The sequence below is a fragment of the Pseudomonas sp. AL10 genome, assembly GCF_029960685.1.
GTDB classification, from domain to species: Bacteria; Pseudomonadota; Gammaproteobacteria; order Pseudomonadales; family Pseudomonadaceae; genus Aquipseudomonas; species Aquipseudomonas lactis.
The window spans coordinates 115,034-172,704 of the sequence record NZ_JASBQZ010000007.1; the positions used below are offsets into that span (position 1 = coordinate 115,034).

A 57,671-nucleotide genomic window follows, 5' to 3' on the forward strand; every position below is an offset into this window, starting at 1 on the left:
CGCAGAGCGTGGGAACGAGCAGATCAGAACTCGATCCGCACATCACCCTTCGGCACACTGCAGCACGACAGGATGTAGCCTTCGGCTTCGTCCTCTTCAGTAATCCCGCCGTTGTGCTCCATCTCGACCTCGCCGCCCAGCTTCATCACCTTGCACGTGCCGCAGATGCCCATGCCACAGGCTTTAGGGATCAGCAGGCCGAGCTTGGCGGCCGCGGCGTGCACCGTTTCTCCCGGTGCCACGCGAATGCTCTTGCCGGACGCGATAAATTCCACTTGATGCAGGTCTGCCAGGTCGACCTCCGGCGCATCCGCCGCTTGCTCGGCCTGCTCCACCGCATCGGCACGGGCTTCGGGCGGCGTCGCGCCAAACGATTCCTCGTGATAACGGGTCATGTCGAAACCGGTGGCCTCCAGCAAGCGCTTCACCGCGCTCATGTACGGCGTAGGGCCGCAGCAGAACACTTCGCGCTCAAGGAAGTCCGGCACCATCAGCTCCAGCATCTTGTGGTTCAGATAGCCGCGATACCCGGCCCAGGGTTCGCCCAGGCCGTGTTTTTCGCAAATCAGGTGCAGGCTGAAGTTGTCGATCCGCGACGCCATGTGCTCCAGCTCGCGGTGATAGATGATGTCCTTGGGCGAGCGGGCGCTGTGGACAAAAGTCATGTCGACGTTGGCGTTGGTGTCGTAGAACCAGCGCGCCATGGACATGACCGGCGTGATCCCAACGCCGCCGCTGAGGTACAGCACTTTCGGGCTTGGGAAGTCGATGGCGTTGAACAGCCCGACCGGGCCGTGTACCGCCAACTCCTGGCCTTCGTGCAGGGTGTCATGCAGCCAATTGGAAACCCGACCGCCCGGTACGCGCTTGATGGTCACCGAAAAGCTGTAAGGCACCGACGGTGAGCTGGAAATGGTGTACGAGCGCATGATCGGCTGGCCTTCGATTTCCAGCTCCAGGGTGACAAATTGCCCCGGCTTGAAAAAGAACAGGATCGGCTGGTCAGCCATAAAGCAGAAGGTGCGCACATCCCAGGTTTCCTGGATGACTTTGACGCAACGGACGATGTGCCGACCATTGGCCCAGGTCTGGGTGGTTACCGGATTCAGGAAATTATTGGACATGTTGTTCTCCACCGCCGACGTCGGCCTTATGGTGGCGATTCTGCGTAACGCGAGAACCACCCATTTACCTATCTGCGACATTCACATACTTACGGCGACCAGCCCCCAAAGACAGGGGCTTGCGCGTCGGGATCAGATTGGGCCATGTCGCCCATGGATAAGGTCCGACGTGACGCCGGGCCCACACTCGCTCCCAACAAAGACGCGTTCTTTACGCCTTGCACAGCACCAACCGTAGCCACTATTCGCCGGCCACACAGAATGGCCATGAGGACACACACGATGGACGTCACCGCAACCTTAAGCTTGGGCGATCCGCTGGAACCCGCACGCAAGGCCACCGCGCAAATGCTGCAAGAGCGCGAGCGCACTTTTTCGCTGCCGCAGCCGTTTTACTCTGATGAGCGGCTGTTCGATATCGACATGCAGGAGATCTTCCAGAAAGAGTGGTTGATCGCCGGCATGACCTGCGAAATCCCCACCAAGGGCAACTACCTGACCCTGCAAGTGGGCAAGAACCCGATCATCGTGATCCGGGGTGCCGACGGCGTGGTGCATGCGTTCCACAACGTCTGCCGCCATCGTGGCTCGCGCTTGTGCACCAGCGACAAGGGCAAGGTCGCCAAATTGGTCTGCCACTACCACCAGTGGACCTACGAGCTGGACGGCCGCCTGCTGTTCGCCGGCACCGAGATGGGCGCCGATTTCGACATGAAGCAGTACGGCCTCAAGCCAGTGAACGTGAAAACCGCTGGCGGCTACATCTTTATCAGCCTGGCCGAAACCCCACCGGCCATCGATGACTTCCTGTCGACGCTCAACCATTACATGGAACCCTACGACATGGAGAACACCAAGGTGGCGATCCAGACCACCTTGTTCGAAAAAGCCAACTGGAAGCTGGTGCTGGAAAACAACCGCGAGTGCTACCACTGCAACGCGTCACACCCCGAACTGCTGAAAACCCTGCTGGAGTGGGACGACGTCACCGACCCGCGCGCCGACCAGGCGTTCAAGGACCACGTGGCCGCTTCTGCTGCCGCCTGGGATGCCGAGAAGATCCCTTACGCCCATGCCAGCTTCGGCCTGCGTAACCGCATTGTGCGCATGCCGCTACTCAAGGGCACCGTGTCGATGACCCTGGATGGCAAGCAAGGCTGCGCCAAGCTCATGGGCCGCATCAAGAACCCGGACCTGGGCTCGATGCGCATCCTGCACCTGCCCCACTCCTGGAACCACTGCATGGGCGACCACATCATTGTGTTCACCGTGTGGCCGATCAGCGCCCAGGAAACCATGGTCACCACCAAGTGGATCGTGCACAAGGACGCCGTGGAAGGCGTGGACTACGACGTGGAGCGCATGCGCCAGGTATGGGACGCCACCAACGACCAGGACCGCCGCCTGGCCGAAGAGAACCAGCGTGGCATCAACTCCACCGCTTACCAGCCTGGCCCTTACTCCAAGACCTATGAGTTTGGCGTGGTGAATTTTGTGGATTGGTACAGCGAGCGGATGTTGAGCAACCTGGGTGCTGCGCCGGCGCCGTATCTCAAAGGTGTGGCGGCACACGAATAAAAATGTGGGAGCGGGTTTGCTCGCGAACGCGGTGTATCAGCTTGCACATGTAGTGGCTGACACACCGTATTCGCGAGCAAGCCCGCTCCCACACCGACCTCACAGTGATCAAAATTTGATCACCCTTCTCGCAGAGCGCTAGCGCCCTGCCCTCCAGCCTTTACCCAACAACTTATCCACAAAGCCACCCACAGCAATTGTGGGCAAGTGCGTTGTGCACGCAAATTAAATCAAGAAAATCCGTGACTTATTTAAACTTGCGGGTTTTATCTTAAGCTGTTCATTTATTAACCAAACCTCCAATAGCCTTGTTTTGCGTGGCTTTCAGCGGTAAGCGAACACCTTATCCACAGATGCACCAACAGACTTTGGGGGCAACTTTGACTGGGCTGTGGAAAAGCCTGTCAAAGCCTCATAAATAGTGGATATCCAGCAGTTTAGAAGGCGAAAATGCGGGTTTTGATCAATTATCAACCAACCCAGCGCAGGCCACGTTTTATAAGGCCTGTAGCGGATAGCGAACATCTTATCCACAAAAGCGCCAACAGACTTTGGGGGCAACTGCGGGCTTTAATCCAGTTAAAACCCAAGGAAAAACCGTAAGTTAGGTTGGTTGTTTTTCGTACAGAGGGCTGCAGAGCTTGATACGCCGGGCTTGTGGACACCCGCGAACAGGTTATCCACAGGCGGATCAACAGGCATTGTGGGTAAGCTAAAGCCTCTGCAAGAAAATGTGGGAGCGGGCTTGCCCGCGATTGCAGCACGTCAACGTAGGCATGGGTTACTGACCCACCGCTATCGCAGGCAAGCCAGCTCCCACAAAGTTTGATGGTGGTCAGGGATCAGCGTACGACGCCCTCTTCTACAAGAAGCTTGAGAATTGCCTGCGCGCCCTCTTCGGCGCTGACGCCCTTGAGCACCTGCCCACCGCCGCCACTGGCCTTGGCTGTGGCAGCTTTCATGCGATCGGCGCCGCTCTTGGCCTTGATCACCTTGAGGCGCTTGGGCCGTGGCTTGGCCGGTTGCAGCAGTGCGCCTGTGAATAACTCGTCGTGTTCAATCTCGACTTCATGGGCCGCCAGCTCACCCCGTTGCGCCGGGCCGTAGGCGCTTTGGCGTGGCTTGGGCGCCGCGTTATCCACAGTGGCGAGAAACGGCAGGCGCACCTTCAAGCGCCGCCGCTGGCCGCGAGGCAGCGCCTGCAGCACCAGGGCGACGCCGGCGTCGATGGACTCCACCTGCGCCAGCCCCACAATCAGCGGCCAGCCCAGTTGTTCGGCCAACAGGAACGGCAGCATTCCCGAACCTTCGCCGGTTTCTGCCTGGCTTCCAGTGAGTACCACTTGGGCACCGGCGTCGCGCAGATACTCACTGAGCACCGGCAAGGCATCCGAGCCGGCCGGCTGTTCCAGTACCTGCAGTTGCGGCAGGCCCATGCCCAGGTAGCTGCGCAGGGTCGGCTCACTGGCATCACCCGCGTGCAGCACCTGCAACTTATCCCCAGCCAGTTGCAGCCCCAGCTCGACCGCGCGCGCGTCCTGCTCGGCGCGGCGTGGACGCCCGGAGGTGGGGTGAGCACCGATGGACACCAGGCTGAATACAGTGTTCGTCATGGTCATATCCTCAGGCTGCATCGCGCTTGGCGCCGTTGCGGTAGGTTTCGACCGCTGCGATCAAAGCTTTGAGTATCGCGGCGCTTTCGCCGATCACCGACAGGTCGGCACGCTTGATCATGTCGCAACCCGGGTCGAGGTTGATCGCCACCACCTTGTCGCAGGCACCGATGCCTTGCAGGTGCTGGATCGCCCCGGAAATCCCCACGGCCACGTACACCCGCGCAGTGACCCAAGTGCCGCTGGCGCCGACCTGGCGATCACGCGCCATAAAGCCATCGTCCACTGCCACCCGCGAGGCGCCTTCGGTAGCGCCCAGGGCCGCGGCGGTCTGGTGGAACAGCGCCCAGTCCTTCACGCCGTTGCCACCGGAGAAAATGAACTCGGCCTCGGCCATCGGAATCGCTGCCGGGTCGACCGCCACCGCGCCGAGGTCTTCGATACGCGGCAAACTGCGCGCAAGGCTTGTGGATAACTCCACGGACAAGACTTCGTGGCGGGTCTCGCTGACTGGGTCGGCACATTCGGCGGCGGCGAGGATCAGACGGGGCAACGGCCGCGCCAGGTCTTCCTGGCCGGCACCGGCACGGCCGATGCATTCCTCACCCTTGATCTGCCACACCCGCGTTGCCGGGCGTTCCTTGAGACTGGCGGCAAAGCGTCGCCCCAGTTCGCCCCCCCCGCTGTGGCTGTCCGGCAGCAACCAGTGGCGCGGGCTGAATTGGTTATCCACAGCGCGCAGGCCCTGCACCCGTTGCTCCGGTGCATAACCCTCGAACTCATGCCCATCCAGCACCAGCAGCCGGTCGACGCCCGCCGTGGCAAAGGCGCTTTCCTTGTGTTCACCGAACACCACCGCCAACACCGCGCCGTCACTACCGGCCAACTGGCGCGCCAGACCAAGCAGGTCACGGTCGTGGCTGCTCAGGCGGCCACCGACCATGTCCGGTACCACGTTGATGTAGAACGCCGGGGCCGGCACCTGATGCAGCGGCAATTGCACTTCCACTGCCGCGGTGCGCTTGGCCGCGCCGCCCTGCTGGGCACCGCTGCGGTCGATGCGCTTGATGCCGTTGGGGCCGATAAAACCGACACCATGCACGTTTTTGCGAATGACGCCGTTGGGCCCCATCCAGCTGTGTTGCAGCGGCTGCATCGCCGCGTGCAACGGGTGCAGGCGGTTACGGGCGATCCATTCGGCCCGTGGGTCGCGGCGGATAATGTCGCTCATCAGTGCACCTCCGCAGGTTCACGCTTGAGGGGGGCTTTGGCTGGCGCGGCGTCTTCAAGCAGCGCGTCGGCTACCAGCTCGGCGATGTCCTTGATCAACGGGCGCGGTTCGACCACGCCTTCGAGCATCGCGGTGCATTGCGGGCAACCCACGGCCACCAGTTCGGCACCGGTCTCGCGGATGTCGTCCATGCGCATATCGGGGATACGTTGCTTGCCGGGAATGTCGGTGATCGGCGCGCCGCCCCCGCCACCGCAGCAGCGCGACCGGAAGCCCGAGCGTTGCATTTCCTTGACCTCGATACCCAGCGCCCGCAGCACTTGGCGCGGCGCCTCGTATTCACCGTTGTAGCGGCCCAGGTAGCACGGGTCGTGGTAGGTCACGCTGTTGCCTTTATGCTGGCCCAGGTTCAGCGCGCCCTCGCCGATCAGCTCGGCCATGAAGGTGCTGTGGTGCTGCACCCGGTAGTTGCCGTTGAAGGCACCGTATTCGTTTTTCAGCACATGGAAGCTGTGTGGGTCGCAGGTGACGATGCGCTTGAAGCTGTACTTGGCCAGGGTCTGGATATTGCGCGTGGCCAGCAGCTGGAATGTCGCTTCATCGCCGAGGCGGCGCGCCACGTCACCGCTGTCGCGTTCTTCCAGGCCAAGCACGGCGAAGTCGACCTTGGCGGCCTTGAGTACTTTTACGAAGGCGCGCAGGGTACGTTGGTTACGCATGTCGAAGGCGCCATCGCCGACCCAGAACAGTACATCGCAACTGCCATTGTCGCTGAGCAGCGGCAGGTTCAGGTCTGCCGCCCAGTTCAGGCGACCACCGGGGGCAAAGCCGCCAGGGTTGTCGGTGGCGATCAGGTTTTCCAGGACTTCGGCGCCCTTGTTCGGCGTAGCGCCTTTTTCCAGGGTGAGGTGGCGACGCATGTCGACGATGGCGTCCACGTGCTCGATCATCATCGGGCACTCTTCCACGCAGGCGCGGCAGGTGGTGCACGACCACAGGGTCTCGGCGTCCACTAGGCCGTTGACGATCGGCTGGTGCGGGTTGCCGCCGTGTTCGCCCACCGGTTTGCCGGGGTACGGGCTGCCGGCGAACTTGGCATCGGTGCCACCGGCCAGGCCGACCACCATGTCCTGGATGAGTTTTTTCGGGTTCAGTGGCTGGCCGGCGGCAAACGCCGGGCACGCCGCTTCGCACTTGCCGCACTGCACGCAGGCGTCGAAGCCGAGCAGTTGGTTCCAGGTGAAGTCCTTGGGTTTTTCCACGCCCAGCGGCGCGGTTTTATCGCTCAGGTCCAACGGTTTCAACCCGGTGGAGCGGCCACCGCCAAAGCGTTCGGCGCGGCGGTGCCAGGCCAGGTGCAGGGCACCGGCGAAGGCGTGTTTCATCGGCCCGCCCCAGGTCATGCCGAAAAACATTTCGGACACGCCCCACAACACGCCCACGCTCAGCAATGCCGCGAGCAACCAGCCGCCGAAGTCGGCGGGCAGAATCCCGGCCACCGGCAAGGTCACCAGGAAGAAGCTCACCGAGAAGGCCATCAGGCTTTTCGGCAGGCGCATCCACGGGCCTTTGGACAGGCGCGCAGGCGGATTGCGACGGCGCAGGTACATGAAGATCGCGCCGACAAACATCAATGTCGACGCCAGCAGCAGTGCATAGCCAAGAATGCGGCTCTGCAGGCCGAAACCGTGCACCGCAATCGCCAGCAACGCCGACAGCACAAAGCCCAGCGCCGTCGCAACGTGGGTGTTGGCGATGTATTTGTCACGGGCGACCACGTGGTGCAGGTCGACCATGTAGCGCTTGGGCATGGCCAAAAGGCCGCCCAGCAGGTCGACTTTGGACGAGCGGCCACGGCGCCACATGTTCACCCGGCGCAAGGCGCCGAGGACGGCGAGGCCCAGGGCGGCAAAAAGCAGGATGGGAAGAAGGGTATTCAGCATGGTGAAGCTCCCACTAAGATCGTTCCCACGCTCTGCGTGGGCATGCATCCTGTGACGCTCTGCGTCACGACCTTAAAAGCAGACGCGGAGCGTCCAGGGCGGCATTCCCACGCAGAGCGTGGGAACGATCAGGTGCGTCAGAAATCCTTGCACAAGCGCAGGGCGTCATAGATGGCGGCGTGGGTATTGCGCTGGGCCACACAGTCACCAATGCGGAACAGCAAGTACCCCTCGCCCGCTTCGCTCAAGCAGGGCTGCGGCTTGATCGCAAACAAGGCTTCAACGTCGATCTGGCCCTTGTTGCGTGAGCCTTCCTTGAGCCCGTAGTAAATGGCCTCGTCCGGGCGCACGCCGTTCTCCACCACCACCTGGTCGACCACCCGCTCCTCTTTGGCGCCGGTGTATTCGTTCTCCAGCACAGCCACCAGCTTGTCGCCCTCGCGGTAGACCTTTTCCAGCATCATGTCGCCGGTCATGATCACTTCCTTGGGGTACATGCTGCGGTAGTACGTGGGGAACGATGTACCGCCGATCGCCACGCCCGGCTTGATGTCGTCGGTGACGATTTCCACCTGGCTGCCTTTGTCGGCGAGGAAGTCGGCCACTGACATCCCGGTGAATTCACAGATGGTGTCGTACACCAACACGTTCTTGCCCGGCGCCACCTTGCCGTCGAGCACGTCCCAACTGCTCACCACCAAGCCTTCGGCGGCGCCCCAGTGTTCGTTTTGCTCGATATTCGGGTGACCGCCCACCGCCAGCACCACCACGTCCGGACGCACGTCCAGGATGGTCTCGGCATCGGCTGCAACACCCAGGCGCAGGTCGACTTTCAAACGCGCCAGTTCCAGTTGATACCAACGGGTGATACCGGCGATCTGGTCACGCTGCGGCGCTTTCGACGCGGTGGTGATTTGCCCGCCGATAAACTCTTTTTTCTCGAACAGCGTCACGTCGTGGCCACGTTCGGCCGCCACGCGCGCGGCTTCCATCCCGGCCGGGCCGGCGCCCACCACGACCACCTTGCGCTTGGGCCCGGTGGACTTCTCGATGATATGCGGCACGCCCATGTATTCACGGGAGGTCGCGGCGTTCTGGATGCACAGCACATCCAGGCCCTGGTACTGGCGGTCGATGCAGTAGTTGGCGCCTACGCACTGCTTGATCTGGTCGATCTGGCCCATCTTGATCTTGGCGATCAGGTGCGGGTCGGCGATGTGCGCACGGGTCATGCCGACCATGTCCACATAGCCGCCTTCCAGAATGCGCGTGGCCTGGTTCGGGTCCTTGATGTTCTGCGCGTGCAGCACCGGAACCTTGACCACTTCCTTGATGCCGGCCGCCAGGTGCAGGAACGGCTCCGGCGGGTAACTCATGTTCGGGATGACGTTGGCCAGGGTGTTGTGGGTGTCGCAACCCGAGCCCACCACACCGATGAAATCGAGCATGCCGGTGTCGTCGTAATACTTGGCGATTTGCTTCATGTCCTCGTGGGACAAGCCGTCCGGGTGGAACTCGTCACCGCACAGGCGCATGCCCACACAGAAGTCATCCCCCACTTCGGCACGCACGGCCTTCAACACTTCCAGGCCGAACTTCATGCGGCCCTCGAAGCTGCCGCCCCATTCATCGGTACGCTTGTTGACCCGCGGGCTCCAGAACTGGTCGATCATGTGCTGGTGCACGGCCGACAATTCCACCCCGTCCAGGCCACCGGCTTTGGCCCGGCGCGCGGCCTGGGCGTAGTTGCCGATCACGCGCCAGATCTCTTCCGGCTCGATGGTCTTGCAGGTGGCACGGTGTACCGGTTCACGCACGCCGGACGGCGACATCAGGGTTGGCCAGTTGAAGCCGTCCCAACGCGAGCGTCGGCCCATGTGGGTAATCTGGATCATGATCTTGGCGCCATGCTTGTGCATGGCATCGGCCAGGTTCTGGAAGTGCGGGATGATGCGGTCGGTAGACAGGTTCACCGACGCCCACCACTCCTGCGGGCTGTCGATGGCCACCACCGAGGAGCCGCCGCAGATCGCCAGGCCAATACCGCCCTTGGCTTTCTCTTCGTAATACTTCACATAGCGGTCGGTGGTCATGCCGCCGTCGGTGGCATACACCTCGGCGTGAGCGGTACTGAGCACTCGGTTGCGGATGGTCAGTTTGCCGATCTGAATCGGCTGGAACATTGCTTCGAAAGCCATGGCACGGTCCTCGGCTTACAACGGCTTGACGGTGAACAAGCCATCATCGTGGCCCTCTTCGGAGCCTCCGTAGACTTGTTCGGCGACGGTGCGGATGTTGCTGCCACGCGCTTGCAGGATCTGGTCCATGGCGCCGGCAAACCAGCCGGTGAACATGTAGTCCACCTTGCGGCCGACCTTGCCGTACACATAGACGAATGCCGAGTGTTCCAGCTTGACGCTGGCGGTGCCTTTATCCAGGTCGATGTCCTGGATCTTGAACAGGCCCCAGCCGCGTTGCGACAGGCGTTTCATGTAATGCTCGAACACCGCGACGCCTTCCAGGCCGTGGCATTCAGCTTCTTTTTCGCACCAGTGCCAGGCGGATTTGTAGCCGGCCTTGTAGAGGATCTCGGCGTAGGCGTCCGCGCCCAGCACTTCTTCGATGCCCATATGGTTGTTGACGAAGAAATGGCGTGGCACGTACAGCATCGGCAGGGCGTCGGAGGTCCAGACACCGGTTTCGCTGTCGACTTCAATTGGCAATTGCGGGGCGATCTTGGCCATGGAAACTTAACTCCAGAAAATTCGTTTTGATGCCCGCCGCACGGATGGCGGCGGGTGAAGGATTAAGCGAGCAGTGGCTTATTCGCCCCAGACGTCCTTGAGCACGTTGACCCAGTTCTCGCCCATGATCTTGCGCACCACGCGCTCGCTGTGGCCGCGCTTGAGCAGGGTCTCGGTGAGGTTGGGGAACTCACCCACGGTGCGGATGCCCAGCGGGTTGATGATCTTGCCGAAGCTGGTCAGGCGGCGGGCGTAGCCCTTGTCATGGGTGAGCATTTCGAAGAAATCCTGGCCATGGCCCTGGGTGAAGTCGGTGCCGATGCCGATGGCGTCTTCGCCGACGATATTCATTGTGTATTCGATGGCTTCGGCATAGTCGTCGATAGTCGAGTCGATGCCCTTGGCCAAAAACGGCGCGAACATGGTCACACCGACAAATCCGCCATGGTCGGCGATGAACTTCAGCTCTTCATCGGACTTGTTGCGCGGGTGCTCTTTAAGCCCGGACGGCAGACAGTGGGAGTAGCACACCGGCTTTTTCGATTCGAGGATGACCTCTTCGCTGGTCTTGGAGCCCACGTGGGACAGGTCGCACATGATGCCGACGCGGTTCATCTCGCCGACGATCTCACGCCCGAAACCCGACAGGCCGCCATCGCGCTCGTAGCAACCGGTGCCCACCAGGTTCTGGGTGTTGTAGCACATCTGCACCACGCCCACGCCGAGCTGCTTGAAGATCTCGACATAGCCGAGCTGGTCCTCAAAGGCATGGGCATTCTGGAAGCCGAAGATGATGCCAGTCTTGCCCAGCTCCTTGGCGCGGCGGATGTCGGCGGTGGTTTTCACCGGGATCACCAGGTCGCTGTTTTCGCGGATCAGGGTCTGGCTGGCAACGATGTTATTGATCGTGGCCTGGAAGCCTTCCCACACCGACACCGTGCAATTGGCGGCGGTGAGGCCACCTTTGCGCATGTCTTCGAACAGGTCGCGGTTCCACTTGGCAATAATCAGACCGTCGATAACGATGCTGTCGGCGTGCAACTCGGCTGGGCTCATCAGGCGTCCCCTTATTGGCGATTCATGCGCCGAATCGTCTGCCGGCGCTTTGGGGCCAGCATATGCCCAGGCACCGACGGAGCCGGGTGCAAAAACGACAGGGGAATTGCCGAAAGCGTCAATCCACGACAAAGGCTGCGAAGACAGGCCCCACGGTTGGCTGTTCTTTGTCTTACGCTTGAGCCAGAATTCCTCATCACCTGATATGAGACGGCGCAATGAAATCGATTTTCCTGGCTTTGGCACTCATCGCAACCACCGCCCACGCGGCCGAAGACACCGACAGCACGCCGTGCGACGGCATCGAGAACGACCAGCAAACCCTGGAATGCGCCACCTACAACAAAACCACTGCCGAGCAATTGCTCAAAGATAACTATGAGGGGTTGCTGGAGCGCATGGGTTCGACCTACGGCAGCGATAAGACCAAACTGGCGGACATTACCGCCCGTCTGAAGGATGCCCAGCAAAAATGGGAGAAACTGCGGGATGCCGATTGTGCAGTGGACACCTTCCCGGCAGTGACCGGCACCAAGGCCTACGCGATTGCGCACAACGACTGCCTGGCGCGGATGAGTGATGAGCGGTCGGAGTTTTTGGAGTCGATTGGGCAGGAGTAAGCACCCTTCACGCGACCAGGCCGCGCAAAGGGCTGCGCCAGGCTCAAGCCATGAAAGGTGACTTGAACGGCCTTTTGGTCAAGGGTGAGGCTGGCTCGTAGGCATACCCCAGCGCGGTGATATCCATCACCTCACGGATACGACGAGTCCAGGGTTTGATCACATCATCGTAATTATGCCCGGTGGGGCCATCCTGCATCGGGCAGTAATGAGGCGCCAGTGCGGGCTTATCCAGCATCATTTGCGCCTGCCAGTCGGCCCAGATTTTGTCGATGAAACAATGATGCAGAAAAAATACTGGATCTTCGGGCGAGGTCATCGCCAGCATGTTGCCGCCAATCCATAAATGGACGCGGTTGTGCAATTGAGAACCAGGGGTGGTGACTTGCGGGTCGCCCTTCTGAGTGATCCAGCCTTCGAGTCGGTTTCTAAAGCCTCTATTGAACGGACTCGACGTGTAGTTCGGCTCGTCATACAGCCCTTCATTCATTGCCATCTGCAAGTCCGCAGCCGTCGGCAGCGAGTTGACCAAACGTGAGAACTGGCGCTTCAACCCCGCCCCCGGCAGCCCATCTTCCGGATAGGCAGGCACCGGCCAATTGCCGTATCGGTACGCGAAGGGTCCATCCTGCACCCTGAATTCATCGGCAGCGTCACCGTCACCCCCCAGCAGGCTTTGCTCCCACACCGGCGAATTCGTCGGGTCTGCCGCGTCCAATGTCCAATCCCAGTAAGGCAGGGTGATACCGGGCGTGATGGCCTGAAGGTCGGCTTCCAACTGCAACAACATTTCACGATGCCAGGGTAAAAAAGCCGGCCCCAAGTGGGCGCCATTACGATAGTCGGGATCTTGGGGTTCATCAGGGTGAACGGTAGGTACCATCACTGCGTGATGCCAATGCACATACTTGTCGTATCCGCCATTACCCTTAAGGGCCAACAGCGTATTGGTAAACGCTAGCCGTTCAGGCCCGCTCAGTTTTCGAATTTCCTTGCGAATATTCATTGCCCGCCTCCCTCGTCGCAAAAAAAATGGGACCGCGTGCCAGCCCCTGCTGCGAATCTAGTTGGGGAACCCATCAGGATCTACTGTCAGATCTGACAGTATCAGCACTGTCTCCGACGGATGGTCAGCTCCTCTTGAACGAACCGAGCCTGTTACCATCCGTGCCCTCTTTTCCTGCTCAAGGCAACGCCATGATTATTTGCGGCATCGAAATCAAAGGCAGCGAAGCCATCATCGCTGTCGCCTCCCTGGACAACCAGGCGCTGACCCACGTCGCCCTGGCGACCAAGAAAATCGCCCTCGACGATGACGACGAAGCGGCCAACGTCAAAGCCTTTGCCGCACAGGTGAAAGCGTTTGTGCAGGCCAATGGCATCACGCGTATTGCCATCAAGAAACGCAGCAAGAAAGGTGAGTTTGCCGGTGGCCCGACGACGTTCAAGATTGAAGGGGTGTTTCAATTGCTGGAGGGGGTTGAGGTGACGCTGCTGTCGCCGCAGACCATCAATGCGCAACACAAAAAGCACACCTTTGATCTGCCGACGACGCTCAACAAGTATCAGCATGAGGCCTATAAAACAGCCTGCTCAGGCCTGATGAAGAAATAACTGCACGTCAGCTTTTGACGCAGTGCTCCAGGCCGTGCCCGCCGCCTTCGTATTCAGGGGTGGGCCTTTTGGAATTGATTGGGCGAGAGTAAACACATTTCACACACGCTTATTCAGTATCGGTCAACTGTCACCTTTCACAGTTTACGGAGTGCCGTGCTGAGTCTATGTTCAGCTTGGGATACGGACTAGCCGATCATCAACGGCCTACCTCAAGGAGCTGAACATGTTGACACGACACGTCATTCCTCAAAACCATACAACCCCCCTCCAAGGGTGAGTTGAGCGCAAAGATTGGCACTGGTTCGGGCCTGACATTTACCGCCGACGGGCTTAATTTCGCGCGGGATTACTACACAACTGACCGAAAGATGCGTATGACGCTGTCTGCTCTGCAACGGTTGCCCAATATGATCCACGGCGTCGAAATCACTTTTCCCAGTACGCTCACTGAATGCGATCATAAGTTTGAGGACAAAGACGTAACTGCCGTGTATTGGCAGCTACTGCCAGAAAACAACGAATCGGTATTCTATACATACGATGCCGATTCAGGATTTTTCAACATGACATCCTATGATTCGCTGGAGGTTTTCGAAGGCTTTTTTAACTTCAAGTCCACTCATTCCGATGGAACGTTCCTGGAAGTAAAATCCGGTCGATTCAGAATTGAAGGGCGCGACGACCTTACGCTGTAACCGAAATACTTGGCCAGGCGCTTTGGCGTTCTCCCCGCAAAGGCATGGGCCACGGGTGAGCGACAACGTTCGAAATTGGAGAGATGATTCGATAGCTGCTGGGTGTTGAAGCAACCCTGCTGTCGCCGCAGACCATCAATGCGCAGAACAAAAAGCACACCTTTGATCTGCCGGCGACGCTTAACAAGTATCAGCACGAAGCCTATAAAACAGCCTGCTCAAGCCTGATGAAGAAATAACTGCACCTCAGCTTTTGACGCAGTGCTCCAAGCCGTGCCCGCCGCCTTCGTATTCAGGGCCGTAATAGTATTTAACGAAGGAGACTTTGCCTTCCGGGGTCGGTGTCACTTGCGCCACGCCCACGCCAAAGTCCTTCAAGGCCGGGTCGGTGTGAGCGAAGTAGATGCCCAGCGTATCCGAGGTGCCGGCGGCCATACCTTCATAGCGGGACTTGTCTTCCAGGGTCAGGGTGAAGGTGTAGGCGGCGTACTTGCCAGTGCTTTGCTTGGCGTCGAGTTTCATCTCGACAACGCCTTTGAAGTGGCCGATATGTTTGTCCTGGCCATTACATTCATAACGGCCGCTGTAATCGGCGCCCGTGAAAGGCACTGGCGCCTGGGCTGCCCACACTGGGGAGGACGTGAGTGCAATCACAGTGACTAGTTTTTTCAGCATGCCAACCTCTTATGGTTACGTAAGAAACCATTTGGACGTTAGCAGTCCTTTTCCGGTAATCGCGTGCAGCGTTGCAAAACAAGAATATTCCCACGCCACCACATGCATTTCCTGACACCACACTACTTACCAATGTGGGAGCTGGCTTGCCTGCGATTGCGATGTATCAGTTGGCCTATGCGGTGCTGACCCGCCGCCATCGCAGGCAAGCCAGCTCCCACCTTGAATCTGCACCAACGCTCAAATCGCCTCCCGTCGCCGATCCTCCCGCGGGCATTTGGCAAACCTTGCGCGATAGCTCCTGGTGAAATACGACGGTGACTCAAACCCGCACGCAATACTCACTTCCAGCACGCTCATGTCGCTCTGGCGCAGCAGTTTTCGGGCTTTTTCCAGGCGCAGGCCCAGGTAGAAGTTACTGGGGGTGTCGTTCAGGTGCAGGCGAAACAGCCGCTCCAGTTGGCGTCGTGTGACCTTGATCGTTTCGGCCAGGGCCAAGGTGCTCAGGGGCGGTTCGGTGTGCTGTTCCATTTCGCCGATCACGTGCACCAGTTTCTTGTTGTTGATGCCGTAGCGCGTGGCGATCTGCATGCGCTGGTGGTCTTTGCGCGGGCGGATGCGGCTTAGTACGAATTGCTCGGAAACCTGGATAGCCAGCTCCGGGCCGTGGGCCTGGGCGATGAGGTCGAGCATCAGGTCGATGGAGGCCGTGCCGCCGGCGCAGGTGATGCGGCGCCGGTCGATTTCGAACAGTTCCTGGGTCACGCTCAGGTGCGGATAGGCTTCCTTGAAGGCGTCGATGGCTTCCCAGTGCAAGGTCAGGCGGTGGCCGTCAAGCAGGCCAGCCTCAGCCAGCACGCAGGCACCGGTGTCAATGGCGCCGAGGGTCACACCCTCATGGTCGAGGCGGCGCAGCCAATGCTCCAGGACGGGCGTGGCGAACTGCAAGGGTTCGAAGCCAGCCACCACCAGTAAAGTCGCGCCTTTTTTCAGCGGTTCCAGTGCGGCATCAGCGTTTACCGACATACCGTTGCTCGCCAGCACCGCGCCGCCATCGGCACTCAAGATGTGCCAGCGGTACAGCTCGCCGCGAAAGCGGTTGGCCACCCGCAACGGTTCCAGTGCGGAGATAAAACCGAGGGCCGAGAAACCCGGCATCAGCAAGAAATAGACATCCTGGGACATGGTGGCGCTCTCGTCGGACGGGCAGCGTGGTCACTGTGATACGCCAGTTCAACCGGCCATTCAAGAGCACAGGTCGCTGCAGTGCAAGAGCGGGTCGCCGCCGTGCGCTTTGCGGGGCGCCAAGCTGCGTAACGTGATCCCACGGCGCACCAAGACGCCGGCACCCACAATAACGACCTGCCGAGGGCTCCACCCATGAACCGACTGATCAGCCGCTGCGTACTTGCACTCAGCGCCAGCGCTATTTTGAGCACCCCTGTCATGGCAGCGGATGCCCCTGCTTGCCAGAACGTGCGCATGGGCGTGGTCAACTGGACCGACGTCATCGCCACCAGCGCCATGGCCCAGGTGCTGCTCGATGGCCTCGGCTACAAGACCAAACAAACCAGCGCCTCTCAGCAAATCATCTTTGCCGGCATTCGCGACCAGCGCCTGGACCTGTTTCTCGGTTATTGGAACCCGCTGATGACCCAGACCATCACGCCGTTCGTCGACGCCAAGCAAGTCAAAGTCCTCGACAAAGCCAGCCTGGAAGACGCCCGCGCCACCCTCGCAGTGCCGACTTATCTGGCGGACAAGGGCCTGAAAACCTTTGCCGATATCGCCAGGTTCGAGAAAGAGCTGGGCGGCAAGATTTATGGCATCGAGCCGGGCTCGGGCGCCAATACGCAGATCAAGGCGATGATCGCCAAGAACCAGTTCGGCCTGGGCAAGTTCCAGTTGGTGGAGTCCAGCGAAGCCGGCATGTTGGCGGCCGTGGACCGTGCTGTGCGCCGCAAGGAAGCCGTGGTGTTCTTTGGTTGGGCGCCGCACCCGATGAACGTCAATGTGGCGATGACTTACCTCACCGGCAGCGAAGACGCCCTGGGCCCGAACGAAGGCATGGCCACCGTATGGACCGTGACCGCGCCGGCCTACGCCGACCAGTGCCCCAATGTGCATAAGTTGCTGACAAACCTGACGTTCACTGCCGCCGACGAGAGCCGGATGATGCAGCCGCTGCTGGATCACAAGGACGCCATCGAGTCCGCCAAACAGTGGCTCAAAGACCACCCACAAGACCAGGCGCGCTGGCTGGAGGGTGTGACCACCTTCGACGGCAAGCCGGCTGCCGCCAACCTGCCATTGACCACCAAATAACCCATCCAGATCACCGCTTCGCAGCCCATGACGGTTGCGAACGGCGCCCTGCGCCTTGAAATCACACGCCTGTAAGGAACCGCCTCATGAACCACGACGTCATCATCACCTGCGCACTCACCGGTGCTGGCGACACGACCGCCAGAAGCCCACACGTGCCGGTCACCCCCAAACAAATCGCCGCCGCTGCGGTGGAAGCCGCCAAGGCCGGTGCCACCGTGGTGCATTGTCATGTACGCGACCCGCAGACCGGCAAGTTCAGCCGCGATGTGGCCCTGTACCGTGAAGTGATGGAGCGCATCCGCGAGGCCGACATCGACATCATCGTCAACCTCACCGCCGGCATGGGGGGGGACCTGGAGATCGGTGGCGGCGAGAATCCCATGGAGTTCGGGCCCAATACCGACCTGGTGGGCCCGCTGACCCGCCTGGCCCACGTTGAAGAACTGCTGCCGGAAATCTGCACCCTGGACTGCGGCACGCTGAACTTCGGCGATGGCGACACCATTTACGTGTCCACCCCGGCGCAGCTGCGTGCCGGCGCCAAACGTATCCAGGAACTGGGCGTAAAGGCCGAGCTGGAAATTTTCGACACCGGCCACCTGTGGTTCGCCAAGCAGATGATCAAGGAAGGGCTGCTGGATAACCCGCTGTTCCAACTGTGCCTGGGCATTCCCTGGGGCGCGCCGGCCGATACCACCACCATGAAAGCCATGGTCGACAACCTGCCCGCCGACGCGGTGTGGGCTGGCTTCGGGATTGGTCGCATGCAAATGCCAATGGCCGCGCAAGCGGTGCTGTTGGGGGGCAACGTACGGGTGGGCCTGGAAGACAACCTGTGGCTGGACAAGGGCGTGCTCGCCACCAATGGCCAGTTGGTGGAGCGCGCCAGTGAAATCCTCAGCCGGTTAGGCGCACGGGTCCTGACCCCAGCCGAAGGCCGCATCAAGATGGGCCTGACCCAACGCGGCTAACACAAACACCACACACCCCTGTGGGAGCGGGCTTGCTCGCGAATGCGGTGGGTCAGTACCGAATGCACCCACTGGCACACCGCATTCGCGAGCAAGCCCGCTCCCACAAGGGATTACCGAACTTTTCAGGAATGTCGCCATGCGCTTTATCACCGAAATCAAAACCTTCGCCGCGTTGGGCAGCGGTGTCATCGGCAGCGGTTGGGTGTCCCGTGCCCTTGCCCATGGCCTGGATGTGGTGGCCTGGGACCCGGCGCCCGGTGCCGAGGCGGCCCTGCGCAAACGCGTCGCCAACGCCTGGGCCGCCCTTGAGCAACAGGGCCTGGCACCCGGTGCCTCCCAGGACCGCTTGCGCTTTGTCACTACGATCGAAGACTGCGTCAAAGACGCCGATTTCATCCAGGAAAGCGCCCCGGAACGCCTGGAGCTCAAGCTGCAACTGCACAGCCAGATCAGCGCCGCGGCCAAGCCCAATGCCTTGATTGGTTCGAGCACCTCCGGGCTGTTGCCCAGCGAATTCTATGAAAGCTCCACCCACCCGGAACGCTGCGTGGTCGGCCACCCCTTCAACCCGGTCTACCTGTTGCCACTGGTAGAAGTGGTGGGCGGCAAAAACACCGCGCCAGAGGCAATCCAGGCGGCGATCTCGGTGTATGAATCCCTCGGCATGCGCCCGCTGCATGTGCGCAAGGAAGTGCCGGGGTTTATTGCCGACCGCCTGCTGGAAGCGCTGTGGAGAGAGGCGCTGCACCTGGTCAATGACGGCGTGGCGACCACCGGCGAAATCGACGATGCCATTCGCTTTGGTGCCGGGCTGCGCTGGTCGTTCATGGGTACTTTCCTCACTTACACCCTGGCGGGCGGCGATGCGGGCATGCGCCACTTCATGGCGCAGTTCGGCCCGGCGTTGCAGTTGCCGTGGACTTACCTGCCGGCGCCTGAATTGACTGAAAAACTGATTGATGATGTGGTCGATGGCACCGCGGAGCAGTTAGGTAACCACAGCATCTCGGCGCTGGAGCGCTATCGTGATGACTGTCTGCTGGCGGTGCTGGAAGCCGTAAAAACAACCAAGGCCAAGCACGGCATGAACTTCGCCGAATAACCCCGTGGAAGCTGGCTTGCCTGCGATGGCGGTGTTGGCCTCACCATTGCTATCGCAGGCAAGCCAGCTCCCACATTTGACCGCATACTGAATTGGATTCATGCCATGCCCGCACTGACCACCTACACCACGAACATCCTGCCCGACTGGGTCGACTACAACGGCCATCTGCGTGACGCGTTCTATCTGCTGATCTTCAGCTACGCCACCGATGCGCTGATGGACACCCTGGGGCTGGACAGCGAAAACCGCGAAGCCAGTGGCCACTCGCTGTTCACCCTGGAGCTGCACCTGAACTACCTGCATGAGGTGAAGCTCGGGGCCGAGGTTGAGGTGCATACCCAACTGATCGCCCATGACGCCAAGCGCCTGCACCTCTATCACAGCCTGCACCTTGTGGGCGAAGGGCGCGAGTTGGCCGGTAACGAACAGATGCTGCTGCATGTCGATCTGGCCGGGCCGCAGTCGGCGCCGTTTGCCGGCGCGACCCTGGAAAAACTCATTGCCCTGAGCCAGGAACACGCCGATCTACCCCGGCCAGCCCTGCTCGGCCGGGTGATCGGGCTGCCCGCGCAAAAAAAAGCCCCGATCCAGCCGTGACGGGATCGGGGCAGAGTGCTTTGTGTGAGCCGTGCATGTCGAGGGTGACCAAACCTTCAAGCTGCGTGCCTGGGTTCAGTGTGCCCGTTACGGGTCAGGTCAAGTACCCCGAAAACGACCTGTTCATAGCCATACGAGCCATCGGTGGATTCTGCCCTTGCCGCCAGTCCTGGGGCCTACCAGAATCCAAGTCAATTCCAGCTCCCTACACCAGGATGACCGTCATGATGCACGCGGATTTGATTGACCAGGATGACCTGCTGGGCCAACTGCGCTCGCTGGGTTTTGAAGTGTCCAGCGGCGCTACCGCCGAGCAGGCTTGCGAATGTGCGGTGCGCGGGTTGAGTGAAGCGCGGGCCAAGGCGCTCAAGGGCATGGTTGAAAAGATGTACAGCGGCAGCGCGACGATTTTGCCGGCGGTGAGGCAGGCGATCGACCAGCAATTGTTGCCGGCGCTGATGCAGTTCAAACAAAGCTCTGGCGCCTGAAATACCGCTATCGCAGGCAAGCCAGCTCCCACAGGGGAACGCATTCCAAGGTGGGAGCTGGCTTGCCTGCGATGCAGACGGCTCGGTTTTAGAGCCTTACACTGGCAAAGGTCGACTCATTGCGCGCCTGGCTCAACGCCGACATCGGCCCCGACAATGGGGACAACACCAGTGCCGGCGGAATCGGCATCATCGCCACTTGCTGGGTGGTGTTGGAACCTACGCGCTCATCCCGTGGCGGAATGCCAAAGTACTCGCGATAGCACTTGGAAAAGTGCGGCGTAGACACAAACCCGCACACCGAGGCAACTTCGATGATCGACATCGGCGTCTGCTTGAGCAGTTGCCGTGCACGAATCAGGCGCAGCTTGAGGTAGTAGCGCGACGGCGAGCAGTGCAGGTATTTCTGGAACAGCCGCTCCAACTGCCGGCGCGACACGGCGACATACACCGCCAGTTCGTCCAGGTCGATCGGCTCTTCGAGGTTGGCTTCCATCAGCGCGACGATTTCCTGCAGTTTCGGCTGGTTGGTGCCGAGCATGTGCTTGAGCGGCACACGCTGGTGATCCTGTTCGTTGCGGATGCGTTCGTACACGAACATCTCGGAGATGGCGGCCGACAATTCACGGCCGTGGTCACGGCTGATCAGGTGCAACATCATGTCCAGGGGCGCGGTGCCGCCGGAGCTGGTGAAGCGGTTGCGGTCGAGGGTGAACAGGCGCGTGCTCATGGCCACCCGCGGGAAGGCTTCCTGCATCGACGCCAGGCATTCCCAGTGCACGCTGCAATCAAAGCCGTCGAGCAAGCCGGCGCAGGCCAGGGCCCAGCTGCCGGTGCACACCGCGCCAAGGCGGCGAGACTGGCGCGCCTGGCTTTGCAGCCACGACACATGTTCACGGGTGACGGTGCGCTGGATGCCCACGCCGCCGCACACGATGACCGTGTCCAGGACGGGGGCTTTGTGCATGGAGGCGTCGGGGGTGATTTGCAGGCCATCGCTGGCCCACACCTGGTTGCCGTCGACACTCAGGGTTGTCCAGCGATACAGCTCGCGGCCGGACAGCTGGTTGGCCATGCGCAGTGGCTCCACGGCTGACGCCAGGGAAATCAGCGTGAAATTGTCCAGCAGCAAAAAGCCGATGGATTGAGGCGCACGGTTCTGGGGTTGGGCCCCGGAGTTGGTCGACGTCATCGCAGTATCTCCTCACATCACACAAAGCAGGTGGTGGCCTCAGGCGAGGCTCTTGTTATTGCGCTCGTCCTGGAAAGGAGAGGCTTTGTAATTGATAGAGCAAATGCCATGCCTAAAATTGAATGGCTATTCAAGAACTCCTGAAAACGACCTGTTGACGCGTCTATACAAGCCCGCGCGTGAAGTGCGGGATATGACGCCTAACGGGCGGGGTTCAAGGGGTGTGAGCAGATCGGTAGCACTTGTGGGAAGGCGCTTTGCGGGCGTAGGAGAAGTCTGTCACCCAAAGCACATCAGGCGTGTGATCGTGTAGGAATCGTTCGGAAGCTACTTATCTATTTGCGACGCGCTAAAAGGTGGCGATTTTGGCTGAGGGTGTTCACTTTGTGAGCAATGGTGCTCCTCTGTTCAGCTCGTTCCCACGCTCTGCGTGGGCATGCATCCTGTGACGCTCTGCGTCACCCCTGGGACGCGGAGCGTCCGGGGCGGCATTCCCACGCGGAGCGTGGGAACGATCATGTCACTGACTCAACATTCAACCGCACTCACCGCCAACCCACCCCGCGATGTCTCTTTGTACTTGTCATGCATATCGGCCCCCGTATCACGCATGGTGCGGATCACCCGGTCCAACGAGATGAAGTGCTGGCCATCGCCACGCAACGCCATTTGCGCCGCGTTGATCGCCTTCACCGCCGCGATCGCATTGCGCTCGATACACGGCACTTGCACCAAGCCGCCCACTGGGTCGCAGGTCAGGCCAAGGTTATGTTCCAAACCGATTTCAGCGGCGTTGCACAGTTGCTCCGGCGTGGCGCCGAGGATCTCCGCCAACCCGGCCGCGGCCATCGCGCACGCAGAACCGACCTCGCCCTGGCAACCGACTTCGGCACCGGAGATCGAGGCGTTCTTTTTACACAGGATGCCCACTGCCGCCGCGCCGAGCAGGTAGTCGACCACGTTGGCTTCGGTGACTTCTTCACTGAACTTCATAAAGTAGTGCAACACCGCCGGGATGATCCCCGCCGCGCCATTGGTAGGCGCCGTGACCATGCGCCCACCGGCGGCGTTTTCTTCGTTGACCGCCAGGGCGAACAGGTTGACCCATTCCATGGCGCTCAAGGTCGAGCCGATCACATTCGGCTTGTTCAGCTCCTGCAAGCTGCGGTGCAACTTGGCGGCGCGACGGCGCACGTTCAAGCCGCCAGGCAGAATACCCTCGTGCTTGAGGCCCTGCTCCACGCATTCTTGCATGGCGCGCCAGAGCTTCATCAGGCCGCTGCGGATTTCTTCTTCGCTGCGCCAGGTTTTTTCATTCGCCAGCATCAGTTCGGCAACGCGCAGGTTGTGGGTCTTGCACAGTTGCAAGAGCTCCACGGCACTGGAAAAGTCATAGGGCAGCTCGGTGCGGTCCATATCCGCCACACCGCTTTGGGCCTGGGCTTCATCCACCACGAAACCGCCGCCCACCGAGTAATAGGTGTCGCGGTGCAACTCGCCGTTTTCGGCAAATACCACCAGGGTCATGGCATTGGGATGAAACGGCAGGTTCTCGTCGAGCAGACGCATGTCCCGCGCCCACACAAACGGCACCGGCAACCGCCCGTCCAGCAGCAGCGTGTCGGTTTCGCGCAAGGTGTGAATACGGGCGCCGATTTGCGTGGGGTCGATTGCGTCCGGCCATTCGCCCATCAGGCCCATGATGGTGGCGGTGTCGCTGCCGTGACCGATGCCGGTGGCCGACAGCGAGCCGTACAGTTGCACTTCGACACGCTGCACCTGTTCCAGCCACCCACGTTCACGCAATCCTTGAACGAACAACGCGGCGGCGCGCATGGGCCCCACGGTGTGCGAACTCGAAGGCCCGATGCCGATCTTGAACAGGTCGAAAACGCTGATAGCCATTAACGTGAAACTCCTCGATAAGCACGGGCCGGGCTTGAACGAGGTGCTACGCTCAGATCGCCCAGATGGCGGCATCATCAAGCTTTTATTCGTCATCACGGCGTCTCACACCGACGCACTCATGCTCACCAGCGGCGCTCGCGTGCGAACGCCAGTTTTGGCCGTTTTTTGCGGTGCAGAAGGGTAAAAACAGCAGTTTTACCTTCGGAAAAACCTGTAAGCGACGTCATCGGTACTGGATGCGACCCTCCCTGTACTGGATACGACGCCCCCTGTAGGCGTCAGATTTTCACTGGTACATGATCAGTCTCGACTCGTTTGCAAGGCACCGCGCCAGAGCTGTTGTCGCACGCTCCAACCGCAACACTTATAAAGCGCGGCGAATGCCGCCAGAAAAGACACAGGAGTCTACCCACATGAAAGGTTCACCCTCGTTGTTGTTGGCCGCCATGCTGAGTCTGCCAGTCGTGGCATACGCCGCAGAACCGGAACAGTGCAAGACCGTCAACTTCTCCGATGTCGGCTGGACCGACATCACCGTCACCACCGCGACCACCAGCGAGATTCTCAAGGGCCTGGGCTACAAGCCGCGCACCACGATGATTTCGGTACCGGTGACTTACAAGTCCCTGGCCGACGGCAAGAACATGGATATCTTCCTCGGCAACTGGATGCCGACCATGGAAAACGACATCAAGCAGTACCGTGATGCCGGCACCGTGGAAACCGTGCGCGCCAACCTGGAGAACGCCAAGTACACCCTGGCAGTCCCACAGGCGCTGTACGACAAGGGCCTGAAAGACTTCGCCGACATCGCCAAATTCAAGGATGAGCTGGGCGGCAAGATCTACGGCATCGAGCCGGGCAACGATGGCAACCGCACCATCCAGACACTGATCGACAAAGATGCCTTCGGCCTGAAAACCGCCGGCTTCAAGGTGGTCGAATCCAGCGAAGCCGGCATGCTCTCTCAGGTTGAACGCGCTTCCAAGCGCAACCAGGCCATCGTGTTCCTCGGCTGGGAACCGCACCCGATGAACACCCGCTTCAAGATGAAGTACCTGACCGGTGGTGACGACTCGTTCGGCCCCAACTACGGCCAGGCCACCATCTATACCAACACCCGCAAAGGCTACACCCAGGAATGCAGCAACGTCGGCCAGTTGCTGAAGAACCTGGTGTTCACCCTCGACATGGAAAGCACCCTGATGGGTAACGTCCTGGACGACAAGATGAAGGCCGACGCTGCCGCCAAGGCCTGGCTGCAAAAGAACCCGCAAGTGCTCGACACCTGGCTCGCCGGTGTCACCACCGTTGATGGCAAACCAGGGCTCGATGCCGTTAAAGCTTACCTCGCCAAATAGCACCCGCTGACCCCAGGCCGGTGCGCTGGCCTGGGATGTTTTCCCCTTCGCATGTGGACATTCACTACCATGCTGACTGAACAGAAAATCCCACTAGGCCAGTACATCGCTGCCTTCGTCGACTGGTTGACCCAACACGGTGCCAACTACTTCGACGCAATCGCATCGACACTGGAAACGATGATCCACGGCGTGACGTTTGCGCTGACCTGGTTCAATCCACTGGCATTGATCGGTCTGATTGCGCTGCTGGCTCACTTTATTCAACGTAAATGGGGACTGACTGTTTTTGTCATCGCCTCCTTCCTGCTGATCCTCAACCTGGGGTACTGGCAGGAAACCATGGAAACCCTCGCGCAGGTGCTGTTCGCCACCCTGGTCTGCGTGGTCATCGGTGTGCCGCTGGGCATTGTTGCCGCGCATAAACCGATGTTCTACACCATGATGCGGCCGGTACTCGATCTGATGCAGACCGTGCCGACCTTCGTCTACCTCATCCCTACCCTGACCCTCTTCGGGCTGGGTGTGGTGCCTGGGCTGATTTCCACGGTGGTGTTCGCGATTGCCGCGCCGATCCGCCTGACCTACCTGGGTATCCGCGATGTTCCGCAAGAGCTGATGGACGCCGGCAAGGCCTTTGGCTGCTCGCGCCGCCAGTTGCTCTCACGCATTGAACTGCCCCACGCCATGCCGAGCATCGCTGCCGGCATTACCCAATGCATCATGCTGTCGTTGTCGATGGTGGTAATCGCGGCCCTGGTAGGCGCCGACGGCCTCGGTAAGCCGGTGGTCAACGCACTCAACACCGCCGATATTGCCTTGGGCTTTGAAGCGGGCCTGGCCATTGTGTTGCTCGCCATCATGCTCGACCGTATCTGCAAACAACCCGACGCTAAAGTAGGGGGTGATGCATGAGCATTATCCGATTCGACAAAGTCGACGTGATCTTTTCCAAAGACCCACGCGAAGCGCTCAAGCTGCTCGACCAAGGCATGAGCCGTAACGAAATTCTGAAGAAGACCGGGCAGATTGTCGGCGTTGAAAAGGCCAGCCTGGACATCGAGAAAGGCGAGATCTGTGTGCTGATGGGCCTCTCGGGCTCAGGCAAGTCCAGCTTGCTGCGCTGCATCAACGGCCTCAATACCGTCAGCCGTGGCCAGCTGTTTGTGGAGCATGAAGGGCGTCAGATCGACATCGCCTCCTGCACCCCCGCCGAACTGAAAATGATGCGCACCAAACGCATCGCCATGGTGTTCCAGAAGTTCGCCCTGATGCCTTGGCTGACGGTGCGCGAGAACATCAGCTTCGGCCTGGAAATGCAGGGCCGCCCAGAGAAAGAACGACGCACACTGGTGGACGAGAAACTCGAACTGGTGGGCCTGAGCCAATGGCGCAACAAGAAGCCCGACGAGTTGTCCGGTGGCATGCAGCAGCGCGTCGGCCTGGCCCGCGCCCTGGCGATGGACGCCGATATCCTGCTGATGGACGAACCCTTCTCGGCCCTCGACCCGCTGATCCGCCAAGGCTTGCAAGATGAGCTACTGGAACTGCAACGCAAATTGAGCAAGACCATCGTGTTCGTCAGCCACGACCTGGATGAAGCACTCAAGCTCGGCAGCCGTATCGCGATCATGAAAGACGGCAAGATCATCCAGTACAGCGTGCCGGAAGAGATCGTGCTGAACCCGGCGGACGACTATGTGCGCACCTTCGTCGCCCATACCAACCCGTTGAACGTGCTGTGCGGGCGCAGCCTGATGCGCACCCTGGATAACTGCACGCGTGTGAATGGTTCGGTGTGCCTTGATCCGGGTGGCGACTCCTGGCTGGACCTGGCGGAAGGCAACACCATCCGGGGCGCACGCCAGAATGGTGTGACGATGAACCTGCAGAACTGGGCGCCAGGGCAAGCCGTGGAAGGCTTGGGCCGCGTACCGACCCTGGTGGACTCGAACATCGGCATGCGCGATGCGTTGCAGATTCGCTACCAGACAGGCAACAAGCTTGTGCTGCACGACAACAACAAAGTGGTGGGGATTTTGGGAGACAGTGAGCTCTACCACGCCCTGCTGGGCAAGAACCTGGGTTGACTGCTAAAGGAATGCGGTCAATGTGGGAGCTGGCTAGCCTGCGATAGCAAGGGTGAATCCAACATAGCTATCGCAGGCAAGCCAGCTCCCACATTCGACCGCATTCAATGCTTGCAACAGCGGCGCCAGTGAAGGCGCCGCCAGCTCAACTATCAGCTATAGACCCGGCCAAGGAGCTGCCGATGGCTTTCAAACTGATCGAGCACATCCCGGGTGATCTGCTCCTGGGTGAAGCCCATCAGGTCATACTCCTGAGGCCCGTTGTGCAGGTACACCTCGGCACGGTAGTAACGGGTGCGCTCTTCTTCAGGCAGGTCAGCCGGCGCCGCCGAGTAGCCATCCAGGCTCACTTCGTAGACAAACGGGTTGCCTTCGTCCATCTCGATCCGCACGCCGATGCAGCGTTTGGATTTGCCCAGCAAGGTCTGCACTTCCAGGCCCTGATCACGCAACGCAATCGCAGCTTCTTCCAACGCCGGCGTTACGTGTTTGTCCATAAAGCGCTGCACGGTGGCCTGGCTCGGTTGCAGGTCCAGGGCGCTCAAACGCTCGCTGAAACCACGACGCCCGCGTTCAGCCAATTGCGCCTGCTCCTGTTCGATGGCCACGTCTTGGCGCATGGCCTTGTGCAAACCGAACATAAAGAACACCAGCACCACCGAGAACGGCAGCCCCGCCAGCACCACCATGGTTTGCATGGCTTCGAAGTTACCGGCAAACAGCAGGCCGATGGTCACCAGGGTGATCACCGCCGACCAGAAGATACGCAACCAGTGCGGCGCGTCTTCATCCACGTTGCCGCCTTTGCAAGAAAGGTTGGCCATCATCACCGCGCCGGAATCCGCTGGTGTCAGGAACAACACGAAGCCCACGAAGATCGACACGCCGATCACTACTTTCGACGCGGGGTAATGCTCAAGCAGTTGGTAGATGGCCATGGACGGTTGCTCCAGCGCCGTCTTGCCCAACTCCACGGCCCCATGGTTCAACACCAAATCCAGGGCCGAGTTGCCGAAGATCGACAGCCACGCCAGGGTAAAGCCCAACGGGATCAGCAATACGCCAGCCACCAGTTCACGCACGGTACGCCCACGGGAAATACGCGCGATGAACATGCCTACAAATGGCGCCCAGGAAATCCACCAGGCCCAGTAGAACAGGGTCCACAGGCCCATCCAGCGTTCGGTCTTGGCACCGTCGCCTTCGTACACATACAGGTCGAAGGTTTTGAGCACGATACCGTTGAGGTAATCACCGGTGTTCTGCACCAGGCCATTGAGCAGGTGCAAGGTAGGGCCGAACAACAGCACAAAGATCAACAAACCGCTGAACAGCACGATGTTGAGGTTGGAGAGGCGGCGAATGCCGTTTTCCACACCCGACACGGCAGCGATGGTCGCCACGGTGCTCATCACGATGATCACGATCAGCAAATTGGTATTGCTGTGCTCCATGCCGAACAGGTTTTCCAGCCCCGACGACACCTGCATCGAGCCGATCCCCAGGTTGGTCACCAGACCCAGCAGGGTCACGAACATGCCGAAACCGTCTACCGCATGGCCGGCGGCGCCCTTCACCCAACGCTCGCCCACCAGCGGGTACAGCGCCGAACGCAAGGCCAGCGGCTGGTTGTGGCGGTAGGCAAAGTACGCCACGGCCAGGCCCACCAGCGCATAGATCGCCCACCCGTGCAGCCCCCAGTGCAAGAAGGTCAGTTGCAGCGCCTGGCGTGCCGCGCCATTGCTGGCGGCAGCGCCTTCGGGCGGGTTGAAGTAGTGGTCCAACGGCTCGGACGCACCGAAATACAACAGCGAGATGCCGATACCCGACGAGAACAACATGCCGGCCCAGGCGCCGTAGCTGAAGTCTGGGGTATCGTCCTTCGCACCCAGCTTAAGTTTCCCATAGGACGAAAACGCCAGGCCGACCACAAACACCAGGTAGGCAGCGATGACCACCATGTAGTACCAGCCAAAGCTTTTCGACAGCCAGGCCTGTGCTACGCCGAGCAGGCGCCCGGCCTCCTGCGGGGCGACGATCAGAATGGCGGTCAACAATAAAATCAGCGCGGTGGAGGTGTAGAACACCCAACCGTTGACCCGAACCTTTTCCGGTGGGGTCTTTATAAGAGAGGCAGAACTCATGGCGCAGATGCTCCAGGCAGTGCGAGAGAGAAACACAAGGCAACGGTTATCCCGGGACATCGATTTTTCGGCAGTCGACGGACGGGTGTTATAAAGACACCCCAAAATTCTTGAGCCCGCCAAGGCGGTGATCAGGCTCTGAAGTGGCCTGTTTCAAGGGTTTTTGCAGGTGTCGAAGGTTGCAGCTCGCAGGTAGGAAACATCTGTAGGCAGCGACCATTTGTCGCAGATCTTATTCTTTGTTGATTGAACGTTCAATCAAAACAAAATAGACTGGCCCTCAAGCCGACGGACGTGGATCGCCCATCGGCAGGCCTAAGGAGAGGTGCTACATGCCCAAGGTCGGTATGCAACCCATACGCCGCCAGCAGTTGATCGAAGCCACGTTGACGGCCATTGATCGGGTCGGGATGGGAGATGCCAGCATTGCGCTGATCGCCCGTCTGGCCGGCGTCTCGAACGGCATCATCAGCCACTACTTTCAGGACAAGAACGGCCTGATCGCAGCGACGATGCGCTACTTGATGAATGCGCTGATCGAGAACGTGCAAGAACGCAGGCGTGCCTTGAAGGATGACAGCCCACGGGCGCACCTTCAGGTGATCATCGAAGGCAACTTCGACGCCAGCCAGGTCAGCGGCCCGGCAATGAAAACCTGGCTGGCCTTCTGGGCCACCAGCATGCACCACCCGTCATTGCACAGGTTGCAGCGGATCAACGATCAACGTCTGTATTCCAACCTGTGCTGCCAGTTCCGCCGAGTGCTGCCGCTGCCGCACGCACGCAAAGCAGCCCGAGGCCTGGCGGCCCTGATCGACGGTTTGTGGTTGCGCGGCGCCCTGTCGGGAGACGCTTTCGACACGGCGCAGGCGCAACGGATCGCTTACGAATACATGGATTTCCAATTGGCCAAGCAGGTGAGTTAGAGCACACATAACCGCTCAACCCCTGAACGTCCGCCGCTCAGTGTTGCCACAACCCCATGGCCCACTGTTCGGCGGGTAACGCCAACCACTTATGCACTTGCGAGGACTTTATGGCCCGTTTCGACCTGCAAAAACTCTACATTGACGGCGGCTACAGCGACGCTGGCAGCGATGCCACCTTCGAAGCCATCAACCCGGCTAACGGTGAAGTTCTCGCCCAAGTGCAACGCGCCACCTTCGATGACGTTGAACGTGCCGTGGTCAGCGCTGAAAAAGGCCAGAAAATCTGGGCCGCCATGACCGCCATGGAGCGTTCGCGCATCCTGCGTCGTGCCGTGGACATCCTGCGCGAGCGCAACGATGAGCTGGCCGCCCTGGAAACCCTGGACACCGGTAAAGCTTTCTCCGAAACCAAGTACGTCGACATCGTCACCGGTGCTGACGTACTGGAATACTACGCCGGCCTGGTGCCTGCCATCGAAGGCGAGCAGATCCCACTGCGCGACACTTCGTTTGTCTACACCCGCCGCGAGCCATTGGGCGTGGTTGCCGGTATCGGCGCGTGGAACTACCCGATCCAGATCGCCCTGTGGAAATCCGCACCGGCCCTGGCTGCCGGTAACGCGATGATCTTCAAGCCAAGCGAAGTCACCTCGCTGACCACCCTGAAACTGGCCGAGATCTACACCGAGGCTGGCGTTCCAGCGGGCGTGTTCAACGTACTGACCGGCAGCGGCCGTGAAGTCGGCACCTGGCTGACCGAGCATCCGCGCATCGAAAAAGTCTCCTTCACCGGCGGCACCGACACTGGCAAGAAAGTCATGGCCAGCGCGTCGAGCTCCTCGCTCAAAGACGTGACCATGGAGCTGGGCGGCAAGTCCCCGCTGATCATTTTCGACGACGCCGACCTCGACCGCGCCGCCGACACCGCCATGATGGCCAACTTCTACAGCTCCGGTCAGGTCTGCACCAACGGCACCCGCGTGTTCGTGCCCAAGCACCTGCAAGCCGCGTTCGAAGCCAAGATCGTTGAGCGTGTGGCGCGCATCCGCATCGGCAACCCGGAAGACGAAAACACCAACTTCGGCCCGCTGGTCAGCTTCGCCCACATGGAAAGCGTGCTGGGTTACATCGCCAAAGGCAAAGAGCAAGGCGCACGCCTGCTGTGCGGCGGCGATCGCCTGACCGACGGCGACTTCGCCAAAGGCGCCTTCGTGGCTCCGACTGTGTTCACCGACTGCACTGATGACATGGTGATCGTGCGTGAAGAAATCTTTGGCCCGGTGATGAGCATCCTCACCTATGAAACCGAAGAAGAAGTGATCCGTCGCGCCAACGACACCGACTTCGGCCTGGCCGCTGGCCTGGTCACCAAGGACCTGAACCGCGCCCACCGCGTGATTCACCAGTTGGAAGCCGGTATCTGCTGGATCAACGCTTGGGGCGAGTCCGACGCGAAAATGCCGGTCGGTGGCTACAAGCAGTCGGGTGTGGGCCGTGAGAACGGCATCAGCTCGCTGAACAACTTCACCCGCATCAAATCGGTACAGGTTGAATTGGGCGATTACGCCTCGGTGTTCTAACACCAGCGAGTCTTGTATTGCCCGTGAGGCCATCGCGGCGGTGCGACGACTCGACAAGCCCGGCTCCCACATTTGCGCTGTGTGAACCCGATCAAATGTGGGAGCTGGCTTGCCTGCGATCGAGTGCGAAGCACTCGCCAGACCTGACCACACTTCAAAGAGGGTACATTCATGTCCCAAGAATACGATTACATCATTGTGGGTGCCGGCTCCGCCGGTAACACCCTGGCGACCCGTCTGACCGAAGACGAAGGCGTCACCGTTTTGCTGCTGGAAGCCGGTGGCCCGGACTACCGCCTCGACTTCCGTACCCAAATGCCAGCCGCCCTGGCTTTCCCGCTGCAAGGCCGCCGCTACAACTGGGCCTACGAAACCGATCCAGAGCCACACATGGACGGCCGCCGGATGGAGTGCGGACGCGGCAAGGGCCTGGGTGGCTCTTCCCTGATCAACGGCATGTGCTACATCCGCGGCAACGCCATGGACTATGACAATTGGTCGAAGCTGCCAGGCCTGGAAGACTGGACCTACCTGGACTGCCTGCCGTATTTCCGCAAAGCCGAAACCCGCGACATCGGCCCCAACGATTGGCACGGTGGCGACGGCCCGGTCAGCGTGACCACGCCGAAAGCGGGCAACAACCCGCTGTTCCACGCCATGGTTGAAGCAGGCGTACAGGCCGGTTACCCACGTACCGAAGACTTGAACGGCTACCAGCAAGAAGGCTTCGGCCCGATGGACCGTACCGTCACGCCGAACGGCCGTCGCGCCAGCACCGCTCGCGGTTACCTGGACACGGCTAAAAAACGTTCGACCCTGACCATCGTCACCCATGCCCTCACCGACAAAGTACTGTTCGAAGGCAAGCGTGCCGTGGGCGTGCGTTACCTGATCGGCGCCGCCGAAGAGCGCGTTGAAGCCCGTGCGCGTAAAGAAGTGCTGGTGTGCAGCGGCGCAATCGCTTCGCCGCAACTGCTGCAACGCTCCGGCGTCGGCCCGGCCAAATTGCTGGAAAGCCTCGACATCCCGGTGGTCCACGACCTGCCGGGCGTGGGTGAAAACCTGCAGGACCACCTTGAGCTGTACCTGCAATACGCGTGCACCCAGCCAGTGTCGCTGTATCCCTCGCTGCTCTGGTACAACCAGCCGGCAATTGGTGCCGAATGGCTGTTCAACGGCACCGGCATCGGCGCCAGCAACCAGTTCGAAGCGGGCGGGTTTATCCGTACCCGCGAAGAATTCGAGTGGCCGAACATCCAGTACCACTTCCTGCCGGTGGCGATTAACTACAACGGTAGCAACGGTGTGAAAGAGCACGGTTTCCAGGCGCACATGGGCTCCATGCGTTCGCCAAGCCGTGGCCGTATCCAGCTGAAGTCGAAGAACCCACGGGACTACCCGAGCATCCTCTTCAACTACATGGCCACCGAGCAGGACTGGCAGGAGTTCCGCGATGGCATCCGCCTGACCCGCGAAATCATGCAGCAGCCGGCACTGGACCCGTACCGTGGCCGCGAAATCAGCCCGGGCATCGACGTGCAAACCGATGACCAGTTGGACAAGTTCATCCGCGAGCACGCCGAGACCGCGTTCCACCCGTCCTGCTCGTGCAAGATGGGCACCGACGAGATGGCCGTAGTCGATGGCGAAGGCCGCGTGCATGGCATGCAGGGCTTGCGTGTGGTCGATGCCTCGATCATGCCGATCATCACTACCGGCAACCTGAACGCGCCAACGATCATGATCGCCGAGAAAATCGCCGACAAGATCCGTGGCCGCCAGCCGCTGCCGCGCAGCACCGCTGACTACTACGTAGCAGGCGATGCGCCGGTGCGTGGCAAGCCTATGCGTGAAGTAGGGCCATTGGCGCAGTAACCGAAACACCCCAGTGATTGATCGTTCCCACGCTCCGCGTGGGAACGCATCCTGTGATGCTCTGCGTCACGCCCTTCAAGAGCGGACGCAGAGCGTCCAGGGTGGCATTCCCACGCAGAGCGTGGGACGATCACACAACAAAACCTCCCTTGATCAGCTCCCCGCCCAGGCCTACTCTGTTGGCCTGCCCGCGCCGAGCCGCCCACAAGGAAGGCCCCATGTTCGAACACCACGCCACGCTCAAGAAACACTTCAGCGCCCTGCGCACCACCGCCGAATTTTTCTCCCTGCGCTACGTACGCGAATCCGGCCAGTACCTGTCGGTACGCAAGAACGTCGCCGAGCCGCCTCACCTGGGCCATGACGAAGGCGCGATGCTCACCGTGCGTCTCAACGGGGTAGAAGCCTACGCCGCGACCAACGATATTTCCCTTGCCGGCCTGCAAGCCGCCCTTGAGCGTGCTGAACAGCAAGCCCGGTTGATCAAGCCCCACGCCCTGCTCGACCTGCACCAGCAGCCGGTGTCCAGCGACGTCGCCGACTACCTGTCGCCCGACCTCGACCAGCCCTTCCCATCCCTGAGCGACTGCTACCAATTGCTCGGCGATGAGTCCGCCGCCGTGCCCAAGGATGAGCGCCTGGTGAGCTGGGAAGTCAGCCTGGGAACCACGCGGGTCGAACAGATCTACCTCAACAGCGCCGGCGCGCAATTGCGTCAGGCCCAGCGCTTTGTCTTTCCGGGCCTGAGTGTGACCGCCTTCGACGGCAACGACAGCCAGACCCGTACCCTGGGCGGCACCAACTTCGGCCAGCAAGGCAGTGCCGGCGTGATCCAGCGCTTTGGCCTGGTGGGCGCCGCCCGCAAAGTGGCCGACGAAGCCCTGCAATTGCTGCTCGCACCGAATACGCCCCACGGCCCGCGTGACCTGCTGCTGATGCCCGACCAGATGATCCTGCAGATCCACGAGTCCATCGGCCATCCGCTGGAGCTGGATCGCATCCTCGGTGACGAGCGCAATTACGCCGGCACCAGTTTTGTGAAAGCCAGCGACTTCGGCCACCTGCAATATGGCTCACCGTTGCTTAATGTCACCTTCGACCCTGACATCCCCGAACAGCTTGCCAGCTACGGCCATGACGACGACGGCACGCCTGCCAGCAAGCAATTTCTGATTCGCGAGGGCCTGCTGCTCAAGCCGTTGGGCGGGGCCTTGTCGCAATTTCGCGCCAACCTGCCAGGCGTTGCCAACAGCCGCGCCTGCGGCTGGAACCGTGCGCCCATCGACCGCATGGCCAACCTGAATATCGAGCCTGGCGATAAAAGCCTCGCGCAACTGGTGGGCGGCATCGAGAACGGCATCCTGATGTCGACCAACCGTTCGTGGTCCATCGACGATGCGCGCAACAAGTTCCAGTTCGGCTGCGAGTGGGGCCAGTTGATCGAAAACGGCGAACTCAAGGGCGTGGTGAAGAACCCCAACTACCGGGCGATTTCCGCGCAGTTCTGGCGCAAGCTCAGCGCGGTGGGCGACGCCAGCACCTTCAAGGTGTTGGGCACGCCAAACTGCGGCAAAGGCGAACCCAACCAGGTGATCCGCGTCGGCCATGCGTCGCCGGCCTGTGTATTCAGCAATGTCGATGTATTTGGGGGAGATGCCTGATGAACCACTTCAAGGCACTGGTGGACTGGCTCAAGCAGGCGGTCACCGATCAAGAACAATTTCACCTCGGCTACGCGGATGAAGCGTCCGAGTTCGTGCGCTTCAACCACGCGCAGGTGCGCCAGGCCGGCCAGGTACAGCAGGCCAGCCTGAACCTCAAATTGATCAACGCTGGGCGCCACGCCGACCTGGGTATCACCCTGTCGGGCGAAGCGGAGCTGGATCGCCAGCGCCTGGCGAATGGCCTGCAACAACTGCGCGAAACCTTGCCGCTATTGCCGCCTGACCCGTACCTGCTGTTGAACCCCGACGCCTGGCACAACCATAACGAACAGCTGCGCCCCCTGCCGGAACTGCCCCAGGTGCTGGACGATATCAGCCAGGCCGCCGACGGCGTGGACCTGGTTGGCTTCTACGCCGCCGGCCCGATCAGCCGTGGTTTCGCCAGCTCAACGGGGGCGTTCGGCTGGCACCGGGCTAACAGCTTCAATTTCGACTTCAGCCTGTTCCACGCCAATGGCGAAGCGGTAAAAGCCAGCTACGCCGGGCACACCTGGAACAGCGCCGAATTCGCCGCGCGCTTCCAACAGGCCCGGGAGCAACTGGCGTTTCTCGGTCGCCCGCTGCACACCCTGGCGCCCGGCCAATACCGCGCTTACCTTGCGCCGGCAGCGCTGGAAGAAATCATCAGCATCATCACCTGGGGTGGTTTTTCGGCCCAGGCCATCGCCAGCAAAGGCAGTTCGTTGCAACGCCTGTACGCGGGTGATCAGTTACTGAGCCCGCTGGTGACGGTGGATGAGCAGATCAGCGGCTCCCTGAGCCAGGCGTTTTCCACTGAAGGCTACCCGCGTGAGGATGTCACTCTGATCAACGCAGGCAAGGCCGAGGGCCAGTTGGTCAACTCGCGCAGCGCCGCCGAATACGGCTTGAGCACCAACGGCGCCAGCAGCGACGAGTCGCCCAGCGCCCTGCAAATGGCGGCCGGCAGCCTGGCCCAGGCCGATATTCTCAAGCAGTTGGGCACCGGGCTGTATATCAGCAACCTCTGGTACCTGAACTATTCCGACCTGCCGGCAGCGCGCCTGACCGGCATGACGCGCTTCGCGACCTTCTGGGTGGAAAACGGCGAGATCCAGGCGCCGGTCAGCACCATGCGCTTTGACGACAGTGTCTATCAGTTGCTCGGTTCGCAATTGGAAGCGCTGACTGCTGATCGGGAGCTGCTGTTGTCGGCCAGTACCTATGACCAGCGCAACACCGCTTCCAACCTGTTGCCAGGCGCTTTGGTAAAACGCCTGACGCTGACCTTATAAACCGTAGGAGCGAGCTTGCTCGCGAAGAACTTACAGACACCGCCGGTTGGCTATCAGCACTGCGTTATCGTTGACGTTTTTCGCGAGCAAGCTCGCTCCTACAGAGCAATAACCTGCACTGCAAAGAAACGTCTATCCCGCCACCCCTGCCCACGAGAGCATAACCTTGCCTGGGAAAGGCAAGCTGGAGTCTTGAGATGAACCATGGAAGTTTTGTCATTGAGAAGTTGTACAAGCACTACAACGTTCACGTAGAGCAACTGGGTAACGACCCGCACAGAAAAACCGTACTGATGGTTAACGGCGCGCTATCCACCACGCGCTCCTTTGCCCGTACCAGCAAATGCCTGGCCGAGCACTTCAATGTCCTGCTGTTCGACTTGCCATTCTCTGGTTTGTCGCGCGAGCACAACACCGAACTCGACCTGGTCACCAAGGACGACGAAGTGCAAATCCTGCGGGCCTTGGTGGCGCGTTTCAAAGTCAATCATCTGGTCTCGGCCTCATGGGGCGGCATCTCCACGCTGTTGACCCTGGCGCACAACCCGCCCTCCATCGAAAGCTCGGTGGTGATGGCCCTGGCGCCCAACCTCAACCAGGCGATGCTGGAATATGTCGAGCGCGTGCGTGTGCTGATCGAGGCTGATGACAAGTCGGCGGTCGGCCATCTGCTCAACGAAACGGTGGGCAAATACCTGTCGGCGCGCCTCAAACGCAATAACCATCGGCACCTGTCGACCATGGCCACCACCGAGTACCGCCAGGCGCGCTTTCATATTCATCAGGTGCTGAGCTTGGGCGATGGCAACTACTTGCCGGCGCTCAAGCAGATTGAAACACCAGTACACTTTCTCAACGGCGCGCTGGACGAATACACCCCGGCCGACGAGGCCCAGCTGTTCAAACACTATGTAGGCCGCAGCAGCTTTGCCGTGGCCGAACGCACCGGCCACCTGCTGGACCTTGAATCACCGGAAGCGGCGTTTGCAGTGCACCGCGTCTTGGTGGATTTTCTAGTAGGAGCGCATGCCGCGTTATCGGCTTTAACCGAACCAGCAGTGGGAAAAATCCCAAGGGTTAGCGCATAATCGCCGACACATAGCCTGCTAATTAAAAGGGATCCCATGCCGAATCGTGCCCCTCTCGATGCCAAGACCGCCCGCTGGCTCCCTTGGGTGGTAGCGATTGCTTTCTTCATGCAGTCGCTGGATGGGACGATTCTCAACACCGCGCTGCCAGCCATGGCGCAGGACCTCGCGGAAAACCCGCTGCGCATGCAAGGGGTGGTGATCGCCTACATGCTCACCGTTGCCTTGCTGATTCCCGCATCGGGCTGGATCGCTGACCGCTTCGGCACCAAGAAGATTTTCTTTGGCGCGATCATGCTGTTCAGCATCGGGTCGCTGCTGTGTGCGCTGTCCAGTAGCTTGAGCATGCTGGTGGGCGCACGGGTGGTCCAGGGCCTGGGCGGTGCGCTGATGCTGCCGGTCGGGCGGCTGGTGGTGCTGCGGGCTTATCCGCGCTCCGAGCTGGTGCGGATCATGGGCTTCATCACCATTCCCGGCCTGCTCGGCCCCTTGCTTGGCCCGACGATGGGCGGCTGGATGGTGCAATACCTGACCTGGCACTGGATCTTCCTGATCAACCTGCCGGTGGGCATGATCGGCTGCTATGCCGTGTGGAAATTCATCCCCGATCTGCGCGGCAGCGAGCGCACGCGCTTTGACGGCCTGGGCTTCCTGCTGTTCGGCGCGGCGATGGTGCTGATCACCATCGCCATGGAGGGCCTGGGCGAACTGCACCTGCCGCACCTGCGGGTGATGTTGCTGTTGTTCGGCGGGCTTGCCTGCCTGGCGGCGTACTGGCTGCGCGCCGGGCACATCGATAACCCGCTGTTCTCGCCGGTGCTGTTCAAGACGCGCACCTTTGCCGTGGGGATCCTCGGCAACCTGTTTGCGCGCCTGGGCAGCGGCGCACTGCCGTTCCTGGTGCCGCTGTTGTTACAAGTGGCGCTGGGCTATTCGCCGTCAGAAGCGGGCATGAGCATGCTGCCGCTGGCGGCGGCGGCAATGTTCGCCAAATCCATCGCGCGCCCGCTTATCGAACGCCTCGGCTACCGCATCGTCCTGACCGGCAATACCCTGGCCCTGGGCCTGATGCTGGCGAGCATGGGCCTGGTCAGCGAACAAACGCCCTACCCGCTGCTGTTGGCCATGCTGGCGGTACTGGGGGCCATCAACTCCCTGCAATTTACCGCCATGAACACCGTCACCCTGATCGACCTCGACGACGCCCAGGCCAGCAGCGGCAACAGCTTGCTGTCGGTGGTGGCGCAGTTGTCCCTGAGCCTGGGCGTGGCCTGTGCCGGTGCATTGCTCGGCGGCTTTACCGCCGAAGCCGGCAATGACGGGGTCAATACGGTGCTGGGCGCCTTTCAACTGACCTTCCTCACCGTGGGCATCATGGCGATGCTGGCGGCGGCGATCTTCCTGCAACTGTCGCCCAAGGACGGCAAACGCGTGGTCAGCCGCGAGCACGATATCGAGCACTAACGGGCGTCTCGTCGAGAACTTGCGAGGAAAATCCCACGAGACTGGTACACTGCGCGACATTTTGTTTTGCAGAGCCAGTCCCGTGACTACCATCGCCACCGCTTTTAATACTTTGCCCCTGTCCGCCGCCATGCTGGCTAACCTCGACTCGCTGGGTTACGTCGAGATGACGCAGATCCAGGCGCAAAGCTTGCCGGTGATCCTCAAAGGGCTGGACCTGATTGCCCAGGCCAAGACCGGCAGCGGCAAGACCGCTGCATTCGGCATCGGCTTGTTGAACCCGATCAACCCGCGCTACTTCGGTTGCCAGGCGCTGGTGATGTGCCCGACTCGCGAGCTGGCCGACCAGGTCGCCAAGGAAATCCGTCGCCTGGCCCGCGCCGAAGACAACATCAAGGTACTGACCCTGTGCGGCGGCGTGTCCCTCGGCCCGCAGATCGCCTCCCTGGAGCACGGCGCCCACGTTATCGTCGGCACGCCGGGCCGTATCCAGCAGCACCTGCGTAAAGGCTCGCTGGTGCTGGACGGTTTGAACACTCTGATCCTCGACGAAGCCGACCGCATGCTCGACATGGGCTTCTACGACGCCATCGAAGACATCATCAGCAAGACCCCGCCGCGCCGCCAAACCCTGCTGTTCTCGGCCACGTACCCAGTGAGCATCAAGCAGCTCGCTTCCAAGTTCATGCGTGCGCCTCAGCAAGTGAAAGCCGAAGCGTTCCACTCCGACGACCAGATCGAACAGCGCTTCTACGAGATCTCCCCGGAAGAGCGCATGGACGCCGTGACCAAGGTGCTGGCGCACTTCCGCCCGGCCTCCTGCGTGGCGTTCTGCTTTACCAAGCAGCAAGTGCAGGAAACCGTCGACCACCTGACCGCCAAGGGCATCTCCGCCGTTGGCCTGCATGGTGACCTGGAACAGCGCGACCGTGACCAGGTACTGGCGATGTTTGCCAACCGCAGCACCTCGGTGCTGGTGGCCACCGACGTTGCCGCCCGTGGCCTGGACATCGACGCCCTGGACATGGTGATCAACGTCGAACTGGCCCGCGACTCGGAAATTCACATCCACCGTGTAGGCCGTACCGGCCGCGCCGGCGAAACCGGCATCGCCATCAGCCTGGTGGCGCCGTCCGAAGCCCACCGCGCCCAGGCCATCGAGCAACTGCAGAAGTCGCCGCTGAACTGGGACCAACTGGACAACCTCAAGCCGCAAAGCGGTGGCCCGTTGTTGCCGCAGATGAGCACCCTGTGCATCGCCGCCGGGCGTAAAGACAAGGTGCGCCCAGGCGACATCCTCGGTGCGTTGACCGGTGAAGCTGGCATTCCGGGTGCCCAGGTCGGCAAGATCGCGATCTTTGATTTCCAGGCCTTCGTGGCCGTGGAGCGCGGCATCGCCAAGCAGGCGTTGCAGCGTTTGAATGACGGCAAGATCAAGGGCCGTTCGCTGCGCGTGCGTATTTTGTAATAACACCGAGTTCCCATTGCAGGAACCGAATCAATGTGGGAGCTGGCTTGCCTGCGATAGCGACGGTGAATCCACTACCGCTATCGCAGGCAAGCCAGCTCCCACAGGGTTGATGGCATTTCAAATCAATAGTTTTGTGAGGACATGGCTGTGCGCTCGACCGAAGTTGTGATCATTGGCGCCGGCGCCGCAGGCTTGATGTGCGCGCTGACCGCCGCCGGGCGTGGGCGTAAGGTGATGTTGATCGACCATGCCAACAAAGCCGGCAAGAAGATCCTGATGTCCGGTGGCGGCCGCTGCAACTTCACCAACATGTACACCGAGCCGGCCAATTTCCTCTCGCACAACGCGCACTTCTGCAAATCCGCCCTAGCCCGTTATACGCAGTGGGATTTTATCGGGCTGGTGGCCAAACACGGCGTGCCGTACCACGAGAAGAAACTCGGCCAGCTGTTCTGCGACAACAAGTCCAGCGACATCCTCGGCATGCTGCTCGACGAGTGCATCCAGACCGGCGTGAGCCTGCACCTGGACACCTCCATCGAGGCCATCGCCAAGCTCGAAAGCGGCTATCAACTGCAAACCACCCTGGGTGAACTGCGCTGTGAATCCCTGGTGATCGCCACGGGCGGTTTGTCGATCCCGACGCTGGGCGCCACCGGCTTCGGTTACCAAGTGGCCAAGCAATTCGGCCACGAACTGCTGCCGACCCGCGCCGGGCTGGTGCCGTTCACCATCACCGACCAGCTCAAGGAGTTGTGCGGCGAGTTGTCCGGCACCTCGGTCGACTGCCTGGTGAGCTGCAACGGCCAGAGCTTTCGCGAGAACATCCTGTTCACTCACCGCGGCCTGAGCGGGCCGGCAATTTTGCAGATTTCCTCGTATTGGCACTCCGGCGACACGGTGGAAATCAACCTGCTGCCCGACCACGACGCCCATGCCTGGCTGCAACAGCAACAGGCCGAACACCCCAACAGCGAGTTAAAAACCCTGCTGGGCGAGATCTTCACCAAGAAAATGGCCAATCTGCTGGCTCAAAGCTGGTTCGAATCCAAACCGATGAAGCAGTACACCCACGCTGAAATGGCCGATATCGCGCAAAAGCTGGGGAGCTGGCAACTGGTACCGGCCGGCACCGAGGGTTATCGCACTGCCGAGGTGACATTGGGCGGGGTGGATACTCGGGAAGTGTCGTCCAAGACCATGGAATCACTGAAAAGCCCCGGCCTGTACTTTATCGGCGAAGTGCTGGATGTGACCGGCCACCTGGGCGGGTTCAATTTCCAGTGGGCCTGGGCCTCGGGCTACGCGGCCGCGCAATACGCCTGACTTGCACCTTGAAATGCAATCCCCTGTGGGAGCTGGCTTGCCTGCGATAGCGGCGTTGAATCCCACATCGTTATCGCAGGCAAGCCCACATTGGTTTTGCAGTGTTACTGAACATTTTGCTGTCCGATGTGATCGCCACGCTTGCCGTGGCGTCATTACTGGCTCAATTTAGCGACAACGTCCCGGAAGACTCCAGACTTCATGTCATCGACCTCGTTCAAGCAGTCCATGCGGCGCCTGTGGGCGCTGGATAAATTCAGCTACAGCGTACGGGTGTTCATCGCCCTCACCGGCAGCATGGCGTTGTGTTGGTACCAGGATGAAATGACGCTGCTGATCCCGCTCTTCCTGGGGATTATCGCCAGCGCCCTGGCCGAGACCGATGACAGCTGGCAAGGCCGCCTCAACGCGCTGGCGGTGACACTGGTGTGTTTCAGCATTGCCGCGCTGTCGGTGGAGCTGCTGTTCCCTTACCCCTGGATATTTGCCATCGCCCTGGCCCTGGCCAGTTTCGGCCTGACCATGCTCGGCGCACTGGGCGAACGCTATGGCGCGATTGCCTCGGCCACCTTGATTCTGTCGGTCTACACCATGATCGGCGTGGACCAGCGCGGCGGCGCCGTCACGGATTTCTGGCATGAGCCCCTGCTGCTGGTCGCCGGTGCCGCCTGGTACGGCGCGTTGTCGGTGCTGTGGCAGGCGCTGTTTTCCAACCAGCCGGTGCAGCAGAGCCTGGCGCGGTTGTTCCGCGAGCTGGGGCGTTACCTCAAGCTCAAGTCATCGTTGTTCGAACCGATCCGGCAGCTGGATGTAGAAGCGCGGCGCCTGGAGCTGGCCCAGCAAAATGGCCGGGTAGTGGCTGCGCTGAATGCCGCAAAGGAAATCATCCTGCACCGCGTCGGCAATGGGCGTCCGGGCTCGAAGGTCAGTCGCTACCTGAAGCTCTACTTCCTGGCCCAGGACATTCACGAGCGCGCCAGTTCCTCTCACTACCCCTACAACGCCCTCACTGAAGCCTTCTTCCACAGCGATGTGCTATTTCGTTGCCAGCGCTTGCTGCGCCAGCAAGGCAAGGCCTGCCAGACCCTGGCAGAGTCGATCCAACTGCGCCAACCGTTCATCTATGACGATAGCTTTGCCCAAGCCCTGGGCGACCTCAACGCGTCCCTGGAGCACCTGCGCATCCAGAGCAACCCGGCCTGGCGTGGCCTGCTGCGTTCACTGCGCGCCTTGGCGGCCAACCTGTCCACCCTCGACCGCCTGCTGGGCGACGCCAGCAATCCCGATGCCCTGGCCGACGCCACCGACAGCAATCTGCTGGACCGCGCCCCGCGCAACCTCAAGGAAATGTGGACGCGCCTGCGCACCCAACTGACGCCCACCTCGCTGCTGTTTCGCCATGCCCTGCGCCTGTCCCTGGCATTGACCGTCGGCTACGCCACCCTGCACGCCATTCACGCGTCCCAGGGCTACTGGATCATCCTCACCACCCTGTTCGTGTGCCAGCCGAGTTACGGCGCCACCCGGCGCAAACTCGGCCAGCGGATCATCGGCACCGCCATCGGCCTCACCGTGGCCTGGGCGCTGTTCGATCTGTTCCCCAACCCGGTGGTGCAGTCGATGTTCGCTATCGCCGCAGGCCTGGTGTTCTTTATCAACCGCACCACCCGCTACACCCTGGCAACGGCGGCGATCACCCTGATGGTGCTGTTCTGCTTCAACCAGGTGGGCGATGGTTATGGGCTGTTCCTGCCGCGCCTGTTCGATACGTTGCTCGGTAGCCTGATCGCGGGCCTGGCGGTGTTCCTGTTCCTGCCAGACTGGCAAGGCCGACGCTTGAACAAAGTGCTGGCCAACACCCTGACTTGCAACAGCATCTACCTGCGCCAGATCATGCAGCAATACGCCGCCGGCAAGAGCGACGACCTGGCTTACCGCCTGGCCCGCCGCAATGCCCACAACGCCGATGCCGCGTTGTCCACCACCCTGGCGAATATGCTGATGGAGCCGGGGCATTTCCGTAAGGAAGCCGACGTGGGCTTCCGCTTCCTGGTGCTGTCTCACACCTTGCTCAGCTACTTATCCGGATTGGGTGCACACCGCGATACTCAGCTACCGACCGACGTACGCGAGCACTTGATCGAAGGCGCGGGCAACAGCCTGGCGGCGAGCATTGATGAGATCGCCACCGGCCTGGCCAACAAACAGTCGATTGCGATACAGAGCGATGCCGAGGAAGCGCTGGCAGCCGAGCTTGAGCAAATGCCCGATGAAATCGACGAAGGGCAGCGGCTGGTACAGACGCAGTTGGCGTTGATTTGCCGGCAGTTGGGGCCGTTGCGTACGTTGGCGGCGCATCTGATCAAAGATACCGGCGCGGCTTAGGCCGCTATCGCAGGCAAGCCAGCTCCCACATTTGACCGAGTTCCAACATAAGAATGCGGGCAAAATGTGGGAGCCGGGCTTGCCCGCGATGAGGCCCGCAAGCACGCTACATCCCATGCGCCTTCATCAACCGCGCATAACTGCCATCAGCCTTCATCCTGGCAATCTCCCGATCAAAGCTGGCGACAATCTGCGCATGCTCGGGGTTCTTCAAACTGACCAGAATATGCAGGCTGTTCTCACTCAGCGGCTTGCCCACAAACGCCACGGTATTGCGCACCCGCGGCGACTCCCGAGCCAGGTAATAACGCGCCACGTATTCGTCTTCCAGCGTCAACCGCACCCGCCGCGCCGCGAGCATGCGCACGGCCATGGCGAAGTTGTGCACGGGTACTTTCTGTAGCTGGGTGTCTTGATCGAACGCCGCCGAATAGGCATAACCGCGTACCACGGCGATGGTCTCGTCGCGCAGTTGGGCCAGGCTTTGATAAGCGATGTCATCGTCGCTGCGCTTGAGAAAGCGCACGCGGTTAAGCAGGTACTCAGCAGAAAACTGGCCAAACTGCGTGCGGGCCTCGTCGTACCAGGCGTTGATCAGCACATCGTAGCGCCCATCCCCCACGCCCTTGAGCGCGCGAGCCCAAGGCACCTGTTCAAAATCACTGGCGTACCCCGCACGGGCCAGGGCCGTGCTGACGATATCCGTGGCCAGGCCGCCATTGATCAAGGTGGCATCGGTGAACGGCGGCCAGCCATCCGCCACTAGACGCAGACGCTGTGCCAGCACCGGCTGGGCCAGCAACAGCACTGCGATCAAAGCAACGGCACGAGTCAATCGCGGCATGCTCAAAGTCCTTGGCGGGCAGGCGGTGGCCTGATAACAGTAGCTCATCAATAAGCTTGCATTGCAGATTACACAAAGCAGCCAACGGCGCACGCACTGAATGATGGCAAATTGACGCCATTCACACATTTGCCAATTTTAGACAGCGGCGCCCGTCCCGCTTACTATCCAGGCACGTCTTTATAAGAGCACACATCATGACGGTTGATTGGGTTTGTAAACATCACAACGACTTGGGCAAGGACCAGCTTTACGCCCTCCTTCGTTTGCGCAGCGAGGTATTCGTCGTCGAGCAGAAATGCGCGTATCAGGACATCGACGGGCAGGACCTGGCGGGTGATACCCATCACCTGATGGCCTGGCAAGATAACGAACTGGTGGCTTACCTGCGCCTGCTGGACCCGGAGTCCCAGGGCGGCGATGTGGTGATTGGCCGGGTGATCGTTGCGCCATCGGCACGCGGCACCGGGTTGGGGCACACGATGATGGAAGAGGCCCTCAAGCAAATTGAAGAAATCTGGCCCGAGACACCGATCTTTCTGTCAGCTCAGGCGCATCTGCAGGGGTATTACGGGCGGTATGGGTTTGTGGTGGCGGGCGAAGAATACCTGGAGGACGATATTCCCCATATCGGTATGCGCCGCCTCTGAGGGCGCCATCGCAGGCAAGCCAGCTCCCACATTGGAACGCATTCAACTGTGGGAGCCGGGCTTGCCCGCGATAGCGTCAGCCCTGCCACCGCTAAACTCAGGGATAGCCCAACACCTGCTTGATCGACGCCAGATTAGCCTCGATCCACCCCCGATCAATCGCCCCCCAATTCCGAATCCGATAGCGCCCGGCATGGTTACGCGCACCGTCCTCCTGCTCGAATTCACACACAATATCCAGGTCGGCCAACGCCGCAATCGTATCCTGGGCAGTGCGCCGGGGCATGCCCGTGGCCTCGGTCAACGCCGGAACGCTGCTGGCCAGTTGGCTGTCGATCAGGTACGCCACGTACAGGCGGCGGTAGAAGCTGCTTTTGGTCTTGCTCACATCCATGGTCAGTCGCCTTGGGGTTAGGGCTTGCCCTGCAAATCACGCCAGGTGAGATACACACGCAGGTCGAATTCCACCTGATGGTAGCCCGGCATCATGTATTGGCAGAGTTTGTAGAACGCCTTGTTGTGGTCCGACTCCTTGAAGTGCGCCAGCTCGTGTACCACGATCATGCGCAGAAACTCCGGGGCCGCTTCCTTGAACAGCGAAGCGATGCGGATCTCTTTCTTGGACTTGAGATTACCGCCCTGCACCCGGGAAATCGTGGTGTGCAAACCCAAGGCACGATGGGTCAGGTCCAGGCGGTTGTCGAACAGCACTTTGTCGATAGACGGCGCGTTACGCAGGTGCTCCTGCTTCAAGGCCAGGGCATAGGCGTACAGGGCCTTGTCGCTCTGCACCGCATGGCGTTCGGGGTAACGCTGTTCCAGGTACGCACCCAACTGGTCCTTGGCGATCAGTTGGCGCACTTGCTCCTGGAGCGCGGCGGGGTAGGCCTGGAGGTATTTCAACGCGGTCATGGGCTCGGCAACGCAATTGGGACGGGCGCCAGTGTAGCGAATTCAAAGCGTGCGAGGGTACGACCAGCCGGCAACGTCTTCGGCCATCAACGGCAGCGCCGCCCACGGCCCCTGGATATACGCGCAGCCATTGGCCTTTAGCCACTGTGTTTGCTCAAGGGTCTCCACGCCTTCGGCGATCACCAGCACACCAAAATGCTCACACAGTTGGATGATGCTGCGCGCCATCGCCGCATCCCGCGCCGAGCCAGGCAGGCGCGCCACCAGTTGAGGGTCAAGTTTGAGGGTATCGAACTTGAGGTCGCGCAAATGGGCCAGGGAGCACTGGCCGCAGCCAAAATCGTCCAGGGCAATCCGCACCCCGATCCGGCGCAGTAACTGGAGTTGCTTGGTAGACTCGGCAAGATTACTCATCAAGCAGTCCTCGCCGATTTCCACCTCCAGTTGCCGCCCCTCTAACCCATGCCGTTCCAGCACCTGCTGCAGTTGGTTAACCAGGTTGGGCATGTTGAACTGGCTGCCGCTCAGGCTCACGCTCAACACCAGTTCGGGGTCGAAGGTGGCTTGCCAGGCCTGGCGCTGGGCAGCGACTTGCTGGTAGATCCAGGCACTCAACTGGTTGATCAACCGCGCCTCTTCCAGCAGCGGCAAGAACAGGCCCGGCGGCACATCGCCGACGCTGGGATGTTGCCAGCGCAACAGCGCCTCGACGCCGCGCAAGCGCCCGTCTTCCAGGCAGACCTGAGGCTGGTACACCAAAGTGAAATCCTTGTTCGCAATGGCAGTGCGCACACTGTCTTCCAGCATCAACCGCGAGCGGGCGCGGCCGTTCATTTCCTGGTCGTAGTAACGATACTGCTGACGGCCGGCGCGCTTGGCTTCGTACATGGCAATATCCGCGGCCCGCAGCAGGCCGCCCAAGTCCGAGCCACAATCCGGGAAGGTCGCGATGCCGATACTCACCCCCAGCATCACCTCCAACCCATCGACCTGCTGGCACACAGACACCCGCTCGATGAGCTTTTCCGCAATCTTCGCGGCCTGCTCGGGAAACTCCAGCTCCAGCAAGGCGGTGAATTCGTCTCCGCCCATGCGCCCCAGAATGTCGTAGGAACGCAGGCACGCCTGCATTTGCTCCGAGACCCAACGCAACACGCGATCCCCGGCGTCATGGCCCAGCGTATCGTTGACCCGCTTGAAGCCATCCAGGTCCAGGTACAGCAATACCAGCGCCTGCTCGCTACGTTCGCTGCGCAGCAAGGTGTTCTCCATTGCCTGATGGAAACCGCGCCGGTTCAGCAGCCCGGTCAGCGGGTCGGTCACGGCCTGGAACTCAAGCTGCTGATGCAGGTGCCTTACTTCGGACATGTCCAGCACCGTCACCACCATTGCCTTCTGCTCGGCAGGCAAGGGCGCGCAGGACAACGCCACCGGCACCTGCTGGCCCCGACCGGTACGCAAAATGGCGTCGTGTTGGCGCCACGTCTCGCCCCGGCGATACGCCTCGTACATGGGGAAACCCAACCAGGCTGGCACATGGGGTTTTTGCAGGAAACTGAGGAAACTCTCGCCCTGCAACTCAGCCATCGTTGCATTCAACAGCCGCGAGATCGCCGGGTTGGCGTACTCGATTACGCTGGCTTCGCTCACCACCAGAATGCCCTCGGCGGCGTTATCCAGCACCGAGGCATTAAAGGCACGGGCCAATTCCAGATCATGGCTCAGGCGCTGCAAGGCACGGCGATTGCGCTGGTGCTCCAGCAACGCCTGCACCTTGGGCTTGAGGATATGCGGGTCAAAGGGCTTGAACAGGTAGTCGATCGCCCCGCTGGCATAGCCTTCAAGTATCGCGTCGGGCGAATGGGCGGTGGCGGTCAGAAAGATAATCGGCGTCATGCGCGTGCGCTGGCTGCCGCGCATCAGGCGTGCGACCTCGAAGCCGTCCATGCCCGGCATGCGCACGTCCAGCAGCACCAGGTCGACGTCGTGGGCCAGCAGTAACTCCAGGGCCTCCAGGCCAGACGCGGCGGTGATCACACGCCAATCGTCACGCTGCAACAGCGCACGCATGCTGACGAGGTTTTCCGGGTAGTCATCGACCACCAACAGAACCGAAATTGCATCGTCGTGTTGTGGAGCGCCATCCATGCTACGTCTCTTCCTTAGGGAGCTACACCGGTCACTTTTGTTACAAAGGCCGGATAAACACTGAGGGCTCACTCTAGCCGTGGTTCTAAAAAAGCAGAAGTGACGTGGGCGCCATCATTGTGCCAAAGGCCAGGAAGCCGACTAACGGTAAGGCCCTGTAGCCCGCGGTTCACGGGCAACATGGCTTTTTGACATTTCGCTGACGCCAATAAATTGCCAGCAATTGTTTAACAATCTCACCAGCACCGCCTATAAAGAACCTGGAAGGCCCTTTGGGCCAATGCCTTCACCCTCTGTAAAAAGGCCAACACCATGATCGACCTCTCCACCTGGAACCTGAGCATTCCGGTCGGCTCCCCACCCACAACCATTGAAACGCCAAGGCTACTGAGCGGCTTCAACGATCAATACTTCCAGGCCAAAGACAGCGACGTGCAGTTCTGGACACCTGTGACGGGCTCGCGTACCGAAAACGCCATCTACCCACGCAGCGAACTGCGCGAAACCTACGCCGACGGCCGCCTGCGCAACTGGACCTACCCCGAGGCCGACAACTTCCTGCGCGCCACCCTGGCGGTCAACCAGGTACCCTCCTCCGGCAAGATCGTGATCGGCCAGATCCACGCCTACGACAGCCAGAAACCGTTAATCAAGCTGGAGTACCAATTCAAGGAAAAAACCCAGACCGGCAACATCGTCGTCAAAGTGCGCATGCGCCCGGACGAGGCCGAAAGCAGGGTGATCATCGTTGCCTCCAACGTGCCGCTGGAGAAAAGCTTCACCTATGTGATCAACCTCAACAAAGCCGGGCTGCTCAGTGTGTATGCCGCCGACAGCGAGTGGAATGAACGGATTGGCGCGGCCTGGGGCGACAAGCCGCTGTACTTCAAGGCGGGGGTGTACGTGCAGGACAATTCGGGCGATACCAATGAGGGCGCGCGGGTGACGTTTGCGAAGTTGGATATTGATCACGAGTGAAACGTCCCGCGATGCACAGGATTTTTCCCGGATAAACCCAACACCTTAAACACCCCGCTGCCCCCTGTGGGAGCCGGGCTTGCCCGCGATGGCGGCGCATCAGCCACTCTCCTCGGTGCCTGACACACCGCCATCGCGGGCAAGCCCGGTTCCCACATTGATTGTGCGTCAGCTCAAGGTGCGGTGTGGCTCCTGCCCTTGCACCGAAACCGCCACCGACTACCCTGTGCTGTTGATCGACAGCGAAGCCCCACTGCTCGACCTCCACGCCTGCCTGCGCGAACGTCTCAACGCGGCTCTGGAACACCTAAACCTAATGGCCTGTTACAGCCTGCCGGATTTCGCCGAGCGAGACCTGAACAACGTGGCCAATACCGCACGTATTCTGGTGCAGGACGTGAGTGATGTGTTTCGAGTCATTGAAATACCGTGGTCTCGATACTTTCTCGGCAAGCTGAACAACAAACCGCACTCTTGTGGGTTTTCGGCGAGCAAAAATCGACCGGCAGCGTTCACCTGCTATCAAAATCACAAAATCAAAATACGCAATGGAATATCGCTAATAACAAAAAACTATAAATAACTGTCAATATTCACAGGTACCCCATCAGATAAAACAACTTACTATTATTTTGCAGACATCACAAACAGTCTGCACACGATTACAATGATCACCACTTTTAGAGAGACAAAGCCATGAGCACCGATCGCCAAAAATCGTTTACTGCACGCCTATCATATAACAACTATGCTGTTTGCTTCTATGAGCTCTCATTATATGCAGAGCCGGTTACTGGATATTTCAGAGGTCACTTAGTTACGGTTGATGGCACTAAGGGTTTTGCAGGCCTAAAGCCAAGCCAATACTTATGCTTGAACAATAAACTATACGCAAACGAGGGTGAGCTCTTGTATTTTCGCTACAGAGATGGCAAATACGTCATCTATGTTCGTGAGCAAGGGCCGCACTATGGAAAAGTGCTAGATCAATCAAATGGTTGGCTATTAGCTGCAGAAAACGGAATATCATTCAACTTGGTAGATCCAAATAATCATAACCAGGTACTGACGCTTGATGATTTCCCAGGCGCCACCAGCAAGGAGCTTTGTATCCAAAGTAATCGGGGGCTGATTCAGGACTACGACTACGTAGCATGTGACCACTCATTCTCGCACTCCTATCTTGTTACACATGGAGGAAAAAAATCAATTCCGTTTAATTTTGAGATTGTAGAAACAAATGTACCTTACGTAGGCAACCCAGAAGAAGTTTGAAAAAATATTTACTTTACACTCAAGCAACTATACCGAGCACTTTAAAAAACCCGCACCAGTGCGGGTTTTTTTGATTTCAATATCTCGCCTCCACCACCGACCGTTCAATCTAAGCGATGTCATACATATATAAATTTTGCGAAAACTGCTACGAAATACTGGCTCTAGCTGACATTACATATGAGAATAAAGGGGACGAATTTATTTAGTGCAAGGAACAGATATATTTAACCCGAGGATATCGTAACCCCTTCTTTCAATACGTCGACCATTACCTGTTAAAGCTACGGTTTTTTCACAGACCTCAGTGCAATGGTTTTACCACCGGTCTGCGTCGCATACCCAGCGCCACCGAATCGTGAAGCGCCATGGCACGGCCCGCGTCCCACTCTTTTTGCATCGTTGAAAAAAGCTCACTATCCATTCGCGCCTGATGCGCACTCAGCGCCTGGGACATGGCCTCGGCGATGCGTTCAATAATGACACCTGGGGCTGCGATACCACAGTGCTTGCGTCCGAACTCAATCAGCTGTTGACGATCGGGGTACGCCTTCACTTTGTTCATTTTGATGGCCAGGCTACGGTCAACCAATGCCTGGCCGGATTTTGGATTGTAATGCTCATAGGCGGTGGTCGTTGTCACATCGAACACAGGCGCCAATTGCACCGTTTCGAGGGCTCCCGGATGGGTATAGAGCACGCCGAAATTTTTCAAGTGGGCATCGCCATTGCGCACCATGACTGACAAGCAAACAGAGGAAAAAAAGCGTTCAAGTTCACGCAGTACATCGCCCTGCTGGCACACCTGGCGAATCACTGCAGCGAGCGTTTCGTAGCTTTGGGAATACTTGTAGTTGTCGTGGGGGTCCTTGTTCAGCCCCAGCAGCACCGCCATGTCTTCGAACCCCAACCTGCCCGAGGGGGTCAGATCGAAGCGCTCCATAACAAATAAATCACCACTGTCGGACAGCCAGAAACGCGGCGTTTCCAACCCGGCAAGGCGAGCGGCTTCCAAACAGAGGAATTCGTTTTGCGCCAAGTGGGCATATTCATCTGCGCCGGATTTTACAATCAGGTCAGAGCTGAGCATGGTTTTGCGGTTGCCCGTCAACTTGTCCAGATCAGGTACCAATACTTTCGGCTGCACCCCCGAAATTCCGGACTCGAAGTAGGTGTCGACCAGAAAATCGAATACGCCTTGGGAGGTATCGGCAGACAGAATCTCCTGTAACCCGACCTGAGCCTTTACAGGCATGGACGCCTCTATCGGGTTTTCATAACTCAGCCGACCAATCTGGTTGCCTCCAATGACCGACAGCAAGCGCATTTCGTCCACCTGCATATGCTTGGCCATCCGTCGCTTGATTTGATCAGCCAGGAAGCCTTCTGGCACATTCATATCAAAAATCGGATGCAGAACATTACTGACCGCCGGTGTCGGGTCATAAGGCATTACCAACGATACTTCACGAGGCGACTCAGCCGACGCGTAGGCGAAGGAAAATTGCGATCCTTTGGACAGTTCGCCGCTAATGCCTTGGGGAGCAGCGACGTTGAGCCGTTTGATCTTACTCATCGTGCTCTACCAGTTCGGCAAGCGATTTGAGATCAATACGCCGATCAACCACTTCCAGCGCCATGCCTAGCGCAGTAATCACCCTGAAGGCGGTGTACATCGCGACATTTTCCCCTGCCTCAAGGTCGATGATGGTCTTGCGACTGCACCGCGCTTTTTCCGCGAGTTGCTGCTGGCTGTATTGCTTCGCCCGGCGTAGTTGCCTGAGCCGCTCGCCAAAAGCTGGAGGGGTCGTGATGAGCAAAATGTCACCTATATCGAACTTTTAACTAAATTAATCTGATTATGTCCCTTATGACGGACATTTCAATCACCTTACGTCTGGAGAAATCGGCACCCACAAAAAAGCCCGCAGCGATGCGGGCTTCTTTAGTTAAACGCTTGAGGCTCAGTTCACCTTAGCGTTCAACTCACCTTTCAAATACCGCTGGTACATCGCTTCCAACGAGATCGGCTTGATCTTCGAGGCATTACCGGCCGTACCAAACGCTTCATACCGTGCGATACACACATCACGCATCGCCGTCACGGTAGCACCGAAGAATTTACGCGGGTCGAACTCGCTCGGGTTGGTGGCCATCAGGCGACGCATTGCACCGGTGGACGCCAGGCGCAAATCGGTGTCGATGTTGACCTTGCGCACGCCGTACTTGATGCCTTCGACGATTTCTTCAACCGGTACGCCGTAGGTTTCTTTGATGTCACCGCCGTACTGGTTGATGATCGCCAGCCACTCTTGCGGTACCGAGGAAGAACCGTGCATCACCAGGTGGGTGTTGGGGATGCGCTTGTGGATTTCCTTGATGCGGTCGATGGCCAGCACGTCGCCGGTAGGTGGCTTGGTGAACTTGTAGGCGCCATGGCTGGTGCCGATGGCGATGGCCAGGGCGTCGACCTGGGTCTTCTTGACGAAGTCGGCGGCTTCTTCCGGGTCGGTCAGCATCTGGCTGTGGTCCAGCACGCCTTCGGCGCCGATGCCGTCTTCTTCACCGGCCATGCCGGTTTCCAGCGAACCCAGGCAGCCCAGCTCGCCTTCAACCGATACGCCGCAGGCGTGGGCCATGGCCACGGTTTGTTGGGTCACGCGTACGTTGTACTCGTAGTCGGTTGGAGTCTTGCCGTCTTCGCCGAGGGAGCCGTCCATCATTACCGAGCTGAAGCCCAGTTGGATCGAGCGCTGGCACACGTCAGGGCTGGTGCCGTGGTCCTGGTGCATGCACACCGGGATGTGCGGGAATTCTTCGATCGCAGCGAGGATCAGGTGACGCAGGAACGGGGCGCCAGCGTATTTGCGCGCACCGGCCGAAGCCTGGACGATCACTGGGGAGTCGGTCTTGTCAGCGGCTTCCATGATGGCGCGCATCTGCTCAAGGTTGTTGACGTTAAAGGCTGGGACGCCGTAGCCGAACTCGGCTGCGTGGTCCAGCATTTGACGCATGCTGATAAGTGCCATTGTGTTGTCTCTCCCGGTCGAGGGTCGTTAATCGTGCAAGCCTGCCGTAGCGGCGGCTGCTATTCAAGTTATTGCAGATCAAGGGGTTGAGCCTTGTGCTGCTGAATCGTTATTGCTGGTGTGGCCTAGCGCTAATGCCACTGTGAAGCAGGTCAATGTGGGAGCTGGCTTGCCTGCGATGGCGGCGAGCCAGTCGATATTGGCTTTGCTGACCCACCGCAATCGCAGGCAAGCCAGCTCCCACATTTTGATCTCATTGGACTTCAGATCGCATTCTCACTGGGCTTTGCAGCCGCGCCCAATCAAATCATCTGTCGCCACCCAGTAAACCAGGCCTTCCTCACCTTTGGTGTGAAACGCCAATTGGCCGTCGCTATACAGCACGCCGGAGGCGGCTACCTCTTGCTTGAGCCGGTAAACCTGGTCCGAACCGCCGAGGCGTACATCCACTTCGGAGCGGGCCGGGTTGGCAAAGCGCCAGTTGACCTCGGCCTTGCTGTCGCAGGTCCAGGTGGTCCATTTGTCGGCAGGTTCTGCCTTGTCGAACAGGTTCATGCTGCTGCAGCCGGCCAACAGAGCCAGGGCTGCCAGGGCGAAAACGCCTTTCATTGCCAATCCTCGCAGGGCGGTCTATGGGCCGCCGTTGCTGTCGGTTAATGGATCAGACCCGTCATGGGCAACCCTGTTCCTGACCGTTTGGCGCGGAGTCGTATTTCTCCAACCGTTCGTTGCCGATGCGCTTGTTGATCACCGGCATGGTCTCGGCTTGCCAGTCAGCCTGGTAACAGCTTTTTCTCAACGGTGCCTTGGCGTTATCCGCCTCGGGCGCCGCGCTGGGTGTGCTGCCGCAGCCGGCCAACAGGCCCGCTGCAATCACCAGTGCCAACGACTTGATCATGGGAACGCTCCTTTTCCTGATCACGCGAGCCTTAACCTTTGGCTCGGGTTTCCAGCACTTCCACGGCTGGCAACACCTTGCCCTCGACGAATTCGAGGAAAGCGCCACCACCGGTAGAAATGTAGGAGATCTGATCAGCCACGCCATATTTATCGATAGCCGCCAAGGTATCGCCGCCGCCAGCAATGGAGAACGCCGAGCTTTCAGCGATCGCTTTAGCCAGTACTTTGGTGCCGTTGCCGAATTGGTCGAACTCGAACACGCCCACCGGGCCATTCCACAGGATAGTCTGGGATGCCTTGAGCAGCTCGGCGAAGTTGGCCGCGGTTTGCGGGCCGATGTCCAGGATCATGTCGTCGTCGGCCACGTCAGCGATGAGCTTGACGGTAGCGGCGGCGCTTTCCGCGAATTCCTTGGCAACTACCACGTCTACCGGCAGCGGCACGCTGACCTTGGCGGCGATGGCGCGGGCGGTGTCGAGCAGGTCTGGCTCGTACAGGGACTTGCCCACCGGGTGGCCGGCAGCAGCCAGGAAGGTATTGGCAATGCCGCCGCCGACGATCAGTTGGTTGCAGATCTGGCTTAGGCTGTTAAGCACGTCCAGCTTGGTGGAGACCTTGGAGCCGGCAACGATAGCGGCCATTGGCTGGGCCGGAGCACCCAGGGCCTTGCCCAATGCATCCAGCTCGGCAGCCAACAACGGGCCAGCCGCGGCGACCTTGGCGAACTTGGCCACGCCGTGGGTCGACCCTTCGGCGCGGTGGGCGGTGCCGAACGCGTCCATCACAAACACGTCGCACAGGGCGGCGTATTGCTGGGCCAGTTCGTCGCTGTTCTTTTTCTCGCCCTTGTTGAAGCGCACGTTCTCGAACAGCACGATATCGCCGGCTTTCACGTCCACGCCGCCCAGGTAGTCTGCGACCAAGGGCACATCACGGCCCAGGGCCTTGCTCAGGTACTCGGCGACAGGCTTGAGGCTGTTTTCGGCAGAGAACTCACCTTCGGTCGGACGACCCAGGTGGGAGCAGACCATCACGGCCGCGCCTTTTTCCAGGGCCAGCTTGATGGTCGGCAGCGAGGCCAGGATTCGCGCATCGCTGGTGACAACACCGTCCTTGACGGGGACGTTGAGGTCTTCGCGGATCAGTACGCGCTTACCTTGCAGATCGAGGTCGGTCATCTTCAACACGGTCATGGGTCGCAGTTCCTGAATTACTGTTGAGGTTGTTTAGAAGCGATGTGCAGATAGTGTTCGGCAACATCCAACATGCGGTTGGCAAAGCCCCATTCGTTGTCGAACCAGGCCAGGATGTTCACCAGCCTGGGGCCGGAAACGCGGGTCTGGCTGGCATCGACAATCGCCGAATGCGGGTCATGGTTGAAATCGCAACTGGCGTGGGGCAACTCGGTGTAGGCCAACAGGCCTTTGAGCGGGCCGCTGGTGGCGGCGTCGCGCAGGATCCGGTTGACCTCGGCCGCGTCAGTGTCGCTCACGGTTTGCATGGTGATATCCAGGCAAGACACGTTCACCGTCGGCACCCGTACGGCTTTGGCCTGGATTCGCCCGGCAAGTTCCGGCAGCAGTCGCTCGATGCCACGCGCCAGGCCGGTGGACACCGGAATCACTGACTGGAACGCCGAACGGGTGCGGCGCAGGTCTTCGTGGTGATAGGCGTCGATGACCGGCTGGTCGTTCATCGCCGAGTGAATCGTGGTGATCGACACGTAATCCAGGCCGATCGCCTGGTCCAGCAGGCGCAACAACGGCACGCTGCAGTTGGTGGTACACGACGCGTTGGACACCAGCAGCTCATCGCCGGTCAGGCAATCCTGGTTGATGCCGTAGACGATGGTGGCGTCGACATCCGCCTCGCTGGCCATCGGCTGGGAAAACAGCACACGCGGTGCGCCGGCGTCGAGGAAACGCTGGCCATCGGCACGGGTGTGATAGACACCGGAGCATTCCAGCACCAGGTCGACGCCCAGTGCTTTCCAGTCGATGCCTTCGGGGGTGGCACTGCGCAACACTTGCACGCAGTTGCCATTGATATGCAGACAATCGCCTTCAACCCGCACTTCGCCCGGGAAGCGGCCGTGGGTGGAGTCAAAGCGTGTCAGGTATTCGATGCTGGCCATGTCGGCCAAATCATTGATCGCGACAATTTCAAACCCGGCCGCCGCCCCTCGCTCGAACAGAGCACGCAAGACGCAACGACCAATGCGGCCGTAGCCGTTGAGTGCAACTTTGTAGGGACGCGGTTGGGGCATGGGGTTCTCGATCAAGGTTAGCTCAGTGATGAATGTACTGGCGCCATCGCGGGCAAGCCCGCTCCCACAGTGGACCGTGATCCAAATGTGGGAGCGGGCTTGCCCGCGATGGCGCCAGTACAAACAACGCAGACTGACTTAGTCTTCCAGCAACTCTTCAGCCTGACCCAGGATGTTTTCCAGGGTGAAACCGAACTCTTCGAACAAGGCTGGCGCCGGCGCCGACTCACCGTAGGTGGTCATGCCGATCACGCGGCCTTCCAGGCCCACATACTTGTACCAGTAGTCGGCGTGAGCCGCTTCGATGGCAATACGCGCACTGACCTGCAACGGCAATACCGATTGCTTGTAGCCGGCGTCCTGGGCTTCGAACACGCTGGTGCAGGGCATGGACACAACGCGCACGTTGCGGCCTTGCGCGGTCAGCTTGTCGTACGCCTGAACGGTCAGGCCCACTTCGGAGCCGGTGGAGATCAGGATCAGCTCCGGCT

Annotated in this window: 50 protein-coding genes and 2 pseudogenes (1 of these 52 cut by a window edge); 27 read left to right on the forward strand and 25 right to left on the reverse strand. The window is 60.1% G+C overall.

The genetic code is table 11. From position 1 onward, the window contains the following. Nucleotides 1–23: 23 nt before the first annotated feature. Entirely contained in the window at nt 24–1,124 is a 1,101-nt protein-coding gene (gbcB, locus tag QK296_RS10350) for a glycine-betaine demethylase subunit GbcB (protein ID WP_003194868.1), read from the reverse strand. Nucleotides 1,125–1,406: 282 nt separating this feature from the next. Between gbcB and gbcA the strand changes: the two genes are divergently transcribed. Further along, nucleotides 1,407–2,702, forward strand: coding sequence for a glycine-betaine demethylase subunit GbcA (gbcA, locus tag QK296_RS10355; protein ID WP_034133938.1), 1,296 nt, complete (start codon nt 1,407–1,409; stop codon nt 2,700–2,702). 842 nt (nt 2,703–3,544) lie between these two features. On the opposite strand, the gene QK296_RS10360 is transcribed toward gbcA, so the two are convergent. The 6 genes from QK296_RS10360 to QK296_RS10385 form a co-directional block, all read right to left on the reverse strand. Next, nucleotides 3,545–4,321: an electron transfer flavoprotein subunit beta gene (locus tag QK296_RS10360; RefSeq protein WP_282390888.1), complete on the reverse strand. Its 777-nt coding sequence runs from the start codon at nt 4,319–4,321 to the stop codon at nt 3,545–3,547. A 4-nt stretch (nt 4,322–4,325) separates the two neighbouring features. Beyond that, nucleotides 4,326–5,546 (reverse strand): electron transfer flavoprotein subunit alpha/FixB family protein, encoded by a 1,221-nt coding sequence (locus QK296_RS10365; protein ID WP_282390889.1) that lies wholly within the window; start codon nt 5,544–5,546, stop codon nt 4,326–4,328. Beyond that, nucleotides 5,546–7,489, reverse strand: a complete 1,944-nt coding sequence (gene dgcB / locus QK296_RS10370) for a dimethylglycine demethylation protein DgcB (protein WP_094773889.1) — start codon at nt 7,487–7,489, stop codon at nt 5,546–5,548. Before dgcB ends, QK296_RS10365 begins: the two co-directional genes overlap by 1 nt. A gap of 137 nt (nt 7,490–7,626) precedes the next feature. Beyond that, nucleotides 7,627–9,687 (reverse strand): dimethylglycine demethylation protein DgcA, encoded by a 2,061-nt coding sequence (gene dgcA / locus QK296_RS10375; RefSeq protein WP_094773890.1) that lies wholly within the window; start codon nt 9,685–9,687, stop codon nt 7,627–7,629. 15 nt (nt 9,688–9,702) lie between these two features. Continuing rightward, the gene (locus QK296_RS10380; RefSeq protein WP_003194877.1) at nt 9,703–10,233 is read right to left on the reverse strand and encodes a DUF5943 domain-containing protein; all 531 of its coding nucleotides are present in this window, start codon (nt 10,231–10,233) and stop codon (nt 9,703–9,705) included. A gap of 78 nt (nt 10,234–10,311) precedes the next feature. Further along, nucleotides 10,312–11,289: a dipeptidase gene (locus tag QK296_RS10385; RefSeq protein WP_003176573.1), complete on the reverse strand. Its 978-nt coding sequence runs from the start codon at nt 11,287–11,289 to the stop codon at nt 10,312–10,314. 218 nt (nt 11,290–11,507) lie between these two features. On the opposite strand from QK296_RS10385, the gene QK296_RS10390 reads away from it, so the two are divergent. Beyond that, nucleotides 11,508–11,909 carry a lysozyme inhibitor LprI family protein gene (locus QK296_RS10390; RefSeq protein ID WP_003194882.1) on the forward strand — a complete coding sequence of 134 codons (402 nt, stop codon included), beginning with the start codon at nt 11,508–11,510 and terminating at the stop codon, nt 11,907–11,909. 43 nt (nt 11,910–11,952) lie between these two features. Here the strand turns inward: QK296_RS10390 and QK296_RS10395 are convergent, their stop codons facing one another. Then, nucleotides 11,953–12,915: a tyrosinase family protein gene (locus QK296_RS10395; RefSeq protein WP_282390890.1), complete on the reverse strand. Its 963-nt coding sequence runs from the start codon at nt 12,913–12,915 to the stop codon at nt 11,953–11,955. A gap of 191 nt (nt 12,916–13,106) precedes the next feature. On the opposite strand from QK296_RS10395, the gene QK296_RS10400 reads away from it, so the two are divergent. From QK296_RS10400 to QK296_RS10410, 3 genes and pseudogenes are all read left to right on the forward strand, one after another. Further along, nucleotides 13,107–13,523 carry a DUF3010 family protein gene (locus QK296_RS10400; protein ID WP_282390901.1) on the forward strand — a complete coding sequence of 139 codons (417 nt, stop codon included), beginning with the start codon at nt 13,107–13,109 and terminating at the stop codon, nt 13,521–13,523. A 281-nt stretch (nt 13,524–13,804) separates the two neighbouring features. Next, the gene (locus tag QK296_RS10405) at nt 13,805–14,221 is read left to right on the forward strand and encodes a hypothetical protein (protein WP_282390891.1); all 417 of its coding nucleotides are present in this window, start codon (nt 13,805–13,807) and stop codon (nt 14,219–14,221) included. Nucleotides 14,222–14,283: 62 nt separating this feature from the next. Continuing rightward, a pseudogene (locus QK296_RS10410) lies at nt 14,284–14,460 on the forward strand (DUF3010 family protein); the annotation flags it as partial. Between the two features lie 7 nt (nt 14,461–14,467). Here the strand turns inward: QK296_RS10410 and QK296_RS10415 are convergent. After that, nucleotides 14,468–14,896, reverse strand: a complete 429-nt coding sequence (locus QK296_RS10415) for a hypothetical protein (protein ID WP_169855698.1) — start codon at nt 14,894–14,896, stop codon at nt 14,468–14,470. Nucleotides 14,897–15,136: 240 nt separating this feature from the next. Continuing rightward, entirely contained in the window at nt 15,137–16,081 is a 945-nt protein-coding gene (locus QK296_RS10420; protein WP_003194893.1) for a GlxA family transcriptional regulator, read from the reverse strand. Nucleotides 16,082–16,276: 195 nt separating this feature from the next. Here QK296_RS10420 and choX point away from each other — a divergent pair, with 195 nt between their 5' ends. The 5 genes from choX (at nt 16,277) to QK296_RS10445 (ending at nt 20,388) form a co-directional block, all read left to right on the forward strand. Continuing rightward, a complete protein-coding gene (gene choX, locus QK296_RS10425; protein ID WP_282390892.1) occupies nt 16,277–17,221 on the forward strand; it encodes a choline ABC transporter substrate-binding protein in 945 nt (314 codons plus the stop codon). 86 nt (nt 17,222–17,307) lie between these two features. Beyond that, nucleotides 17,308–18,195, forward strand: coding sequence for a 3-keto-5-aminohexanoate cleavage protein (locus QK296_RS10430; RefSeq protein WP_044271833.1), 888 nt, complete (start codon nt 17,308–17,310; stop codon nt 18,193–18,195). Between the two features lie 139 nt (nt 18,196–18,334). After that, complete coding sequence (locus QK296_RS10435) at nt 18,335–19,300, forward strand: L-carnitine dehydrogenase (RefSeq protein ID WP_282390893.1); 966 nt, start codon at nt 18,335–18,337, stop codon at nt 19,298–19,300. Between the two features lie 105 nt (nt 19,301–19,405). Then, on the forward strand, nt 19,406–19,900 hold the full coding sequence (locus QK296_RS10440) for a thioesterase family protein (protein ID WP_003194902.1): 495 nt from the start codon (nt 19,406–19,408) through the stop codon (nt 19,898–19,900). Nucleotides 19,901–20,124: 224 nt separating this feature from the next. Next, nucleotides 20,125–20,388: a hypothetical protein gene (locus tag QK296_RS10445; RefSeq protein WP_003194904.1), complete on the forward strand. Its 264-nt coding sequence runs from the start codon at nt 20,125–20,127 to the stop codon at nt 20,386–20,388. A gap of 88 nt (nt 20,389–20,476) precedes the next feature. On the opposite strand, the gene QK296_RS10450 is transcribed toward QK296_RS10445, so the two are convergent. Both QK296_RS10450 and QK296_RS10455 read right to left on the reverse strand, forming a co-directional pair. Continuing rightward, a complete protein-coding gene (locus tag QK296_RS10450) occupies nt 20,477–21,580 on the reverse strand; it encodes a GlxA family transcriptional regulator (RefSeq protein ID WP_003194907.1) in 1,104 nt (367 codons plus the stop codon). Nucleotides 21,581–22,108: 528 nt separating this feature from the next. After that, a complete protein-coding gene (locus QK296_RS10455) occupies nt 22,109–23,485 on the reverse strand; it encodes an L-serine ammonia-lyase (RefSeq protein WP_003194909.1) in 1,377 nt (458 codons plus the stop codon). Between the two features lie 416 nt (nt 23,486–23,901). On the opposite strand from QK296_RS10455, the gene QK296_RS10460 reads away from it, so the two are divergent. The 3 genes from QK296_RS10460 (at nt 23,902) to choV (ending at nt 26,939) form a co-directional block, all read left to right on the forward strand. Then, nucleotides 23,902–24,849 (forward strand): choline ABC transporter substrate-binding protein, encoded by a 948-nt coding sequence (locus QK296_RS10460; protein WP_003194911.1) that lies wholly within the window; start codon nt 23,902–23,904, stop codon nt 24,847–24,849. Nucleotides 24,850–24,918: 69 nt separating this feature from the next. Further along, nucleotides 24,919–25,764, forward strand: a complete 846-nt coding sequence (choW, locus tag QK296_RS10465) for a choline ABC transporter permease subunit (RefSeq protein WP_003194913.1) — start codon at nt 24,919–24,921, stop codon at nt 25,762–25,764. Then, on the forward strand, nt 25,761–26,939 hold the full coding sequence (gene choV / locus QK296_RS10470; RefSeq protein ID WP_282390894.1) for a choline ABC transporter ATP-binding protein: 1,179 nt from the start codon (nt 25,761–25,763) through the stop codon (nt 26,937–26,939). The genes choW and choV overlap by 4 nt, the downstream gene beginning before the upstream one ends. A gap of 152 nt (nt 26,940–27,091) precedes the next feature. Here the strand turns inward: choV and QK296_RS10475 are convergent, their stop codons facing one another. Further along, complete coding sequence (locus tag QK296_RS10475; protein ID WP_240520817.1) at nt 27,092–29,026, reverse strand: BCCT family transporter; 1,935 nt, start codon at nt 29,024–29,026, stop codon at nt 27,092–27,094. A 389-nt stretch (nt 29,027–29,415) separates the two neighbouring features. Here QK296_RS10475 and betI point away from each other — a divergent pair, with 389 nt between their 5' ends. The 10 genes from betI (at nt 29,416) to yccS (ending at nt 44,178) form a co-directional block, all read left to right on the forward strand. Next, nucleotides 29,416–30,009: a transcriptional regulator BetI gene (gene betI / locus QK296_RS10480; protein ID WP_034133950.1), complete on the forward strand. Its 594-nt coding sequence runs from the start codon at nt 29,416–29,418 to the stop codon at nt 30,007–30,009. Between the two features lie 110 nt (nt 30,010–30,119). Continuing rightward, a complete protein-coding gene (betB, locus tag QK296_RS10485; protein WP_003194920.1) occupies nt 30,120–31,592 on the forward strand; it encodes a betaine-aldehyde dehydrogenase in 1,473 nt (490 codons plus the stop codon). Between the two features lie 171 nt (nt 31,593–31,763). Next, nucleotides 31,764–33,467: a choline dehydrogenase gene (gene betA / locus QK296_RS10490; RefSeq protein ID WP_282390895.1), complete on the forward strand. Its 1,704-nt coding sequence runs from the start codon at nt 31,764–31,766 to the stop codon at nt 33,465–33,467. Nucleotides 33,468–33,685: 218 nt separating this feature from the next. Next, nucleotides 33,686–35,128, forward strand: a complete 1,443-nt coding sequence (locus tag QK296_RS10495) for a TldD/PmbA family protein (protein ID WP_003194924.1) — start codon at nt 33,686–33,688, stop codon at nt 35,126–35,128. Further along, complete coding sequence (locus tag QK296_RS10500; RefSeq protein WP_169855694.1) at nt 35,128–36,444, forward strand: TldD/PmbA family protein; 1,317 nt, start codon at nt 35,128–35,130, stop codon at nt 36,442–36,444. The genes QK296_RS10495 and QK296_RS10500 overlap by 1 nt, the downstream gene beginning before the upstream one ends. A 197-nt stretch (nt 36,445–36,641) precedes the next feature. Continuing rightward, on the forward strand, nt 36,642–37,532 hold the full coding sequence (locus QK296_RS10505; protein ID WP_003194927.1) for an alpha/beta hydrolase: 891 nt from the start codon (nt 36,642–36,644) through the stop codon (nt 37,530–37,532). A 36-nt stretch (nt 37,533–37,568) separates the two neighbouring features. Then, entirely contained in the window at nt 37,569–38,996 is a 1,428-nt protein-coding gene (gene mdtD / locus QK296_RS10510) for a multidrug transporter subunit MdtD (RefSeq protein WP_003194929.1), read from the forward strand. Between the two features lie 130 nt (nt 38,997–39,126). Beyond that, nucleotides 39,127–40,464 carry an ATP-dependent RNA helicase DbpA gene (gene dbpA, locus QK296_RS10515; RefSeq protein WP_232964675.1) on the forward strand — a complete coding sequence of 446 codons (1,338 nt, stop codon included), beginning with the start codon at nt 39,127–39,129 and terminating at the stop codon, nt 40,462–40,464. Between the two features lie 150 nt (nt 40,465–40,614). Continuing rightward, nucleotides 40,615–41,793 carry an NAD(P)/FAD-dependent oxidoreductase gene (locus QK296_RS10520; RefSeq protein WP_003194932.1) on the forward strand — a complete coding sequence of 393 codons (1,179 nt, stop codon included), beginning with the start codon at nt 40,615–40,617 and terminating at the stop codon, nt 41,791–41,793. A 201-nt stretch (nt 41,794–41,994) separates the two neighbouring features. Then, complete coding sequence (gene yccS, locus QK296_RS10525; protein ID WP_034133955.1) at nt 41,995–44,178, forward strand: YccS family putative transporter; 2,184 nt, start codon at nt 41,995–41,997, stop codon at nt 44,176–44,178. Between the two features lie 106 nt (nt 44,179–44,284). Here yccS and QK296_RS10530 read toward each other — a convergent pair whose 3' ends face one another. Then, nucleotides 44,285–45,022: a transporter substrate-binding domain-containing protein gene (locus tag QK296_RS10530; RefSeq protein WP_098950155.1), complete on the reverse strand. Its 738-nt coding sequence runs from the start codon at nt 45,020–45,022 to the stop codon at nt 44,285–44,287. Between the two features lie 197 nt (nt 45,023–45,219). Between QK296_RS10530 and QK296_RS10535 the strand changes: the two genes are divergently transcribed. Continuing rightward, nucleotides 45,220–45,672 carry a GNAT family N-acetyltransferase gene (locus tag QK296_RS10535; protein ID WP_169855692.1) on the forward strand — a complete coding sequence of 151 codons (453 nt, stop codon included), beginning with the start codon at nt 45,220–45,222 and terminating at the stop codon, nt 45,670–45,672. A 97-nt stretch (nt 45,673–45,769) separates the two neighbouring features. On the opposite strand, the gene QK296_RS10540 is transcribed toward QK296_RS10535, so the two are convergent. Genes QK296_RS10540 through QK296_RS10550 form a run of 3 tightly spaced genes read right to left on the reverse strand, consistent with a single transcriptional unit; the run spans nt 45,770 to nt 48,732 of the window. Then, nucleotides 45,770–46,066, reverse strand: a complete 297-nt coding sequence (locus QK296_RS10540) for a winged helix-turn-helix domain-containing protein (RefSeq protein WP_056782952.1) — start codon at nt 46,064–46,066, stop codon at nt 45,770–45,772. Nucleotides 46,067–46,083: 17 nt separating this feature from the next. Beyond that, nucleotides 46,084–46,584 carry a M48 family metallopeptidase gene (locus tag QK296_RS10545; protein ID WP_003194942.1) on the reverse strand — a complete coding sequence of 167 codons (501 nt, stop codon included), beginning with the start codon at nt 46,582–46,584 and terminating at the stop codon, nt 46,084–46,086. A gap of 42 nt (nt 46,585–46,626) precedes the next feature. Further along, the gene (locus QK296_RS10550; RefSeq protein WP_094773897.1) at nt 46,627–48,732 is read right to left on the reverse strand and encodes an EAL domain-containing protein; all 2,106 of its coding nucleotides are present in this window, start codon (nt 48,730–48,732) and stop codon (nt 46,627–46,629) included. 312 nt (nt 48,733–49,044) lie between these two features. Here QK296_RS10550 and QK296_RS10555 point away from each other — a divergent pair, with 312 nt between their 5' ends. From QK296_RS10555 to QK296_RS10565, 3 genes and pseudogenes are all read left to right on the forward strand, one after another. Then, complete coding sequence (locus QK296_RS10555; protein WP_094773898.1) at nt 49,045–49,710, forward strand: polysaccharide lyase family 7 protein; 666 nt, start codon at nt 49,045–49,047, stop codon at nt 49,708–49,710. A gap of 160 nt (nt 49,711–49,870) precedes the next feature. Further along, nucleotides 49,871–50,168: pseudogene (locus tag QK296_RS10560) on the forward strand (fructose-bisphosphate aldolase). 238 nt (nt 50,169–50,406) lie between these two features. Continuing rightward, on the forward strand, nt 50,407–50,985 hold the full coding sequence (locus tag QK296_RS10565; RefSeq protein ID WP_137204181.1) for a hypothetical protein: 579 nt from the start codon (nt 50,407–50,409) through the stop codon (nt 50,983–50,985). Between the two features lie 304 nt (nt 50,986–51,289). Here QK296_RS10565 and QK296_RS10570 read toward each other — a convergent pair whose 3' ends face one another. From QK296_RS10570 to tkt, 8 genes are all read right to left on the reverse strand, one after another. Beyond that, entirely contained in the window at nt 51,290–52,561 is a 1,272-nt protein-coding gene (locus tag QK296_RS10570; RefSeq protein WP_094773899.1) for a type II toxin-antitoxin system HipA family toxin, read from the reverse strand. Beyond that, nucleotides 52,554–52,805, reverse strand: a complete 252-nt coding sequence (locus tag QK296_RS10575) for a helix-turn-helix transcriptional regulator (protein WP_032879008.1) — start codon at nt 52,803–52,805, stop codon at nt 52,554–52,556. The genes QK296_RS10570 and QK296_RS10575 overlap by 8 nt, the downstream gene beginning before the upstream one ends. A 144-nt stretch (nt 52,806–52,949) precedes the next feature. Next, nucleotides 52,950–54,014, reverse strand: a complete 1,065-nt coding sequence (gene fba / locus QK296_RS10580; RefSeq protein WP_003177554.1) for a class II fructose-bisphosphate aldolase — start codon at nt 54,012–54,014, stop codon at nt 52,950–52,952. A gap of 276 nt (nt 54,015–54,290) precedes the next feature. Next, entirely contained in the window at nt 54,291–54,623 is a 333-nt protein-coding gene (locus QK296_RS10585) for an MliC family protein (RefSeq protein ID WP_034133963.1), read from the reverse strand. A gap of 61 nt (nt 54,624–54,684) precedes the next feature. Further along, nucleotides 54,685–54,912 (reverse strand): hypothetical protein, encoded by a 228-nt coding sequence (locus tag QK296_RS10590; protein WP_003194953.1) that lies wholly within the window; start codon nt 54,910–54,912, stop codon nt 54,685–54,687. A 31-nt stretch (nt 54,913–54,943) separates the two neighbouring features. Further along, a complete protein-coding gene (locus QK296_RS10595) occupies nt 54,944–56,107 on the reverse strand; it encodes a phosphoglycerate kinase (protein ID WP_003194956.1) in 1,164 nt (387 codons plus the stop codon). Between the two features lie 17 nt (nt 56,108–56,124). Then, the gene (gene epd / locus QK296_RS10600; RefSeq protein WP_003194958.1) at nt 56,125–57,180 is read right to left on the reverse strand and encodes an erythrose-4-phosphate dehydrogenase; all 1,056 of its coding nucleotides are present in this window, start codon (nt 57,178–57,180) and stop codon (nt 56,125–56,127) included. 138 nt (nt 57,181–57,318) lie between these two features. Beyond that, nucleotides 57,319–57,671, reverse strand: the final stretch of a protein-coding gene (gene tkt, locus QK296_RS10605; RefSeq protein ID WP_169855691.1) for a transketolase. The gene runs 1,645 nt beyond the window's last position; only the last 353 of its 1,998 coding nucleotides appear in the window; its start codon lies off the right edge, out of view — the gene reads right to left on this strand; its stop codon occupies nt 57,319–57,321.

What these genes read in the sequence shown, in the direction of transcription:
- choW (WP_003194913.1), top strand. Translation starts at nt 24,919, where the DNA reads ATGCTGACTGAACAGAAAATCCCACTAGGCCAGTACATCGCTGCCTTC.
- QK296_RS10460 (WP_003194911.1), top strand. Translation starts at nt 23,902, where the DNA reads ATGAAAGGTTCACCCTCGTTGTTGTTGGCCGCCATGCTGAGTCTGCCA.
- mdtD (WP_003194929.1), top strand. Translation starts at nt 37,569, where the DNA reads ATGCCGAATCGTGCCCCTCTCGATGCCAAGACCGCCCGCTGGCTCCCT.
- dgcB (WP_094773889.1), bottom strand. Translation starts at nt 7,489, where the DNA reads ATGCTGAATACCCTTCTTCCCATCCTGCTTTTTGCCGCCCTGGGCCTC.
- QK296_RS10495 (WP_003194924.1), top strand. Translation starts at nt 33,686, where the DNA reads ATGTTCGAACACCACGCCACGCTCAAGAAACACTTCAGCGCCCTGCGC.
- QK296_RS10535 (WP_169855692.1), top strand. Translation starts at nt 45,220, where the DNA reads ATGACGGTTGATTGGGTTTGTAAACATCACAACGACTTGGGCAAGGAC.
- QK296_RS10550 (WP_094773897.1), bottom strand. Translation starts at nt 48,732, where the DNA reads ATGGATGGCGCTCCACAACACGACGATGCAATTTCGGTTCTGTTGGTG.
- gbcB (WP_003194868.1), bottom strand. Translation starts at nt 1,124, where the DNA reads ATGTCCAATAATTTCCTGAATCCGGTAACCACCCAGACCTGGGCCAAT.
- QK296_RS10570 (WP_094773899.1), bottom strand. Translation starts at nt 52,561, where the DNA reads ATGAGTAAGATCAAACGGCTCAACGTCGCTGCTCCCCAAGGCATTAGC.
- betB (WP_003194920.1), top strand. Translation starts at nt 30,120, where the DNA reads ATGGCCCGTTTCGACCTGCAAAAACTCTACATTGACGGCGGCTACAGC.
- QK296_RS10360 (WP_282390888.1), bottom strand. Translation starts at nt 4,321, where the DNA reads ATGACCATGACGAACACTGTATTCAGCCTGGTGTCCATCGGTGCTCAC.
- QK296_RS10585 (WP_034133963.1), bottom strand. Translation starts at nt 54,623, where the DNA reads ATGAAAGGCGTTTTCGCCCTGGCAGCCCTGGCTCTGTTGGCCGGCTGC.
- gbcA (WP_034133938.1), top strand. Translation starts at nt 1,407, where the DNA reads ATGGACGTCACCGCAACCTTAAGCTTGGGCGATCCGCTGGAACCCGCA.
- QK296_RS10390 (WP_003194882.1), top strand. Translation starts at nt 11,508, where the DNA reads ATGAAATCGATTTTCCTGGCTTTGGCACTCATCGCAACCACCGCCCAC.
- QK296_RS10530 (WP_098950155.1), bottom strand. Translation starts at nt 45,022, where the DNA reads ATGCCGCGATTGACTCGTGCCGTTGCTTTGATCGCAGTGCTGTTGCTG.
- yccS (WP_034133955.1), top strand. Translation starts at nt 41,995, where the DNA reads ATGTCATCGACCTCGTTCAAGCAGTCCATGCGGCGCCTGTGGGCGCTG.
- betI (WP_034133950.1), top strand. Translation starts at nt 29,416, where the DNA reads ATGCCCAAGGTCGGTATGCAACCCATACGCCGCCAGCAGTTGATCGAA.
- fba (WP_003177554.1), bottom strand. Translation starts at nt 54,014, where the DNA reads ATGGCACTTATCAGCATGCGTCAAATGCTGGACCACGCAGCCGAGTTC.
- choV (WP_282390894.1), top strand. Translation starts at nt 25,761, where the DNA reads ATGAGCATTATCCGATTCGACAAAGTCGACGTGATCTTTTCCAAAGAC.
- dgcA (WP_094773890.1), bottom strand. Translation starts at nt 9,687, where the DNA reads ATGGCTTTCGAAGCAATGTTCCAGCCGATTCAGATCGGCAAACTGACC.
- QK296_RS10455 (WP_003194909.1), bottom strand. Translation starts at nt 23,485, where the DNA reads ATGGCTATCAGCGTTTTCGACCTGTTCAAGATCGGCATCGGGCCTTCG.
- QK296_RS10400 (WP_282390901.1), top strand. Translation starts at nt 13,107, where the DNA reads ATGATTATTTGCGGCATCGAAATCAAAGGCAGCGAAGCCATCATCGCT.
- QK296_RS10565 (WP_137204181.1), top strand. Translation starts at nt 50,407, where the DNA reads ATGAGCACCGATCGCCAAAAATCGTTTACTGCACGCCTATCATATAAC.
- QK296_RS10450 (WP_003194907.1), bottom strand. Translation starts at nt 21,580, where the DNA reads ATGACGTCGACCAACTCCGGGGCCCAACCCCAGAACCGTGCGCCTCAA.
- QK296_RS10385 (WP_003176573.1), bottom strand. Translation starts at nt 11,289, where the DNA reads ATGAGCCCAGCCGAGTTGCACGCCGACAGCATCGTTATCGACGGTCTG.
- QK296_RS10505 (WP_003194927.1), top strand. Translation starts at nt 36,642, where the DNA reads ATGAACCATGGAAGTTTTGTCATTGAGAAGTTGTACAAGCACTACAAC.
- QK296_RS10595 (WP_003194956.1), bottom strand. Translation starts at nt 56,107, where the DNA reads ATGACCGTGTTGAAGATGACCGACCTCGATCTGCAAGGTAAGCGCGTA.
- dbpA (WP_232964675.1), top strand. Translation starts at nt 39,127, where the DNA reads ATGCTGGCTAACCTCGACTCGCTGGGTTACGTCGAGATGACGCAGATC.
- QK296_RS10500 (WP_169855694.1), top strand. Translation starts at nt 35,128, where the DNA reads ATGAACCACTTCAAGGCACTGGTGGACTGGCTCAAGCAGGCGGTCACC.
- QK296_RS10420 (WP_003194893.1), bottom strand. Translation starts at nt 16,081, where the DNA reads ATGTCCCAGGATGTCTATTTCTTGCTGATGCCGGGTTTCTCGGCCCTC.
- QK296_RS10415 (WP_169855698.1), bottom strand. Translation starts at nt 14,896, where the DNA reads ATGCTGAAAAAACTAGTCACTGTGATTGCACTCACGTCCTCCCCAGTG.
- QK296_RS10365 (WP_282390889.1), bottom strand. Translation starts at nt 5,546, where the DNA reads ATGAGCGACATTATCCGCCGCGACCCACGGGCCGAATGGATCGCCCGT.
- QK296_RS10545 (WP_003194942.1), bottom strand. Translation starts at nt 46,584, where the DNA reads ATGACCGCGTTGAAATACCTCCAGGCCTACCCCGCCGCGCTCCAGGAG.
- QK296_RS10380 (WP_003194877.1), bottom strand. Translation starts at nt 10,233, where the DNA reads ATGGCCAAGATCGCCCCGCAATTGCCAATTGAAGTCGACAGCGAAACC.
- QK296_RS10445 (WP_003194904.1), top strand. Translation starts at nt 20,125, where the DNA reads ATGATGCACGCGGATTTGATTGACCAGGATGACCTGCTGGGCCAACTG.
- QK296_RS10555 (WP_094773898.1), top strand. Translation starts at nt 49,045, where the DNA reads ATGATCGACCTCTCCACCTGGAACCTGAGCATTCCGGTCGGCTCCCCA.
- choX (WP_282390892.1), top strand. Translation starts at nt 16,277, where the DNA reads ATGAACCGACTGATCAGCCGCTGCGTACTTGCACTCAGCGCCAGCGCT.
- QK296_RS10590 (WP_003194953.1), bottom strand. Translation starts at nt 54,912, where the DNA reads ATGATCAAGTCGTTGGCACTGGTGATTGCAGCGGGCCTGTTGGCCGGC.
- QK296_RS10395 (WP_282390890.1), bottom strand. Translation starts at nt 12,915, where the DNA reads ATGAATATTCGCAAGGAAATTCGAAAACTGAGCGGGCCTGAACGGCTA.
- QK296_RS10430 (WP_044271833.1), top strand. Translation starts at nt 17,308, where the DNA reads ATGAACCACGACGTCATCATCACCTGCGCACTCACCGGTGCTGGCGAC.
- QK296_RS10440 (WP_003194902.1), top strand. Translation starts at nt 19,406, where the DNA reads ATGCCCGCACTGACCACCTACACCACGAACATCCTGCCCGACTGGGTC.
- betA (WP_282390895.1), top strand. Translation starts at nt 31,764, where the DNA reads ATGTCCCAAGAATACGATTACATCATTGTGGGTGCCGGCTCCGCCGGT.
- epd (WP_003194958.1), bottom strand. Translation starts at nt 57,180, where the DNA reads ATGCCCCAACCGCGTCCCTACAAAGTTGCACTCAACGGCTACGGCCGC.
- QK296_RS10435 (WP_282390893.1), top strand. Translation starts at nt 18,335, where the DNA reads ATGCGCTTTATCACCGAAATCAAAACCTTCGCCGCGTTGGGCAGCGGT.
- QK296_RS10540 (WP_056782952.1), bottom strand. Translation starts at nt 46,066, where the DNA reads ATGGATGTGAGCAAGACCAAAAGCAGCTTCTACCGCCGCCTGTACGTG.